At 74.6% G+C, this 47,490-nt stretch carries 38 protein-coding genes and 1 riboswitch; of the genes, 12 read left to right on the top strand and 26 right to left on the bottom strand.

All coding sequences use genetic code 11. From position 1 onward, the window contains the following. Nucleotides 1-284 precede the first annotated feature (284 nt). Together ABTZ03_RS25905 and uppS are read right to left on the bottom strand one after the other, a co-directional pair. Entirely contained in the window at nt 285-1,829 is a 1,545-nt protein-coding gene (locus tag ABTZ03_RS25905) for an oxygenase MpaB family protein (RefSeq protein ID WP_502894582.1), read from the bottom strand. Then, on the bottom strand, nt 1,826-2,515 hold the full coding sequence (uppS, locus tag ABTZ03_RS25900) for a polyprenyl diphosphate synthase (protein WP_502894581.1): 690 nt from the start codon (nt 2,513-2,515) through the stop codon (nt 1,826-1,828). The genes ABTZ03_RS25905 and uppS overlap by 4 nt, the downstream gene beginning before the upstream one ends. A 412-nt stretch (nt 2,516-2,927) precedes the next feature. On the opposite strand from uppS, the gene ABTZ03_RS25895 reads away from it, so the two are divergent. Together ABTZ03_RS25895 and ABTZ03_RS25890 are read left to right on the top strand one after the other, a co-directional pair. Further along, the gene (locus ABTZ03_RS25895; protein WP_350515462.1) at nt 2,928-4,421 is read left to right on the top strand and encodes an aldehyde dehydrogenase; all 1,494 of its coding nucleotides are present in this window, start codon (nt 2,928-2,930) and stop codon (nt 4,419-4,421) included. Nucleotides 4,422-4,507: 86 nt separating this feature from the next. Continuing rightward, nucleotides 4,508-5,215, top strand: a complete 708-nt coding sequence (locus ABTZ03_RS25890) for a gamma-glutamyl-gamma-aminobutyrate hydrolase family protein (RefSeq protein WP_350515494.1) — start codon at nt 4,508-4,510, stop codon at nt 5,213-5,215. Nucleotides 5,216-5,235: 20 nt separating this feature from the next. On the opposite strand, the gene ABTZ03_RS25885 is transcribed toward ABTZ03_RS25890, so the two are convergent. The 6 genes from ABTZ03_RS25885 to ABTZ03_RS25860 all read right to left on the bottom strand — a co-directional run bounded on the left by ABTZ03_RS25885 (nt 5,236) and on the right by ABTZ03_RS25860 (nt 11,711). Next, nucleotides 5,236-5,808 carry a MarR family winged helix-turn-helix transcriptional regulator gene (locus ABTZ03_RS25885; RefSeq protein ID WP_350515461.1) on the bottom strand — a complete coding sequence of 191 codons (573 nt, stop codon included), beginning with the start codon at nt 5,806-5,808 and terminating at the stop codon, nt 5,236-5,238. A gap of 127 nt (nt 5,809-5,935) precedes the next feature. Then, on the bottom strand, nt 5,936-7,396 hold the full coding sequence (locus tag ABTZ03_RS25880) for an APC family permease (protein WP_350515460.1): 1,461 nt from the start codon (nt 7,394-7,396) through the stop codon (nt 5,936-5,938). Nucleotides 7,397-7,451: 55 nt separating this feature from the next. Continuing rightward, nucleotides 7,452-8,300: a fumarylacetoacetate hydrolase family protein gene (locus tag ABTZ03_RS25875; RefSeq protein WP_350515459.1), complete on the bottom strand. Its 849-nt coding sequence runs from the start codon at nt 8,298-8,300 to the stop codon at nt 7,452-7,454. Then, the gene (locus ABTZ03_RS25870) at nt 8,293-9,264 is read right to left on the bottom strand and encodes a 3,4-dihydroxyphenylacetate 2,3-dioxygenase (protein ID WP_350515458.1); all 972 of its coding nucleotides are present in this window, start codon (nt 9,262-9,264) and stop codon (nt 8,293-8,295) included. The genes ABTZ03_RS25875 and ABTZ03_RS25870 overlap by 8 nt, the downstream gene beginning before the upstream one ends. Further along, complete coding sequence (locus tag ABTZ03_RS25865) at nt 9,257-10,747, bottom strand: aldehyde dehydrogenase (protein ID WP_350515457.1); 1,491 nt, start codon at nt 10,745-10,747, stop codon at nt 9,257-9,259. Before ABTZ03_RS25865 ends, ABTZ03_RS25870 begins: the two co-directional genes overlap by 8 nt. Before the next feature lie 157 nt (nt 10,748-10,904). Beyond that, nucleotides 10,905-11,711, bottom strand: coding sequence for an acetoacetate decarboxylase family protein (locus ABTZ03_RS25860; protein ID WP_350515456.1), 807 nt, complete (start codon nt 11,709-11,711; stop codon nt 10,905-10,907). Between the two features lie 301 nt (nt 11,712-12,012). Between ABTZ03_RS25860 and ABTZ03_RS25855 the strand changes: the two genes are divergently transcribed. After that, complete coding sequence (locus ABTZ03_RS25855; protein ID WP_350515455.1) at nt 12,013-13,368, top strand: glutamine synthetase family protein; 1,356 nt, start codon at nt 12,013-12,015, stop codon at nt 13,366-13,368. Between the two features lie 74 nt (nt 13,369-13,442). Here ABTZ03_RS25855 and ABTZ03_RS25850 read toward each other — a convergent pair whose 3' ends face one another. Further along, on the bottom strand, nt 13,443-14,897 hold the full coding sequence (locus ABTZ03_RS25850; protein WP_350515454.1) for an APC family permease: 1,455 nt from the start codon (nt 14,895-14,897) through the stop codon (nt 13,443-13,445). 118 nt (nt 14,898-15,015) lie between these two features. Between ABTZ03_RS25850 and ABTZ03_RS25845 the strand changes: the two genes are divergently transcribed. Further along, entirely contained in the window at nt 15,016-15,639 is a 624-nt protein-coding gene (locus tag ABTZ03_RS25845) for a TetR/AcrR family transcriptional regulator (protein WP_350515453.1), read from the top strand. A gap of 63 nt (nt 15,640-15,702) precedes the next feature. Next, entirely contained in the window at nt 15,703-16,851 is a 1,149-nt protein-coding gene (locus ABTZ03_RS25840; protein ID WP_350515452.1) for a DmpA family aminopeptidase, read from the top strand. Between the two features lie 46 nt (nt 16,852-16,897). On the opposite strand, the gene ABTZ03_RS25835 is transcribed toward ABTZ03_RS25840, so the two are convergent. The 8 genes from ABTZ03_RS25835 to ABTZ03_RS25800 all read right to left on the bottom strand — a co-directional run bounded on the left by ABTZ03_RS25835 (nt 16,898) and on the right by ABTZ03_RS25800 (nt 28,235). Beyond that, nucleotides 16,898-18,145: an MFS transporter gene (locus tag ABTZ03_RS25835; RefSeq protein WP_350515451.1), complete on the bottom strand. Its 1,248-nt coding sequence runs from the start codon at nt 18,143-18,145 to the stop codon at nt 16,898-16,900. Between the two features lie 33 nt (nt 18,146-18,178). Then, a complete protein-coding gene (locus ABTZ03_RS25830; protein ID WP_350515450.1) occupies nt 18,179-18,940 on the bottom strand; it encodes an SDR family NAD(P)-dependent oxidoreductase in 762 nt (253 codons plus the stop codon). A gap of 34 nt (nt 18,941-18,974) precedes the next feature. Next, entirely contained in the window at nt 18,975-19,235 is a 261-nt protein-coding gene (locus ABTZ03_RS25825) for an acyl carrier protein (RefSeq protein WP_350515449.1), read from the bottom strand. Nucleotides 19,236-19,315: 80 nt separating this feature from the next. Continuing rightward, complete coding sequence (locus tag ABTZ03_RS25820) at nt 19,316-20,575, bottom strand: aminotransferase class I/II-fold pyridoxal phosphate-dependent enzyme (RefSeq protein WP_350515448.1); 1,260 nt, start codon at nt 20,573-20,575, stop codon at nt 19,316-19,318. Continuing rightward, the gene (locus ABTZ03_RS25815) at nt 20,572-22,509 is read right to left on the bottom strand and encodes a condensation domain-containing protein (RefSeq protein WP_350515447.1); all 1,938 of its coding nucleotides are present in this window, start codon (nt 22,507-22,509) and stop codon (nt 20,572-20,574) included. The genes ABTZ03_RS25820 and ABTZ03_RS25815 overlap by 4 nt, the downstream gene beginning before the upstream one ends. A 10-nt stretch (nt 22,510-22,519) precedes the next feature. Continuing rightward, the gene (fabF, locus tag ABTZ03_RS25810; RefSeq protein WP_350515446.1) at nt 22,520-23,797 is read right to left on the bottom strand and encodes a beta-ketoacyl-ACP synthase II; all 1,278 of its coding nucleotides are present in this window, start codon (nt 23,795-23,797) and stop codon (nt 22,520-22,522) included. Further along, complete coding sequence (locus ABTZ03_RS25805) at nt 23,794-25,500, bottom strand: thiamine pyrophosphate-binding protein (RefSeq protein WP_350515445.1); 1,707 nt, start codon at nt 25,498-25,500, stop codon at nt 23,794-23,796. Before ABTZ03_RS25805 ends, fabF begins: the two co-directional genes overlap by 4 nt. Nucleotides 25,501-25,505: 5 nt before the next feature. Further along, nucleotides 25,506-28,235 (bottom strand): aldehyde dehydrogenase family protein, encoded by a 2,730-nt coding sequence (locus tag ABTZ03_RS25800; RefSeq protein ID WP_350515444.1) that lies wholly within the window; start codon nt 28,233-28,235, stop codon nt 25,506-25,508. 422 nt (nt 28,236-28,657) lie between these two features. Here ABTZ03_RS25800 and ABTZ03_RS25795 point away from each other — a divergent pair, with 422 nt between their 5' ends. From ABTZ03_RS25795 to thiI, 3 genes are all read left to right on the top strand, one after another. Then, nucleotides 28,658-30,127 carry a purine-cytosine permease family protein gene (locus tag ABTZ03_RS25795; protein ID WP_350515443.1) on the top strand — a complete coding sequence of 490 codons (1,470 nt, stop codon included), beginning with the start codon at nt 28,658-28,660 and terminating at the stop codon, nt 30,125-30,127. A gap of 199 nt (nt 30,128-30,326) precedes the next feature. Next, nucleotides 30,327-31,808 (top strand): short-chain fatty acyl-CoA regulator family protein, encoded by a 1,482-nt coding sequence (locus tag ABTZ03_RS25790; protein ID WP_350515442.1) that lies wholly within the window; start codon nt 30,327-30,329, stop codon nt 31,806-31,808. Beyond that, a riboswitch (cobalamin riboswitch) is annotated at nt 31,806-32,041 on the top strand. It overlaps the preceding gene by 3 nt. A gap of 170 nt (nt 32,042-32,211) precedes the next feature. Then, on the top strand, nt 32,212-33,483 hold the full coding sequence (thiI, locus tag ABTZ03_RS25785) for a tRNA uracil 4-sulfurtransferase ThiI (protein ID WP_350515441.1): 1,272 nt from the start codon (nt 32,212-32,214) through the stop codon (nt 33,481-33,483). A gap of 26 nt (nt 33,484-33,509) precedes the next feature. Here thiI and ABTZ03_RS25780 read toward each other — a convergent pair whose 3' ends face one another. The 9 genes from ABTZ03_RS25780 to ABTZ03_RS25740 all read right to left on the bottom strand — a co-directional run bounded on the left by ABTZ03_RS25780 (nt 33,510) and on the right by ABTZ03_RS25740 (nt 43,056). After that, nucleotides 33,510-34,634 (bottom strand): bifunctional 2-methylcitrate synthase/citrate synthase, encoded by a 1,125-nt coding sequence (locus ABTZ03_RS25780; protein ID WP_350515440.1) that lies wholly within the window; start codon nt 34,632-34,634, stop codon nt 33,510-33,512. Between the two features lie 21 nt (nt 34,635-34,655). After that, on the bottom strand, nt 34,656-35,561 hold the full coding sequence (gene prpB, locus ABTZ03_RS25775) for a methylisocitrate lyase (RefSeq protein WP_350515493.1): 906 nt from the start codon (nt 35,559-35,561) through the stop codon (nt 34,656-34,658). A 20-nt stretch (nt 35,562-35,581) separates the two neighbouring features. Then, nucleotides 35,582-37,090 carry an MmgE/PrpD family protein gene (locus tag ABTZ03_RS25770; protein ID WP_350515439.1) on the bottom strand — a complete coding sequence of 503 codons (1,509 nt, stop codon included), beginning with the start codon at nt 37,088-37,090 and terminating at the stop codon, nt 35,582-35,584. A gap of 167 nt (nt 37,091-37,257) precedes the next feature. Further along, entirely contained in the window at nt 37,258-37,755 is a 498-nt protein-coding gene (locus tag ABTZ03_RS25765; protein ID WP_350515438.1) for a Fur family transcriptional regulator, read from the bottom strand. Nucleotides 37,756-37,769: 14 nt separating this feature from the next. Continuing rightward, complete coding sequence (locus ABTZ03_RS25760; protein ID WP_350515437.1) at nt 37,770-38,606, bottom strand: metal ABC transporter permease; 837 nt, start codon at nt 38,604-38,606, stop codon at nt 37,770-37,772. Further along, the gene (locus ABTZ03_RS25755) at nt 38,603-39,508 is read right to left on the bottom strand and encodes a metal ABC transporter permease (protein WP_350515436.1); all 906 of its coding nucleotides are present in this window, start codon (nt 39,506-39,508) and stop codon (nt 38,603-38,605) included. Before ABTZ03_RS25755 ends, ABTZ03_RS25760 begins: the two co-directional genes overlap by 4 nt. After that, on the bottom strand, nt 39,492-40,451 hold the full coding sequence (locus ABTZ03_RS25750; RefSeq protein ID WP_350515435.1) for a metal ABC transporter ATP-binding protein: 960 nt from the start codon (nt 40,449-40,451) through the stop codon (nt 39,492-39,494). The genes ABTZ03_RS25755 and ABTZ03_RS25750 overlap by 17 nt, the downstream gene beginning before the upstream one ends. Then, the gene (locus tag ABTZ03_RS25745; RefSeq protein ID WP_350515434.1) at nt 40,448-41,416 is read right to left on the bottom strand and encodes a metal ABC transporter solute-binding protein, Zn/Mn family; all 969 of its coding nucleotides are present in this window, start codon (nt 41,414-41,416) and stop codon (nt 40,448-40,450) included. Before ABTZ03_RS25745 ends, ABTZ03_RS25750 begins: the two co-directional genes overlap by 4 nt. Before the next feature lie 299 nt (nt 41,417-41,715). Then, entirely contained in the window at nt 41,716-43,056 is a 1,341-nt protein-coding gene (locus ABTZ03_RS25740; protein WP_350515433.1) for a cytochrome P450, read from the bottom strand. Between the two features lie 186 nt (nt 43,057-43,242). On the opposite strand from ABTZ03_RS25740, the gene ABTZ03_RS25735 reads away from it, so the two are divergent. The 4 genes from ABTZ03_RS25735 to ABTZ03_RS25720 all read left to right on the top strand — a co-directional run bounded on the left by ABTZ03_RS25735 (nt 43,243) and on the right by ABTZ03_RS25720 (nt 47,400). Then, nucleotides 43,243-44,217 (top strand): thiopeptide-type bacteriocin biosynthesis protein, encoded by a 975-nt coding sequence (locus ABTZ03_RS25735; RefSeq protein WP_350515432.1) that lies wholly within the window; start codon nt 43,243-43,245, stop codon nt 44,215-44,217. 1 nt (nt 44,218) lies between these two features. Beyond that, on the top strand, nt 44,219-46,936 hold the full coding sequence (locus ABTZ03_RS25730; protein WP_350515431.1) for a lantibiotic dehydratase: 2,718 nt from the start codon (nt 44,219-44,221) through the stop codon (nt 46,934-46,936). Between the two features lie 10 nt (nt 46,937-46,946). Then, complete coding sequence (locus tag ABTZ03_RS25725; RefSeq protein WP_350515430.1) at nt 46,947-47,117, top strand: hypothetical protein; 171 nt, start codon at nt 46,947-46,949, stop codon at nt 47,115-47,117. Nucleotides 47,118-47,229: 112 nt separating this feature from the next. Next, nucleotides 47,230-47,400: a hypothetical protein gene (locus ABTZ03_RS25720; protein WP_350515429.1), complete on the top strand. Its 171-nt coding sequence runs from the start codon at nt 47,230-47,232 to the stop codon at nt 47,398-47,400. Nucleotides 47,401-47,490: the final 90 nt, after the last annotated feature.

The raw sequence follows: 47,490 nt of genomic DNA, 5'->3' as shown, positions 1-47,490 counted from the left end.
CCGGCGCCCCCCCCCGGCGCCCCGGCCCCCCCCCCCCCCCCCCGGCCCCCCCCCCCCCCCCCCGCCGCCCCCGGCCGGGGCGGCCCGGGGCCCCCCCGGTCCTCTCCGACCTCGACCGAAACGCCGCTCGCCACTCGCCCGCGCCGTAACTCAAGAGCTGAGCCGCCGGGGCCCGGGCCCCGGCGGCTCAGCCAGTGGTGGGACAGCCGGAGGCGTCTCAGCCGGTGGCGGGACAGGCGGTGGCGGGACAGGCGGTGGCGGGACAGGCGGTCCGCTCCCGCGGGCTACTCCTGGGCGAACAGCGGGTCGTAGGCGCTGGAGCGCCGACGGCCCGCCATGAAGGACAGGAAGTCCTTGATGAACGCCGCCCGCGAGTACGTCCCGTCCGAGTCGAGCAGTTCACGCCGGAAGCCCGTACGGAACAGGGCGCGGTACTCGTCCGCGTCGATGACCTGGTTGCCGTCGGCGTCGGTCGCGTCGAACAGCACCTCGGCGAGCCGGATCAGGGCCGGACCGGCGAGGGAGGGCACCGCCTGCGCGTACTCCTGCCGGCTGATGCGGCCGTCACCGTTCGCGTCGAGCGTGGACTGGAGCTCCCGCCACCACGCGGCGAACGCGTCGTAGAGCCTGGTCTCCTTCGGCTCGTCCAGATCGAGCCGGCCCGACAACTCCCGGGCCATGGCCGCGAGATCGGGCCAGTCCACGTAGCCGTCCCCGGTCTGGTCCAGCACCTCGTCGAAGAACTCCTCGGCGCTGCGCTGCACCGCACCGTCCCGCGCCCCGGCGCCGGTGGACCCGCCCGAGCCGGAAGGCCCGCCGGCGCCGGGCCGGTCGGGCTCGTCCGGCAGCGGGGTCACCAGCCGCAGCAGCGCGCCGAAGCGCTTGATCCCCTCCCCCACGGACGCCAGCGCCCGGACCCGGGGATCGTCGCTGTCGGGGGACTGCGAGAGCAGGCCGATGAGACTCTCCGCAGTGATCCAGCCCTCCGGCAGGAGGCGTGCCGTGCCGAGGGCGAGGTAGGCGCTCTGGGTCAGCACCTGGGCGCCCGGGATCTCGGTCAGTCCGGCCCGCCGGCGGAACGCCTCCGGAAGGGACGCGACCGTGATCGCCCCGATGGCCGGCCCGGCCACGGCGCGCCCGGCCGCCCACAGCGTCGGTACCCCGCTCAGCAGCGGCGGCGCCGGGAGGTGGTCGAAGAGGTGGTAGAGGATCGTGCGCAGCGCCTCGGTGTTCTCCAACTCCTCCTCGACGACCCGGTCGTAGTAGGGCCAGAAGTCCTTCAGCGACCCGGGGAGGGCGTCATTGGAGGGGTCCAGCAGCGCCAGGAAGGCCTGGTACTGCGCGTACAGCTCCTCCATCGCGGCCTGGTCGAGCGGTCGCCCGCTCCAGCGGAACATGGTGACGGTGCTCTCGAACATGGTGGCCACCACCCACGCGCGCGCCGCCGGGTCCATCGCGTCGTACGGCCGGTCCCTGGCGTCGGTGCCGGTCAGCCGGACGTGCAGCCGGTTGAGCCGGGCCACCTCCCGCTCGCGCGCGGACCCGTCCGGTCCGGCCAGGATCCGGAAGCTGCGCAGCGTGTTGTTCAGCCGCCGCCAGGGATGCGTCACGAACGTGGAGCTGTCCGCCAGCGCCGCGCCGATCTGCGGGTGGGCCGCCTCCATGACGGTCGCCCGGATCATGGCCACGGCCCAGCAGGGGTCGTCGAAGAGCGTGTGGAACCGCGTCTGCGGGCCGAAGATCTGCGCCGTCCGCGCGGTGCCGCCGCTCCCGGGCTCCGTGGTGGCGGCGGGCTCCGGCCTCTCGCCGCCCGTGGTCGTCTGGGTCACAGTCCCTCGTCTCCGTTCGGTTCCGCCGACACGCCGCCGAACCGGCGCTGACGGCGCTGATAGGTGTCCAGGCACTCCAGGAAGTGCGCTGCGCGGAAGTCGGGCCACAGCACCGGTGGGAACACCCACTCGGCGTAGGCGACCTGCCAGAGCATGAAGTTCGAGATCCGCTGCTCCCCCGAGGTCCGGATGACCAGGTCCACGTCCGGGGTGTCGGGGAACGGCAGATGGGCCGCGAAGGCGTCCTCGTCCACCGCGTCGGGCGCCGCACCGCTGCGGATGAGCGACCGGGCGGCCTCGACGATGTCCCGGCGCCCGCCGTGATCGAACGCGACGGTCAGCGTCATGCCCTGGTTGCGGCTGGTGAGCAGGGTCAGGTCCGCGAAGTCGCGGGCCAGCCCGGCCGGGATCCGCGGATCGGTGTTCCCGAGGAAGCGGCAGCGGATGCCCCGGGCGTGCAGCAGCGGCGCGTGCTTGCGCACGACCCGGCGCACCAGGCGCAGCAGGTAGTCGACTTCGGCCCCGGGCCGGCTCCAGTTCTCGGTGGAGAACGCGTACAGGCTCAGCCACCGCACGCCCGCCGCCCTCGCCGCCTCGATGACGTCGATCACCGTGGCCTCGGCCGCGCTGTGACCGGAGGTGCGCGGCAGATCCCGCTGCGCCGCCCAGCGGCCGTTCCCGTCCATCACACAGGCGACATGACCCGGCACCACCCCCGCCCGCTGCCGCCCGCCCGGCCGGGGCGGTGGCACGGCAACAGGCGGCACGGCAACGGGGGGTACGGCAACGGGGGGTACGACACTTTCCGGGATCCGTTCCACCGCCACCGCCACCGCGCTCCCCTGCTCGCCCTCGGTCCGCGCAACGCCCGGCCGATCCAGCATCATGGCCGAGTCCAGCCGGGCACGTCCGGAATCCCGGGCGGACTCACCCGTTCGGGTAACGCCGGCGCAGCAGCACCGCCGCCGAGCGGCCGGTCATCGGCCCGACAACGGCCGGTCACAGCAGCGGAGTTGTCCCCACCCTCTTGTGGGGGGCCGGATCAGGCCCATATTGTTTGGAGTCAAATGACCATACCGAACACCCGGAGGCCCCCCGATGCCGCAGGTCGTCACCCACCAGGACTGGCTGGACCGCGCCGACGGACTGCGCCCGGCCACCACCCACCACATCGACGGCCGGGACGAACCGGGCTCCGGCGGCGACTACGCCGTGGTCTCGCCCCGGGACGGACGGACCCTCACCCGGGTCTCCGACGCCACGCCCGCCGAGGTCGACCTCGCCGTGGCCGCCGCCCGTCGGGCCTTCGACTCCGGCCCCTGGCCGAGGCTCGCACCGGCCGAACGCGGTCGGTTCCTGCTGCGCCTCGCCGACCTGCTGGAGGAGCACCGCGGCGACCTGGCGCTCACCGTGAGCCTGGAGACGGGCAAGCCGATCACCGACGCCCACGACATCGAACTGCGCGCCGCCATCGCCACCTTCCGGTGGTACGGGCAACTCGCCGACAAGCTCACCGACGAGTCCCCGCACGTCTCCCCCGACGCGCTCGCCCTGGTCACCCGGGAGCCCGCCGGGGTGGTCGGCGCCGTCGTCCCGTGGAACTTCCCGCTCACGCTGGCGTCCTGGAAGGTCGCCCCGGCGCTCGCGGCCGGCTGCACCGTGGTGCTGAAGCCCTCGGAGTGCGCACCGCTGTCGGCCCTGGCGCTGGCCCGGCTGGCCACCGAGGCCGGGCTGCCGCCCGGCGTCCTCAACGTCGTCTCCGGCGACGGCCCCACCGCCGGCCGCGCCCTCGGACTGCACCCCGGGGTGGACGTGCTCGCGTTCACCGGCTCCACCGCCGTGGGGCGGCACTTCCTGCGCTACGCCGCCGACTCCAACCTGAAGCGGGTCTGGCTGGAACTCGGCGGCAAGTCCCCGAACATCATCCTCCCGGACGCCCCCGACCTGGACGCCGCGGCGGCCACCGCGGCCTGGGGGATCTTCTTCAACCAGGGCGAGATGTGCACCGCCCCCTCCCGTCTGCTGGTCCACCGCTCGATCGCCGAACGGGTCACCGAGGCCGTGCTGGCCCGGGCCCGCGCCCTGCGGGTCGGCGACCCGCTGGACCCCGCGACCGACATGGGCGCCCTGGTCGGCGAGGCGCACCTGGAACGGGTGCTGGAGCACATCGCCGCCGGGCGCGCCGACGGCGCCAGGCTGCGCACCGGCGGCTCCCGCACCCGCACCGGGAGCGGCGGGAGCTTCCTCGAACCGACCGTGTTCGACCGGGTCGCCCCGGACTCCCGGCTCGCCCGCGAGGAGATCTTCGGCCCGGTGCTCTCCGTCCTCACCTTCGACGACCTGGAGGAGGCCGTGACGCTCGCCAACGACACCGATTACGGCCTGGCCGCCGGGCTGTGGACCTCCGACCTGACGACCGCGCACCGCGTCTCCCGGGCGCTGCGGGCCGGCACGGTCTGGGTCAACTGCTACGAGGAGGGCGACCTCACGGTGCCGTTCGGCGGCGTGAAGCAGTCCGGCAACGGCCGCGACAAGTCGGCCCACGCACTGGAGAAGTACACCGAGCTCAAGACCACCTGGATCCGACTGTGAGCGTCCGCCCGACCGAACACCGCCCCACCGAACACCGCCCCGGCGGGCATCGGCCGACCGAACACCGCCCCGGCGCGCACCGGCCGTTGATCGCGATCCCGGCCCGCTTCAGCGCCTCCGCCTCCGCACTGCGCCACGCGGCGGAGGTCAACGCCCGTGCCCTGGTCGAGGCGGTGTGGCGGGCGGGCGGCGAACCCGCCACCATCCATCCGCACGCCCCCGCCGGCACCGCCGACCCGGCCGAGGTCGCCGACCGGCTGGCCCGCTTCGACGGACTGCTGCTCCCCGGCGGCGGCGACCTCGCGCCGCACCGCTACGGAGCCGCCGAGACCCACCGGAGCGTCTACGACGTCGACGACCGACAGGACGGCTTCGACCTGGAGTTGAGCCGTGCCGCGCTGTCCGCCGGGCTCCCGCTGTTGGCGGTCTGCCGGGGCCTCCAGGTGGTGAACGTGGCGCTCGGCGGCACCCTGTGCCAGGACATGGGCGGGCCGGACCGGGAGCACCGGCACCTCGTGCACCCCGTCTCGGTGCGGCCGGGCTCCGCGGTCGCCGAGGCGCTGCGGGCGGAGCGCGTCGAGGCCTCCTGCTACCACCACCAGCGGGTCGACCGGACCGGGACCGGGGTCGAGGTCACCGCCCGGGCCGCCGACGGCACCCCCGAGGCCCTCGAACTGCCCGGCGCCACCGGCTGGTTCGCCGCCGTCCAGTGGCACCCGGAGGACACCGCCGCCCAGGACCCGGCCAACCAGGGCCTGTTCGACGCACTCGTCCGCGCCGCCCGGCGGCGTTGACCCCGCGAGGCCGACACCCCCTACGGCTTCGCCCTCCGGCCGCTGCGCCGCTGCGCCGGCTCGGCCCCGTTCAGCAGGCTCAACCGGCGCTCCTCGCCGTGCGTCTCGACCTGCACCACGATCCGGCGCAGGGCGTCGGCCGTGCTCCGGCACTCCTCGGTGCTGAGCGGGGCGGCCACGAACGCCTCCTCCGCGTTGAACTCCGGGAACAGGCGCCGCATCAGGGACTCGCCCTCCTCCGTGAGGCTCAGCAGCACCAGCCTGCCGTCGGTGGGGTGGTCGGCGCGCCTGACCAGGCCCCGCGACTGGAGGGTGCGGGAGACGCCCGTCAGGGTGCCCTTGGAGATCCCGGCCTCCTCGGCGACGTGGCGGGTCTCCGCCTCCCCCCAGATCCAGATCACCCAGAGCACCACGAAGGCCGTCCAGGTGAGGTCGGAGCCGCGCAGCACCGAGTTCTCGAAGTACTGCCGCACCGCCGACGCCGCGCGGTGGATGTTGGCGACCATCGCCATCTGCTCGTGCTGGATGGGGACGCCGCCGAGTTTGGCCTGGACGAGTTTCTCGGCCTCCGTGATGGAACGCTGGCCCGGCACGGTCCCCTCCTCTCGCAACGCGACGGGTCGTCGGCTGCGGTGTGCGGCGAATCGATCCTTCCGCGCCAATATAGCGGGGCCGAACCCCCCGTCCGGAGGCTCGGCCCCTGGGCCGTCCGGTGCCCGGTCAGTCGTCGGCGGCCGCGCGGACCGTCGGCAGCCGGGAGAGGCCCGCGCACACCAGGAACACCACCGGGACGGAGGCCGCCAGCACCGTCGCGGCGGCCGTGTCCCCACCGATCAGCGTGGTGAAGTTCGAGACGATCAGCCAGATCGCCGCCGTGACGCCGAGGGCGCCGAGGCCGGGGGCGACCACGGTGTGCCAGAGCCGGTCGTCCAGCCGCTCGCGGCGGAAGAACACGATCACCGACACGGAGGTGAGGAAGTACATCAGCATGATCGCCAGCACCGCGACGCCGCTGCCCCAGGAGAAGAGCGTCAGCACGGGGTCCTTGCCGGTCAGCGCGAAGGGCAGTACGAACACCGCGGCGACGGCGGTCTGGACGGCTCCGGCGACCGCCGGGGAGCGCCGCCGGTTCAGCCGGCTGAGGCGGCCGGGCAGCAGCCGTCGGCGGCCGAGCGAGAAGAGGTACCGGTTGGCCGAGTTGTGGAAGGCCAGGATGCCGGCGAAGAGCGAGGTGGCGAGCAGGAAGGGGAGCACGTCACCGGTCCAGCCGCCGAGCCGCTCGGCGATCGGGGTGAACACGAAGACCGCGGCGTCCCCGCCCGCCAGCGCGGCGCCCGCCGCCGCGACGGCCTTCGACGGGCCGTACGCGGAGACCAGCATCCAGGTGGTGAAGGCGAAGAACAGCGTGATGACGCCGCCGGCCAGGTAGGTGGCCCGCGGGACGGTCTTGTGGGGCTCGCGGGCCTCCTCCCCGTAGATGGCGGTGGCCTCGAACCCGAGCATCGACGCCAGGGCGAACATCAGGGCCACGCCCGGGGCGCCGCCGAGGGCCGCGGACGGCGCGAAGGTCCGGGTCGCGGCCAGCCCCTCCGGTCCGCCGCCCCGCAGCAGGACGAGGACGCCGAACGCGAGCAGGATGCCGACCTCGGCGAGGACGAACACCGCGAGCACCTTGGCGCCCATCTCGACGCCCGCCGCGCCGAGCAGTTGCACGACCGCCATGGTGACCAGGACGCAGGCCCACCAGGGCACGTCCCAGCCCAGGTGCCGGGCGAACAGGCCGCTCACCATGGATCCGTAGAGCCCGTACATGGCCGCCTGGACGGCGTTGTAGGCGAACAGCGCGACGCCCGCGCCGCCCGTCCCCGCCGTGTCCCCCAGGCCCCGGCCGATGTAGCCGGCGAAGGCGCCGGCGTCCACCACGTGCCGGCTCATCGCCACGTAGCCGACGGAGAACAGCAGGACGAGTGCTCCGGCGGCCAGGTAGGCGGCCGGGGTGCCCGGGCCGCTGCCCAGGGCTATCGCGATGGGGACGGCGCCGGCGATGCCGGTGAGCGGCGCCTGTGCCGAGAGGACGAAGAAGACGATGCCCAGGACGCCGAGCGCGTCGGGCTTGAGGGTGCCACTCGATCTGCGGGCCTCGCCCGCGGCCCCCTCGGGGCCGGTCGTTCGCGTGTCCACGCCGTTCACCTGTCGTTCGCAGTGGGGGGGAGGGAGGGGATGTGCGGGCGCCGGTTCAGGGGCGCTCGGGCGCCCGGATGCCGCGGAACTCCCAGTCCCCGCCGAGCGCGGTGGACCGGACCTCCTCGGACTCGGTGGGCTGGGCGCCGCAGTCGGCGCGGACCGGGACCGGGCCGGTGACGATGTGGTTGCTGAGCCGTCCCAGCCCCTCGACCTCCACCTCGACCACGTCACCGGGCCGCACCGGGCGGGAGTTGGCGGGGGTGCCGGAGAGCAGCACGTCGCCGGGGTGGAGCGTGATGGTGCGGGCGATGTCGGCGACGAGGTAGTGCATGTCCCACTCCATCTCGTCGGTGGAGCCGTCCTGCACGAGCTCGCCGTTCACATAGGTGCGCAGGTACTTGCCGTGGAAGTCCCAGTCGGTGACCAGGCCGGGGCCGAGCGGGCAGAGCGTGTCGGAGCCCTTGACGCGCAGCATCGAGCCGGCGTCGGTGTCGCGGAAGTCGTGCAGGCCGTAGTCGTTGGCCACGGTGTAGCCCGCGATGTGGTCGCCCGCCTCCGCCGGGGAGACGTTGCGGCAGGTCCGCCCGATGACGACGGCCACCTCGCCCTCGTAGTTGAGGTACTTGCAGCCCTCGGGGCGGACCACCGCGCCCCGGTGCGAGTTGAGCGCCGAGGTCGGCTTGTGGAAGTAGGTGGGGGTGGGGGTCAGCCGGATCCCGAACTCCTCGACCCGGCTGCGGTGGTTGAGGTGCACCGCGACCACCTTGGTGGGGACGACCGGGGGGAGGTGGTGGGCCTCCTCGGCCCTGACCCGGCGGCCGTCGGCGGCGACCAGGTCGGCGTCCTCGCGGACGACCTGGACGACGGCGCCGTCCAGGAGGATGCGGCGGTACTCAGGCATCTGCGGACTCCGTCTCGGGGTGGGCGGTGGGGGTGGTGCGGGCGGTGGGACCGCCCGTGGAGACGGCGGACGCGGCGGCGGTGCCGGTCCAGCCGGCGTCGGGGCGGTCGAACCAGAGCAGGACCTGCCCGGTGCCGATGGCGTTCTCGTACTCGCCGTACTGGCGGGCGGGTGCGGTGCAGCGCTCCTCGCCCAGCGCGCCGATCATCATCAGGTAGTGCGAGAACCGGGCCTCGGGCCGGTACCGCCGGAACTCCGGCATGGTCTCCAGCACCCGGTCGTGCCGGCCCTGTCGGAACCAGGCGATCCGTTCCAGGTCGGCCGCCCGGGCCTGCGGGGTGAAGACGTGCGCGGGGTCGCTGGACTCGTGGTCGCGCAGTTCCCGCAGCGGCCAGAAGGTGTGCGACAGCGCGCCGGAGGCGATCAGCAGCACCTTGCGGTCGGTGGCGGCGATGCCCTCGGCCAGCGCCCGGCCCAGGCGCAGGTGGTCCTCCAGGTCGCCGGTCTGGCAGACCCCGATGGTCACCCAGCGCTTGTCGGGCAGGCCCTCGCCGAGGTACTTCCACAGGTTGACGGTGGCGTAGTAGACCGGCAGGTAGACGTCGTCGATCGCGGTGATCCAGGTGCCGTTGCGTTCCGCGAACGAGGCGATGTTCCGGGCGAGTTCGGGATCGCCGGGGTAGTCGTAGGGCATCCGGCACATCCCGCGCGGCAGTTCCTCCGAGGTGAACAGCCCGGCCCGGCGGTCCTGCGCGGCGACCACGAACTCCACCGTGGTCGCCCAGTGCGAGTCCAGCACCACGACGGTGTCGTAGTCGAGGGTCTCGAAGACCTCCTCGCGGAGCTGCCGCAGCCCGGTGACGAGGGTGACCTCCCGGCCGCCGTTGAGCGCCCGGCGGGTCTCCTCCGGCAGCACGATGGTGGGGACGTGCGCCAGCAGTCCGGCGCCGACGACCTCACCCATGGCCGGGCCCGCCCTTCGGGGCGGTGACGGTGTTCTTGAGGTCGCAGTAGAAGTCGAAGCTCCAACTGCCGCCCTCCCGGCCGATGCCGGAGTGGCGGGAACCGCCGAACGGCGCCCGGAGGTCGCGGACGAAGAAGCAGTTCACCCAGACCGTGCCGGCCACCAGCCGGGCGGTCACCCGGTCGGCGCGCTCCTGGTCCCCCGTGGCCAGGACGGCGGCGAGGCCGAACCGGGTGCCGTTCGCCAGCTCCACCGCCTCGTCCTCGGTGTCGAAGGTCTGCAGGGTGAGGACCGGTCCGAAGACCTCCTCCTGGACGATCTCGCTGTCCTGCGCCACGTCGGTCAGCAGGGTCGGGCGGTAGTGGAGGCCGCCGAGGTCCTCGTCGGGTCCGCCGCCGACCACGGCCCGGGCGCCGGCGTCGAGGGCGCGGCGGACGAAGCCGTCGATCCGGTCGAGTTGGCGCCGGTGGACGGTGGGGCCGAGGTCGGTGGCCTCGTCGCGCGGGTCGCCCGGGGTGAGGGCGGCGGCCCGGACGGCGAACCGGCGGAGGAACTCCTCGGCGATCGAGGACTCCACCAGCAGCCGGGTGCCGGCCAGGCAGACCTGCCCGGCGTTGTCGTACTGCTCGACGGCCAGGTCGACGGCCAGGTCGAGGTCGGCGTCGGCGAAGACCAGCAGCGGGGACTTGCCGCCCAGTTCCAGGCTGACCGGGGTGAGGTTGGCGGCGGCGGCCCCGGCGATGCGCCGGGCGGTGGGGACCGAGCCGGTGAAGCTGATCCGGCGGACGTCGGGGTGGGAGACCAGGGCGGCGCCGGCTTCGTCGCCGAGGCCCTGGACCACGTTGAGGACACCGTCCGGCAGGCCCGCCTCCGCCGCGATGTCCGCCAGCAGCGAGGCGGTCAGCGGTGACCACTCGGCCGGCTTGAGGACCACCGTGTTGCCGGCCGCCAGGGCCGGGGCGACCTTCCAACTGGCCAGCATCAGCGGGGCGTTCCACGGGGTGATCAGCACGCAGGGGCCGGCCGGGTCCCAGCTGACGTGGTTGGTGTGGCCGCGCGTCTCGAAGTCCTCGTGGTCGAGCGTCAGCAGCCGGTCGGCGAAGAAGCGGAAGTTGTGCGCGACCCGGGGCATCACGCCGCGGCGGTGCGAGCGCAGCAGGGCGCCGTTGTCGGCGGTCTCGACCTGGGCGAGTTCCTCCAGGCGCCGCTGCACGCCGTCGGCGACGGCGTGCAGCAGCCGGGCGCGCTCGGCGCGCGGGGTGGCGGCCCAGCCGGGGAAGGCGGCCGCGGCGGCGGCCACCGCGGCTCCGGCCTCGGCGGCGCCGCCGCGCGACACCTCGGCGAGGGCGCGGCCGTCGATCGGCGAACGGTCGGTGAAGGTCCCGGCGGAGGCGACCCGGCGGCCGCCGATCCAGTGCCGGGTGTCCACGGGGACTCCGGCGACGACGGCGGTCACCGCTGCGGTGCGGGGTTGTTCGGGCATGTCCGGTGCTCCAGAGGGGTGGCGGGTGTTCGGTGGTGACGGGTGTTCGGTGGTGACGGGTGTTCGGTGCTGGCGGTCGCGCGGCGGGCGGGACGCGGGGCGCGGCAAGCCGGGTGCGGCGGACGGGTGTTCGCGGACGGGAGTTCGCAGACGGGCCCTACGAAGCCCCGGAGGTGCCGGTCTCCAGCACCCTGCCGCCGTCCCAGACCACGCCGACCTGGCGGTAGTAGGCGCCGATCGGCTCGCGGATCTCCAGCCGGGCCAGTTCCTCGGTGGGGGCCTCGAAGAGCTCCAACTCGGCGTCGGCCGCCCATGACTGCCCGGCCTCGAAGGAGGCGGCGCCGGTCTCGATCAGTTCGTCCAGGGCCAGGCCGCCGCCCTTCTCGATCGAGGGCAGCCAGCGGTGGTGGGCCATCGGGTGCGCGTTGACGAAGCCGTTGGTCCCGGCCGGCTCCCGGAGCGTCACCACGGCCTGGGCGAGCCGCCGGTCGGCCGCGGCCAGGGTGGCACCGAACCGGGCGCCGGCCTCGATCCGGGGGGCCGGTCCGTACGGGTGCGGCCGGGTCATCTGGATCGAGCCGAGCTTCTTCGGGTAGCCCTGGTGCAGGCCGCGGGCGATGGCGAAGTCCTTGTCCACCCAGATGTGGACGCAGCGCGAGTAGGTGCGGCCGCGGTAGGAGCAGCGCACCACCGCGAAGGCCTCCTTGTACTGGGAGCGCACCGGGTCCAGCAGTTCCCGTCCGGAGGCGGAGCAGGACTGCCAGTCCGCCCAGATCAGCGCGACCGCGCCGGGGTCCTCCTCGGCGAGTTCCAGCGGCTCGGGGAGCAGTTCGCGGACCCGGGCGGGGTCGGTGCGGTACTCGACGGTGATCAGGTCCCCGGAGTAGTGCCACGGCGGCGCGGGGATCAGCGAGGACTCGCCGGTGGCGGTCTTGGGGTGGAAGTAGCCGCGGAGGCCGGGCATGGGCGTTGCTCCTCGGTTCTCGGGGGTCGCCCGGGGAGGGTGTGGGCGAGGGAGATACGGGCGGGGCGACACGACGACTGTCGTTTGACTCCAAACAACATAGGCAGTCGCCCCCGGTCGGTCAATCCCCTTGGCAGGGACGGGGATTCCCGGATCCCCCTTGTCAGGCGATGGGCCGATCCCTATGGTTTGGAACCAAACGAGAGGACCGACCGGCCCCGCGCCGACCCTCGTCCGCCACCCCTCCCCCACCCTCCTCCGGGCCCCGACGCCCGGGAACCCCCTGATGAGGAGCCCGCCGGTGAGCGCTCAAGAGACCCCCCGGATCCGGACCCGGATGGACCGGCTCACCGCCCAGGGCGTCGACGTCGTCCGGGTGATCTACCCGGACCTCATCGGCGTCGACCGGGCCCGCGACGTCCTGCTGGAGCACCTGCCGTCCGCCTGCGACCACGGCCTCGCCTTCTGCCGCGCCGTCTACCACACCAGCCCCCAGGGCGACGTGGTCGACATGGCCGGCGGCCTCGACGCCGGACTCCCCGACGTGGTCGTCCGGCCCGACCTCGACACCCTCACCCCGCTGCCCTGGGAGCCGGGCGTGGCCTGGTGCCTGGGCGACAGCGTCGACCCGGCCACCGGCCGGCCCGCCCCCGAGTCACCCCGCGACCTGCTGCGCTCCGTACTCGGCCACTGGTCGGCCCTGGGGCTGCGCCCGGTGGTCGGCCCGGAGCTGGAGTACTACCTGTGCGACCCGGCCCCGCAGGCGCCGACCGGCTGGCAGCCCTACGCCCCGGCGCCCGGCAACGTCTACAGCGCGGGCCTGCGCGGCGACCCGGACCGCCACCTGCTGCGGACCCTGCGCCAGCTGCGCGACCTCGGCCTCGGGGTCACCGCGGGCAACCACGAGTTCGGCAGCGGCCAGTTCGAGATCAACCTCACCCACTCCGGGGCGCTGGACGCCGCCGACCGCGCCTTCCGGTTCAAGGCCGCCGTCAAGGAGTTGGCCCGCGCCGAGGGACGGCTCGCCACCTTCATGGCCAAGCCCTTCGGCAGCGAGGGCGGCTCCGGCTTCCACCTCCACTTCTCGGCCCTGGACGACTCGGGGGCCAACGCCTTCGACGACCCCGCCGACCGGCACGGGCTCTCCGGCACCGCCCGGCACGCCGTCGCCGGCCTCCTGGCGCACGCCCCGGCGCTCGCCTCGCTGCTCAACCCGACCGTCAACTCCTACAAGCGCTTCGGCCCCGACACCCTCGCCCCCTGGCTGGTCGACTGGGGCCTGGACAACCGCAGCGCGATGGTGCGGATCCCGCCGGAGCGCGGCGCGGGCTCCCGTCTGGAGCTGCGCCTCGGCGACGCCGGCGCCAACCCCTACCTGGCGGTCGCGGCCACCCTCGCGGCGGCCCTGCTCGGGATCCGCGCCGCCGCCGAGCCCCCCGCGCCGCTGGAGGGGTACGGCTACGACACCGCCAGGTCCCCCGTGCTGCCGATGACCCTCGACGCCTCGCTCGACGCCCTGGCGGCCGACACCGAACTCACCGGGCTGCTCGGCGCGGACTTCACCGCCGCCTTCGTCGGCTACAAGCGCGACGAACTGCGGCGCTTCCGACGCCACATCACCGACTGGGAGTTCACCGAGTACGCCTACCACCTCTGACCGCCCCCTGTCCGACCGCTCCCGGCCCCGGCCTCCGACCCCCGTGCCGGGGGCGGGGGCCGGGGCGCGCCCGCTCAGGCCCCGTCCTCCTCCCGGACCGGGGCGGGCATGGTCCAGCGGTCGGCCCGCCGGGGGTGGAGGTAGGCGTAGTAGTAGGCGTAGCCGGCGGCCAGCATCCCGACCGCGATGGTGATCGGGCGCCAGTCCGCCCGCACCGACTCGTAGCCGACGTAGAGCATGACCGCGACGACGCCCAGCGGGACGTACGGCCAGCCGCGCATCCGGTAGGGGGCGGTGGCGGTGGCGCCCCGGATCCGCCCGAACAGCGCCGACAGCGCGACCAGGACGTAGACCACCACCAGGGTCGAGCCGGTGGCCAGGATCAGCGTGTCGAGCGAGACCAGCCAGCCGACCAGCAGCGTGGCCAGACCCATGGTCAGCGTGGCCACGAGGGGCGTGCGCAGCCGGGGGTGGACGGCGGAGAGCGGGCCGCCCACGGCGTCGGGCCAGGCCCGGTCGCGGGCCGAGGAGTAGAGCAGCCGCCCGCTCTGCAACATGATCGCGATGACCGCGTTGACGACGGCGACGGCGATGCCCAGGCTGACCGCCGTGTTGACGGCGGAGCCGGCCCGTTCCAGCAGGAAGTAGTTCATCGGCGAGGCGGCCGACATCAGTCCGCCCATGCTCGGCGTGCCGAGCAGCACCGCGACCAGCGGCAGGCACTCGGCGACGACGGTGATCCCGAGCGACCAGAGCACCACCCGGCCGATCGAGGACGCCCGCCTGGTCTCCTCCGCGAAGTACACCGCGGTGCCGTAGCCGTTGTAGGCGAACACGGCGGTCGCCGTGGCCGAGGCGACCAGCCCCCAGGAGGCCCCGACCAGGACGTTGCCGTCGGCCCCGCCGAGCGCGTGCGGGGTCCACAGCACCGAGAGCGGCTGCTCGACGTGGACCAGGCCGAGCACGGCCAGCACCGCGACCGCGGCGAGCTCCAGGAGCAGGAAGACGCCGGTCACCCAGGCGTTGGTGCGGATGTTGAGCACCGCGACCAGCGAGGACAGCACGATCACCGCCAGCCCGGCCCCCTTGCCGTCCAGGGCGCTCCAGACCACGCCCAGGTAGCTGCCGGTGCCGAGGGCGATGACGGCGGTGACCAGCACGCCGCCGAGCAGGCTGAGCGCGAACAGGGCGAACCCGGTGGACCGGCCGAGGGTGCGCGCCGCGAAGGCGTACTCGCCCCCGGTGATCGGGAAGGCGCTGGACAGCTCCGCGTAGCAGAGGGCCATCAGCACGCCGACCGCCGCCGCGAGGGCGAAGGCCACGGCCGCCGCTCCGCCGAGGCGCTGGATCACCGTGGGCACCACGATGAAGACGCTGGAGGCCGGGGTCACCGAGGAGAGGGTGATCAGCATGTTCTCACGCAGGCTGAGCGAGCGGGAGAGTTCCTGGGCGTAGCCGGCCGGTGGGGCGCCCGGACCGGCGGGGTTCGCGTCGGCGGTGGCGGGGCGGGCGGCGGGGGGATCGGCCATCGGGTCCTCCTGAGTCGCTGAAACGTCATCGGAGTTCTTTGGCACAGAAGTCAAAATTCTGGGATACTTCGACGTCAAGAGCTAGGACATGATCTGACGTCAGCGACAAGGAATCGTGATGGCCCGAGCGAAGAACCAGACCGCCCGCCGCGAGCAGCTGGTGCTCGCGGCCACCGAGGCGGTCGGACGGCACGGCCTGGCACAGCTGCGGGTCGCCGACATCGCGGACGCCGCCGGCGTCGCCCGGGGGTCGGTCAACTACTACTTCAGCGACCTCGGCGAACTGCTCCAGCAGGTCTACCGACGCGCCGCCGACCGCTTCTTCACCGACCGCAGCGCCGTCGCCGCCCGGCTGCCGGACGCCCGCGACAAGCTCGTGGCCTGCGCCCGGCTCGGCCTCCCGGACGGCCCGGAGGACGAACTCGCGCTGGTGCTCTACGAATTCAGCTCGGCCACGCACGGCGACCCGGTCTACTCCACGCTGGCGCAGAGCCTGTACGACCGCCAGGTCGCCCTCTACGCGGGCATCCTGGAGATCGGCCGGGCCCAGGGCCACTTCGAGCTCACCGCACCGGCCCTCGACCTCGCCGCCAACCTGGTCGTCCTGGAGGACGGCTACGGCCTGCACATCATCTCGCGCAACTCCTCGCTCACGCCCGGGCGTTCGCTGGACCTGCTGCTCGGCTACGCCCGGAGCGCGACCGGCTGCCCGGACCTGCGCCCCGACCGGCCGGTGGACTGACCTCCCACCCTCCGCGCCCCCACCCCCGCGTCCCGCGCCCCCGTCAGGAAGGCTCACCCGACCGTGTTCACCACCGCGTCACTCTCCACCCCGTCCGGACGGCCCCGGGCCCGCGCGCTCGGCCTGGCCCTGGACGGCACCCCCGGACCCGCCAACGCCCTGACCGACGTGCCCGGCGTCCAGATCGGCTACACCACGCTGGTCGAGGGCGAACACGTCCGCACCGGCGTCACCGCGCTGCTCCCGCGCGGCCGCGAGGGCGTGGGCACGCCCTGCGCGGCCGGCTGGTACGCGCTGAACGGCAACGGCGAGATGACCGGGACGACCTGGATCGAGGAGACCGGCGCGCTCAACGGCCCGGTCATGGTGACCAACACCCACGCCGTCGGCACCGTCCACCGGGGCGTCGTCGACTGGACCGCCGCCCACCGGCCCGACCTCGCCCGGCAGTGGCTGCTGCCGGTGGTCGCCGAGACCTGGGACGGCTACCTCAACGACATCAACGGCCCGCACGTCCGCACCGAGCACGCGATCGCGGCGATCGAGTCGGCGGCGGGCGGGCCGGTCGAGGAGGGCTGCGTCGGCGGCGGCACCGGAATGAACTGCTACGGCTTCAAGGGCGGTTCCGGCACCGCCAGCCGCGTCGTCCGGTACGGCTCCGCCGACTACACCGTGGGCGCCTTCGTCCAGGCCAACTTCGGCGACCGGCGCGAACTCGTCGTCGCCGGCGTCCCGGTGGGGCGGGAACTGCGGGCCGACAACCCGATGGAGGACACCGACTGGTTCGCCCCCGGCGGGGCCGGCTCGGTGATCGTCGTGATCGGCACGGACGCGCCGCTGCTGCCCGGCCAGTGCAAGGCCCTGGCCCGCCGGGTCCCGCTGGGCCTGGCCCGTACCGGCACCAGCGGCGGCCACTTCTCCGGCGACGTCTTCCTCGCCTTCTCCACCGCCAACGCCGGCGCACTGGGCAGCTCCTTCCCCCAGGGCGAGCCCCGCGACTCCGACTACGAGACCCTGCGCTTCGTCCCCTGGGGCCGGATCGACCCCTTCTACGAGGCCGTCGTCCAGGCCGTCGAGGAGGCCGTGCTGAACGCCCTGGTCACCGCCGAGGAGACGACCGGCCGCGACGGCCACCGCTCCCCCGCGCTCCCGCACCACCGCCTCCGCGAACTCCTCGCGGCGCGCGGCGCGTTGGCGGCCCCCGAGGCCTGAGCAGCGGCCCGCCGGGGCCGAAGGCGCCGGGCCCCGGCCGCGCGGCTCAGCGCAGGGAGCGGATCGCCGGGCTGGTGGCGAGCAGGGCGGCGCAGGCCAGCACGGCGGTGCCGCAGAGCAGGAAGAGCGGTGTGGTGCCGTACGGGAGCAGGGCGCCGGCGAGCACGTAGGAGAACGGGTCGAAGGCGACCGTGGCCAGCACCAGGAGGCTGAGCACCCGGCCCAACAGCCGCTCGGGGACGCGCTCCTGGAGGGTGGCCACCACGACCACGCCGAGGAAGCCGGAGCCGAGGCCGATCAGCGAGACCACCGCCGTCGCGGCGGCGACCTGGGTGACGGCGGCGAGTCCGGCCGTGCCCGCGCCGATCGCCGCGACCCCGCCGACCACCGTCCGCCCCCGCCGGGCCGGCGGCCGCCACCCGGCCGCCAGCGAACCGGCCAGCGCACCGGCGCCGAACCCGGACAGCAGGACGCCCAACGACCCGGCGCCGCCGAGGCGTTGCTCGGCCAGCACCGCGCCGCCCACCAGCACGGGACCCACCACCGCGATGTTGATCAGGCCGACGGCCGCCAGCATGCCCCGCACCGGTGGGTCCCGCCCGGCGTACCCCCGGCCCGCGCCGAGGGCGCGGACGCTGCCGGGCGACGCCCCCTCGGCGGTGGACTCCCCGGAGCGCCGCACCGCGCGGACGAGGGTGCCGAGGGCGACGGCCGCCGCCGCGGCCAGCGCCGTGATCCCGCCGAGCGTCGCGGTGAACCCGACCGCGGCGATGCAACCGGCCGCCACCGCCGGGCCGACCAGATCACCCACCGACTCCGCGCCCTGCACCAGCCCGTTGACCCGGGCCAGCTTCGCGGTCGGCACCACGGCGGGCAGCAGTGCCAGGGCCGCCGGGAAGTACGCCGCGTCGGCGGCACCGAGCAGGCCGCCGAGCACCGCGACCGTCGTCAACGAGGGGGCGGCGAAGGCGACCAGGACGCCGAGCGAGAGCAGGACGGCGACCCGCAGCCAGGCGGCGACGGCCACCACCCGGGCCGGGCCGAGGCGGTCGACCAGCACGCCCGCCGGGGGCAGCAGCACCGCCCGCGGCAGCGCCACGGCCACCAGGACCAGCCCGGTGGCGAGGCCGGGGTCCGCCAGCTTCAGCACGTAGAGGGTGAGCCAGACGATGAACAGCGCGTCGACCACGGCCGCCAGCGCCTGACCGACGATCAGCCGGCGCAGCCGGGGGTCCCCGAGCGGCTCGGGACGGGCACCGTCGCCGGGTCGCCCAACGGTGCCGGTCGACTCCATGAACACCTCCGTGCGCGGATCGAACCGGGCGTCCTAGGCGATGTGGGTGCCGCCGTCGACCGTCAGGGTGCTGCCGGTGATGTAGGAGGCCGCGTCGGAGACCAGGAAGACCAGCGCCGCGGCGAGTTCCTCGGGCCGCCCGATCCGGCCCGGGAGCACCCTCGGCAGTATCGCCTCCAGATAGCCGTCGGCGTAGCCGTCGGTCATCGGGGAGGCGAACAGGCCCGGCGCGAGGGCGTTCACCCGGATGCCCCGGCCGGGGGTCCACTGCTGGGCGAGGTCGCGGGTGAGGCCGAGCAGCCCGGCCTTCGACGCGGAGTAGGCGGCCTGCGGCAGTCCGCCCGTGACCAGCGCCAGGATGCTCGACACATTGACGATGGCGCCGCCCGGCGGCATCACCGGCGCCGCCGCCTGGGCCATCCAGTAGCAGCCGTTCAGATTGACGTCGACCACCTCGCGGAACTGCTCCGGCGTCTCCTCCGTCGCGGGTCGTTCGCCGCTGATCCCGGCGTTGTTGACCAGGATGTCCACCCGCCCGAAGTCCTGCACGGCCGCGTCGACCAGGGCGCGGCAGTCCTCCGGTCTGGTGACGTCGGTCCGCACGGCGACGGCCCGGCGGCCGAGCCGTTCGACGGCCGCGCGCACGGCCGCCAGCCGCTCGGCGCGCCGCGCCCCGAGCACGAGGTCGGCGCCCGCCTCGGCCAGCGCGACGGCGAAGGCGACCCCCAGGCCGGAGGAGGCGCCGGTGATCACCGCGACACGCCCGTCCAGCCGGAAGCGGTCCAGAACGCTCATCCGCGGTCCCCAGTCACTGGTCCCCGATCACCGGTCACCGGTGGTCGACGATGAAGTTCACCGCGTCGCCGACCGTCCGCAGCTCCCGGACCCGGTCGTCGGGGATCTTCACCTCGAACCTGTCCTCGACCGCCACGGCGATCTCCATCATGGCCAGCGAGTCGACGTCGAGGTCCTCGGTGAAGGAGGTCTCGGCGCTCACCTCGGCCGCGTCGACACCGATCACCTCCTCGACGATCTCGGCGATGGCGTCGAGGATGTCGGTGCTGCTCGGTGCGGGTTCGTTGTTCACCACGGGTTCCTCCCTCTCGGGGCGTGTCCGTCGATCGGCGGTGGGTGCGGTGGGCCTCGGTGGCCGCGGCGGGGTGCGGGGTGTCAGACCGCGAGCCGCCGCCGGTAGTCGAGGAGGGTGTCCAGGAAGCCGTCCAACTGCGCCTCGGTGTGCCCCTCGTGCGGGAACAGGCGCAGCAGCGCCTGGTTGCGCGGGACGGCCGGGTAGGAGAAGACGGGCACCAGGTAGCCGTCCCCGACGAACCACTCCCGCATCTGCAGGGCGGCGGCGTCGCTGCCGACCGGCACCGAGAGCATGTAGGAGTCGGTCGGCGTGGTCGGCGTGCCGGCTTCGTGCATCCGGCGGCGCAGGCGGGCGGCGTGGGCGAGGTAGCCGTCGACGATCCGGGGGTCGTCGGCGAGCGCGGCGATGGTGCGTTCGGCGGCGTGGGCGGTCGGCGGCTGGATGGCGGCCGTGAACATCGAGGTGCCGGAGAGCAGTTCGAAGGCGTCGATGGCCGGGGCCGGGCCGGCGATCGCGCCGCCCTCCAGGCCCACGGCCTTCGACAGCGACACCATGACGAAGTCGGCGCGCTCCCGGATCGCGGCCGCCTCCCGGGCGTAGGGGCGGTGCTCCGGTCCGTAGACCATGAAGCCGTTCGCGTCGTCGATCATGCTGACCGCGCCGTGCCGGTCGCACTCGTCGAGGATCTCCACGATCGGGCCCATGGTGCCGTCGGCCGAGTAGATGCTCTCGGCGATCACCACGGTCTTCCGGCCCCGGCCGCCGCTGCGCACCCGGTCCAGGATCCGGGCGAGGTCGGCGACGTCGTTGTGCTGGAAGGCGTGCACGTGACGGCCGTAGGCGAGGCCCTGGAGGCCCTTCCAGATGCTCCAGTGGACGTCCCGGTCGACCACGAAGACGGTGTCGTGGTTGCGCACCTCGATCCCGGTGTCGAAGTGCGCGGAGCTGCTCATGGCGTGCACGAAGCCGATGTTGGCGAGCAGGCCGGTGGCGAAGCTGATGGCCCGCTCCTTGCCGGTGTGGCGGGCGATCGTCTCCTCCAGCACCCGGTGCGGGCGGCAGATCCCCTGGGTCATCCGGGAGCCGCTGGTGCTCAGGCCGTGGGTGCGCGCGCCCTCGGCGAAGTGGCCCCGGACCGGGAGGTGGCGCTCCAGGTCGAGGAAGCTGATGCTGGCGAAGTTCACCAGCTCGCGGCCGTTGCGGTGGATGGTCGGCCCGACCGGGCCGTCCACCACCGGCGGGCGGTACGCGGTGTCGTGGGTGTTCGCCTCGACGAAGGCGGCGAAGGCCCACGGGGCCAGCCGGTCCGTGGACGGGTCGGCGCTGCGGGAGGCGGTCATGGTGGGGGTTCTCCTCCGCTGGGGGCACGGGACGGCAGGGGCGGCGAGGGCGGCAGGGGCTCCAGGGCGGCGGCGAGGTGGCCGAGCGAGGCCGTTCCGGCCAGTTCGTCCGGTGCGGGGCCGGTGAAACCGGACCGGCGCAGCAGCGCCAGCAGGCGGGGGACGGCGACCAGGGTGATCCGGTGGTCGGCGAGGCAGCGGTTCAGGTCCACCGCGTCGGGGCCTCGGGGGGAGACCGCGGCGACGGCGGCGGCCAGCGCCCGTTCGGCGGCCGTCCCGGGCGGGCGGGCCGGCAGCCGCGGCCGGTCCGTGCGGCGGGTAGCGGAAGAGCCGGACGGACCGGCCGGGGACAGCAGGTAGCGCTCCGGGGCCGCGAGGCCGGGGGCGTCGCCGAGGTGGTCCAGGACGTGGCGGTGCAGGTCCTCGGCGGTGACCTCGGGGGCGGTGCGGACCCGGGCGACGAGGCCCGGTTCCCCGGCGTCCGAGCCGGGCGCCACCGTCGCGTCGAGCACCCCGGGATGTCCGCGCAGCACCTCCTCGACCGCCGCCGGGCGGACCCACCCCTGCGGGGCGCGCCACCAGCCGGCCGCGGGCGGCGTGAACGGGCGGGCCGGCACCGGGCGTTCGGCGCCGTCGGCGAGCGCGCGCAGCAGGCCGCAGAGCCGGACCGGCAGCGCCACCGCCTGCTCGGCGTCGAGCAGGTGGTCCCCGACGGTGACGTCGAGGGTGACGGCCTCCCCGTCCAGGGCGAGGTCGACGTAGAGCGTGTCGCAGGGCTCGTCCGGCGCGCCGCCGATCCAGCCGACCGACCCGTCCGGCGCGGCGCCCGCCCCGGGGACCAGGTAGCCGCGCGGCCACGAGTAGCAGTTGTACTCGATCGCGGGCACCGTCAGGATCCCCCGGCGGCGGTCCAACCGGGCCTGGGCGGCCACCAGTTCGGCGGGTCGCCACTGACCGTGCCGGTAGGCCGCGGCCGAGGCGGCGGCGACCGAGGCGACCAGCTCGCCGAAGCCCGCGCCCGGGCGCAGGTCGAGCTGGACCGGGACGGTCAGGGCCCGCACGCCGATGCCGGTCCGCAGCGCGGCCCGGGCCCGGTTGGAGACCACCACCGAGGCCAGGAAGCGGTGTTCGCCGGTGCGGGCGGCGACGTCGTGGGCCAGCGCCGCGAGCACGACGGTCTCCGGGCTGACCCGGTGCCGCCGGGCCACCCGGTCGAGGTCGCGGTACGCCGCCACCGAGCGGTACTGGAGACGGTGGCGCCCGGCTCCGTCGTCCGTGCCGCCGAACGGCGCCAGCACACCGGTCGGGTTGCCGGCGAGCCCCCGGAGCCACTCCCGCTCGGCCGCGCGGGCGCGTTCCGGGCGCTGGGCGGCGAGCGCGTCGAGCGGCTGCACGGGCGCCGGAGCGGACCTCGACTTCACTGCACCAGCGCGCAGTTCGGTGTGCAGCTGGTCCAGCAGGACCGCCAGCCCCCACCCGTCGATCAGCACGTGGTGGACCGCCAGCAGCACCGCGCGCGGCCGCCCCGCCGCCAGCAGCACCCGGGCCCGCCAGGGCGGCGACTGCTCGGGGTCGATCGGGCGGGCGGCCAGGGCCGCGGTGGCGGCCGCCAGGACGGCGGCGTCGACGACGGGGACGTCGAGGTGGTCGACCGGCAGCGGGGCCCAGTCCGGGCGGTGGACGAACTGGACCGGGCGGCACGGGTCGACCGTGCTGCGCAGCGCCTCGTGGCGGGCGGTCAGGGCGGCGAGCGCCGCGTGGACGTCGGCGACGGTCGCCGGCGGCGGGACGTGGCAGTGGTCGGCGAGCGGTGTCGGGTTCACCCGCCGGGCCGGGGGCAGGGTGCGCTCGAACCAGTGCCACTCCTGGACCCAGCTCAGCGGCCCGCTGCGGACGACGGTGGCGGGGCTCGGCGGTTCCGCGCGGTGGTTCACGGCCGGGCCCTCAGACCGCTCGGACCACGAGGGCGGCGTTGTGGCCGCCGAACCCGAAGGAGGTGCTGAGCGCGGTCCGCAGCCCCTCGTGGTGCTGCGTCCGGTGCGGCACGAAGTTGATGTCGGGGTCGATCGGTTCGTCGCAGTTGACGGTCGGCGGGACGTCCCCGGTGCGCAGCGCCTGGATCGACACCACCAGCTCGACGGCTCCGGCGGCGCCGATCATGTGACCGGTCATCGACTTGGTGGAGCTGACCGGGATCCGGGTCACCCGCTCGCCCAACACCCGTCGCAGCACGGCCACTTCGGTGGCGTCGTTCAGCAGCGTCCCGGTGCCGTGGGCGTTGACGTAGTCCACCTGGGCGGCCGTGACGCCGGCGTCGCGCAGCGCCGCCTCGACGGCGAGGCACCCGCCGCGGCCCTCCGGGTGCGGGGCGGTCCAGTGGTGGGCGTCGGAGCTGGCGCCGTAGCCTGCGAGTTCGGCCAGGGCGGTCGCGCCCCGCCGCTCGGCCGTCTCGGCGGCCTCCAGCACCAGGACGGCGGCTCCCTCGCTCATCACGAACCCGTCGCGGTGCGCGTCGAAGGGCCGGCAGGCGGCGGTCGGGTCGTCGTTGCGGCCGGACAGCGCCCGGGCGTTGCCGCTGCCCGCGAGGTCGACCGCGGTGACGCAGGCGTCCGCGCCGCCGGCCAGGACGACGTCGGCCTCCCCGTGGCCGATCATGCGCATCCCCGCGCCCACCGCGTCGGCGCCGCTGGCGCAGGCCGTGCTCTGGGCGCGGCTGGGCCCCTGGGCGCCGACGCGCATGGCGATCTCGCAGGCGGCGCTGTCCATCGCGGTGGTGACCTGGGTGAACGGGCTGATGCCGCGTGGTCCCCGGTCGCGCAGGCGGTCGGCGGCGCGGTAGATCGAGCCGACCGGGCCGTAGCCGCTGCCGACGACCACGGCGACCCGCGGCGCCAGCCGCTCGTCGACGACCAGCCCGGCCTGTGCGCAGGCCTCCAGGGCGGCGGCCAGGGCGTACTGGGCGTACGGGTCGGCGCGGCGGCTGACTCTCGGCGGCATGTAGCGGCCGGGGGTGAAGCCGCGCACCTGGCCGCCGATCCGGACGCCGAGGCCGGTCACGTCGATCGCGGCCACGGTGGCGATGCCGCTGCGCCCGGCGAGCAGCGCCGTCCAGGTCTCCTCGACGGTGTGGCCGAGCGGCGTGACGGCCCCGTAGCCGGTGACCACCACCCGGCGCCGGTCCCGGCCGGGACCGGTGGCGGCGCGCTGCGTCGGGTCCGTCATTGCGGCACCGCCTCGGCGTCGCGGACGGCCGGGAGGAGGTCGTCGGGGGCAACCGGCACCATGAGCACGGCGGTGCCGCCACGGGCGCAGTGGCGTCGCGCGGACCGGAGTTCCGCGGTCAGCGCCGCCTTGTCGCGCAGCACCCGGCAGTGCAGGTCCGGCCCGTCCACGGCGGGCGGCGGCGCGCCCGCGCGGGTGAAGGGGTGGCGGCGGGCGTCCAGGCCGAGGCGGGCGCGTCGGGCGTCCAGCCAGCCGTAGCCGCCGTTGCACAGCACCAGGTAGAGCACGCCGCCGTGCGCGGGGGCGGTGGCGGCGATGTCCGCGCGGGCCGCGAGGAAGGCGCCGTCCCCGATGAACGCGGTGACCTCGTGGTCGGGGGCGGCCCGTTTGACCCCGAGGGCGGCGGCCGCGCCGAAGCCCAGCGGGGTCTGCTCGGACGGCACCACGGACCCGCCGCCGACGTGGAAGGGGAAGCCGTAGGACCACATGTCCTGCAGCCCGTTCTCCTGGACCAGCACGTGGCGCTCGCCGGCGGTGGCGTCGAGCGCGGCCAGCAGTTCGGCGATCCGGATCTCCGGGAGGGCCGCCGCGCGGGCCAGTTCGGCCGCCACCTCGGCCGCCAGGGCGGCGCGGGTGTCGGCGATCCGGTCCGCCCACGGCGCGGTGGCCGCCGCGCGGTCGGCCCCGCCGTCCTGCTCCAGCGCCCGCGTCCAGCCGAGGACGGCGTGCCGGGCGTCGCCGAGCACCCGCGGGCCCGGGAACTCGGCGGACAGCCCGGCCGGGTCCTGGTTGACCTGCACCACCGGGAACGGGGGCCACGCCGTGCCGCCCTCGGCGACGGTCTCCTCCAGCCGCCCGGCGAGCGAGACCACCAGGTCGCAGGCGGACCACAGCGCGCGGGCCGGGGCCGCGGCGTAGAGGCCGGCCAGGCCGCAGAACCGCGGGTGGTGCTCGTCGACGGCGCCGCGGCCGGAGGCGGTGCTGAACAGCGCCGCGCCGAGGCGTTCGGCGAGCCGCTCGACCGCGCCGCCGGCGTTGCGGTGCCGCATGCCGCCGCCCACCAGCAGGACCGGGCGCCGGCTCGCCCGGATCGCCGCCAGGGCCGGTCCCGCGGTCACCGGGGCGGTGGCCGTCACCGGGGCGGTGTCCGGGAGCAGCGGTTCGGGCAGTGTCGGCGGCGCTCCGGTGACCCGGACCGCGGCGGTGCGGACGTCGTCGGGCAGTTCCAGGTACACCGGTCCGGCGGGCGGTCCGACGGCCCTGGTCAGCGCGGTCACCGTCGCCGGGACCACCCGGTCGGGGTGCCCGATCCGGTGCGCCCAGCGCACCAGCGGTGCCGTCACGGCGACCTGGTCGAGTTCCTGGAAGCCGCCGCTGCCCCGGCGGCGTTCGGGCGCGCCGGCGGCGAGCACCAGGACGGGTGCGCCGGACTCCCGCGCCTCCAGCAGTCCGGTGGCCGCGTGGGTGACGGCCGGGCCCTTGCCCAGGGCGCAGACGGCGGGCCGGCCGGACTGCAGCGCGTAACCGGTGGCCATGTACAGCGCGTTGCGCTGGTCACGGCAGGGCACCAGGTCCAGGCCGGCGGCGTCGAGGGCGCGCAGCAGCTCCAGGTCGTCGCCGGGCAGTCCGAAGCAGGTGTCGACCCCGTTCGCCACCAGCAGGGCGACCACCGCGGTCCACGCGTCGGGGTAGCGTTCGCCCACCGCGATCACTCCCCGCCCACCGGGACGGGGGCGGCCGCCTGGACCGGGGCGGCCGCCGGCAGGCTCCGGGCCACGGCCTGCGACATCAGCAGCGGTTCGGCGTGCCGCTCGCCGCCGAGGGAGCGGTAGTTGGCCCGCAGCCCGAAGCCGCCGAAGGGGCGGTTGCCGTCCTCGGCGTCGAGTAGGGTGTGGTTGACGCAGGTGCGGTGGCGCCTGGTCAGCACGTCGACCGTCTCCGGGTCGTTGCCGTACACCATCGCGCCGAGCGCGCGTTCGCTGAAGTAGGGCCCGGCCAGCCGTTCGCGCAGCAGCTTCGCCGTGGGGTAGGCGACGACGTTGAACACCGGGGCGAACATCTCGTCGAGCGGGATCTTGTCGTCGAACCCCCAGAGCAGCACGGTCGGTTCGACCTTGCGGGACGGCAGGTCGATCCGGCCGCCGTGCCGGATCTGCCGCATGTGCCGCACCAGGTAGTCCGAGCAGTTCACCAGCGCCGAGTCGTAGCAGATCGGGCCGTAGTCGGCGCCCGGGTCGCCATTGCCGCCGAACCGCAGCGAGGTCAGCTTGGCGGACAGCAGGTCGACGAACTCCTCGGTGCGGCCCTTCGGGGTGAACACCACGTCGGGGCCGAAGCAGTCCTGGCCGGAGTTGTGCAGCCGGATCCGGGTGACGTCGTGCACGGCGCGGGTGAGGTCGGCGTCCGGTGCGATCACGAAGGGGTTGATGCCGTGGCCGAAGAAGAGGAACAGCTGGTCCTCCGCCAGTCCTTCGCGGACGGTCTCGGCGTTGGCGTAGTCCCCGGTGAAGACCACCAGGTCCGCCTCCCGCACCGGTCCGGTCACGAACTTGCGCCGGCTGAGCGCGGCCAGCTCGATGGGCAGGCCGTGCACCGGGGCCAGCAGCTCGTGCAGGCGCCGGAGTTGGTCCTCGGTCTCGGACGAGGGGCGGAAGGTGATCCGCTCGCTGTAGAGGGAGGCCACCAGCATGTACAGCGCGTAGGAGTACAGCGGGATGTTGGAGGGCATGAAGACCGCGGTCCGGGGCACCGGGCCGGGCCGGACCCGCCGGATCTCCTCCTCCGCCCCGTCGAGGGTGGCGAGGAAGGAGCGGATCTCCGCGTCGGCGGTGTGGTGGGGCGAGGTCTCGGTGAGGATCCGCAGCACCGCGTCCCGGTGGTCGGCCACGTGGCGGCGCACCGCGCGCAGCGCGTCCAGGCGGCCGCCGTACGGGATCCGGTAGCCGGCCGGGTCGACGGTCGGGACGGGCCCGGTGGTCTCGGCGGTCGTCCGGTGCGCCGCGGCGAGCGAGGTCCGGGCGATCCTCTCCAGCGCGACCCGGTCGGGCTTCCCGGTGTTGGTGAGCGGCAGGGCGGGCAGCACCAGGATCCGGTCGGGCTGTTCGTAGCCCGCCAGCACCGGGCGCAACCTCCGCTTCCAGTAGGCCGGTTCACGGTCGTCCGGGTCGGCGACCAGGAACACCAGCCGGCTGCCCGAGCGGGCGTCGGGGACGGCGACCACCTCGGTGCGGGCGCCGGCCGACTCGGCCCGTTCGGCGAGGTGGTCGGGGTAGAGGGTGTGGCCGTCGCGGTGCACCGCGTGCTTGCGCCCGATCGGGAACACCCGGCCGGCGTCGTCCAGCCGGCCGATGTCGCCGGTGCGGTGGACCGGGTCCGGCACCGGGACGAGTTCGCCGTCCTCGCCGAGCCGGCCGGTCATCAGTCCGTGGCTGCGGACCACCAGTTCGCCGAGCCGGCCGGCGGGCAGCGGCCGGCCGTGCTCGTCGTGGACCTCGACCACCACGCCGGGCAGGGGCGTGCCGCAGCCGACCGGGTCGGTGGGGGGTGCCAGCGCGATGTTCCCCAGCTCGGTCGCCCCGTAGCCGTCGAGCAGGTGCCGGCCGGTGCGGGCGTGGAACCGGGCCGCCAGGGTGCGGCCCAGCGGCGCGCCGCCCACGCACCAGGCCCGGACGCCCTCCAGCGCGTTCGCCAGGGCGGGGCGGCGGTCGAGCAGGTTGAGCAGGCTGTAGTAGGTCGACGGGGCGCCGTCGACGACGGTGAGGCCGTGGTCGACGCCGAGCGCGAGCGCGCGGTCCAGGCGCGTGGTCGGGCCGTACACCAGCAGCGTGCCGCCGCCCAGCCACCAGCAGAGGACCAGCGACAGCCCGTACTGGTGGGAGTACGGCAGGAGCGGCAGGAAGACGTCGTCCGGCCGGTAGCCCATCCGCTGCGCGCTGAGCGCGAGGTTGTCCAGGATCGACCGGCCGGAGCGGACGATGCCCTTGGGGCTGCCCGTGGTGCCCGAGGACCAGGAGATCGCGGCGTCCGGCCGCCGGGCCCAGCCGGTGACCTCGGGCCCGGCCGCCACGGCCGGGCCGGGGCGGGACGTCGCGGCCGGGCCGGGGCGGGACGTCGCGGCCGGGCCGGGGCGGGGCGCCGGGACGGCGGCGGCGAGCGCGGCGTCGTCGAGGTCGAGCACCACCCGCGCCCGGGTGCGGAGCTGCGAGCGCTGTTCCGGGGTGGCCCGGTGGTCGGCCAGGACCACCGAGGCGTCCAGGTGGACGAGCGCCAGCAGCGCGACCACCCATTCCCGGGAATTGGCCCCGCTCATCATCACGCGCGAGCCGGGCCCGACGCCGCGGCGGGCGAGGATTTCGGCGGTGCCGAATACGCGGGCCGTGATTTCTCCGGCTTCCCAGCTGCGCCCGTCGGGCGAGACCAAACTCCTGGAAACGGGCACCGTGCGCTCCTCCATACCAGGTGATTCGAAGCGACTATCCCATGCCGGTGGAACCGTGTCGAGAGTTCTGGGGAATTCCCTGGAAATTCGTGATGATTGAGCACGAAGTGACGAATGGGATATGCGAGGGGCGAATTTTTCCCAAGAGGCGGTAATTTCATAAGGTTATTTCGGGCACATTTTCGCGCCTCCGGGGCCGCCTCGCCGTGACCCTCGTCTCACCACCCCGACCGGGCCCGACCCCGGCCCGGCCCGCACCGCCCGGGCCCGTCGCCCGGTACCCCGCCCCCGCCCGCCGTTGGAGCGAACTCGAACCGGAGACGGACCACGTAGGATGGCTGAACTCCCGCGCTACGCGCGAAGAGTTCCATAAATGTTCCACTTTGTCCGATTCTCTGCTTCACAGGCACGGAGCCACCCTCATGGACAACCTGTCCACCGCCGACAACGCCGACGGCGCGATAGAGACCCGCGGTATCGAACCCGTCCCCGACCACGAGCGCCGGGGCAGAGTCCGTGAGCTCTTCCCGACCTGGGTCGCGGCGAACATCAGCGTGCTGCTGCTCACCATGGGTGCGGCCCTGGTCGTGTTCAACCAGCTGAACTTCTGGCAGGTCCTGATCGTCGCCGCGTGCGCCGCGCTGGTCTCCTTCGGGATGGTCGGTGTGCTCTCGGTCTCCGGGAAGTGGGGCGGGGCGCCGGGCGCGACCCTCTCGCGGGCCACCTTCGGGGTGCGCGGGAACCTGTTCCCCGGCGCGATCCTCTGGGTCGCCCGGTTCGGCTGGGAGACGATCAACGCGGTCACCGGCGCCTACGCCGTACTGACCGTGCTCGACCTGCTGTTCGGCATCAAGAGCAACACCGCGCTGATCGTGATCACGCTGTTCGCCTTCGTCGCCTGCACCTTCCTGGTCTCCGGGATGGGCCGCAAGGCGCTGAACGTCTGCAACACCTGGTCGACGTACCTGTTCGGCGTCTTCAGCATCCTGGTGCTGGGCTACCTGGTCGCGACCATCCACTGGAACGAGGTCTTCGCCAAGCCCGCGGGCACCACCGCGATGATGATCGCCGGCATCGGCACCATCGCCGCCGGCGGCATCAGCTGGGTCCCCACCGGCCCGGACTTCGCCCGCTACCTGCCGCACAAGGCCTCCGGCAAGAAGATCGTCGGCGTGACGGTCTCCGGCGCCGCCATGGTCGTGGTGCCGATGGTGCTGATGGGCGCCGTGATGGCGGTGGCCTCCCCCGGCCTGGCACAGGCCGCGGACCCGGTCTCCTTCCTCGGCGACCTGCTGCCGACCTGGCTGGCCGTGCCCTACCTGCTGACCGCGATCGTCGGCATGCTGCTGATCAACAGCCTCTCCATGTACTCGGCCGGCTTCACCGCCCAGACCATGGGCGTCAAGCTGCCGCGCGCCATGGCGGTCAGCATCAACGCCGTGATCTCGCTGGTCGGCGGCCTGCTGCTGATGCTGGTCGCGAAGAGCTTCCTGGGCTCCTTCATCACCTTCCTGATCCTGCTCGCCGTCTCCTTCTCGGCCTGGATCGGCGTCTACGCGGTGGACATGTACCGGCGCCGGACGCGCGCCGTGCGCTACGACGCCGAGGCGCTGATGGACACCAGCAGCACCAGCCGCTACTGGTACACCGGCGGCTTCTGCTGGCAGGCGATGGTGTCCTGGCTGCTCGCGCTGCTGGCCGGCCTCGCCTTCACCAAGTGCGACTGGTTCGCCGGCCCGTTCTCCGACACCCCGATCGGCCGGTACGGGCTCGCCTGGGCGGCCACCATCGTGATCTCGGCCGTGATCATGGCCGTGCTCCCCACCCCCCGGGAGAACGCCCCCGCCACCACCGGCGCCCCGGTGGAGCAGGACGAGAAGGTCGCCGCCTGACCGCAGGCACCGACCGACACCCCCCCGGACCGCCCGGTGGCCGACTCAGCCGAGTCGCCACCGGGCGGTCCGGCTTTTCCCTGGCGGTAGGTGGCCCCACCTGCGGATTCCGCACAAGGGCGGGCCCGTTCCTGCGAATACTGCGAACCCGGGGCGGTGGTACCTTCGCAGGAACGGGCAGGAAGGGAAGGGCACGCCCATGGCACGTCCCACCGGGCGGAAGGTCTACGCCCACGCCAAGCTCCGCCGGCTGCGCCGCGAGCACGGCATGAACCAGGTCGAGCTGGCCCGCGAGCTGGGGATCTCGACCAGCTACCTCAACCAGATCGAGCACAGCCAGCGCCCGCTGACCGCCGCCGTGCTGCTGCGGATCTCCGAGGTGTTCGGGGTCGACCCGGAGTTCTTCTCCGAGGCCGAGGAGGAGCGCCTCGGCACCGATCTGCGCACCGCGCTCGCCGACGAGGCCTGCGGCGGCGGGGTCCCCGCGGAGGAGATCGCCGAGGTCAGCCGGGACCACCCGGAACTGGCCCGGGCCCTGGTCGCGCTGCACCGCAGCTACCGCGCGGCCCTCGCCCGGGTCGCCGACCTGGGCGAACCGGGTGGCGGCGCCATCGGCGGGGCCATCCGCCCGGCCGAACCCCACGACGAGGTCCGGGACTTCTTCTACGCCCACCACAACCACATCGCCGCCCTGGACGAGGCCGCGGAGCGCACCGCGCGGGAGCTGGCCACCACGACCGCGGGCCGCACCGCCGCCGCGCTGGCCACCCGGCTCGCCGAGCGGCACGGCGTCCGGGTGGTCGAGGCGGACCAGCGGCGGGCCGCCGACCTGCGCCGGTACGACCCGGCGACCGGCGCGCTGCACCTCTCCCCGTGGCTGACCGACGGCCGCCGCGCCTTCCAACTCGCCACCCAGCTGGCCCTGTTGGAGCACCGCCCGCTGCTCGACACACTGCTGGCGGCGGCCGAGCCCGACCTCACCTCTCCGCAGGCCGTCGACCTGGCCCGGATCGGCCTGGCCAACTACTTCGCCGGCGCCGTGCTGATGCCGTACACCGCCTTCCACGCCGCCGCCGAGGAACTCCGCTACGACATCGAGCTGCTCCGGGCCCGCTTCGGCGTCGGCTTCGAGACGGTCTGCCACCGGCTGAGCACCCTGCAACGCCCCGGCCGGCGCGGGGTGCCCTTCTCCTTCCTGCGCGCCGACCGGGCCGGGAACATCTCCAAGCGCCAGTCCGCCACCGACTTCCACTTCTCCCGGCTGGGCGGCACCTGCCCGCTGTGGACGGTCTACGAGGCCTTCTCCTCGCCCGGCCGGGTCCTCACCCAGGTCGCCGAGATGCCCGACGGCAAGCGCTACTTCTGGATCGCCCGGACCGTCTCGCACGGCGGCCACGGACACCGCGCGCCGCGCAGCGAGTTCGCCGTCGCGCTCGGCTGCGAGCTGCGGCACGCCCACCGCCTGGTCTACGCCGAGGGCATCGCGCCGAACGCGCCCGGCGCGGCCACCCCGATCGGGCTGGGCTGCCGGATCTGTGAACGCCGGGACTGCGCCCAGCGGGCCCGGCCGCCGGCGGGCGGACGGCTGCTGGTCGACCCCGACCGGCGCGGCCGGGTGCCCTACCCCGTGCTGGCCGACGGCCCCGAGGCCTCAGCCGAGTCAGGACCGCCCCGCCTGTAGGGTTGATCCGCTGGTGGTTCACCGGGCGCCCCGCGCTCCCGGGGAGGCAAGAGGGAACCCGGTGACGCCTTTCACACGGCCAGTCCGGGACTGCCCCGCAGCGGTGAGCGGGAACGACCGCCGTCATCCGCACTGGGCCCGGGAAACGGGTCCGGGAAGCGACGGCCAGTAGGCGTCCTCCCCGGGAGGACCGGCCCGCGAGTCCGAAGACCTGCCACCGGTGCGCACGCCGAACGGCGGCGTGCGCGCTCCGGGGCCCCGCGGGAGGGCCGCGTGGCCCTCGTACGGACCCCCGGTCCGGCGGGTCCGTCCGTCGGCCCGCCGCCCCGGACGCTGCTGCGCGCGCCGCCGTCCTCCCCGCTCGGAGCGACACCGGGACCACTGGGACGACTGGGACTTCTGCATGGACCACCTGACCGACGGCGCACGGCTGCCCTCGCCCCGCGGCGCCACCGAGCCCTACGGGCCCTGCGTGCTGCTCAAACACGGCGAGGTGGTCCTCAAGGGCCGCAACCGCCAGCGCTTCGTCCAGCGGCTGGAGGACAACCTGCGGGTCGCGCTGCGCGGGATAGGCGGCTCGACCTGGATCCGGACCCCGCACACCATCACCGTGCTCGGCGGGCAGGTGCCGGTCGAGGACCTGGTGGCCCGGGCCCGCACGGTGATCGGGTTCAACGCGGTCGAGCCGGCCCTACGGGTGCCCAGCACGCTGGAGTCCGTCGAGGCCAACGCCCTGACGGTGCTCGGCGACGCCTGCGCCGGACGCGCCACCACCGGCTTCGCCGTCCGGGTCCGGCGCCGGGACAAGGGCTTCGCCCTCACCTCCACCCAGCTGGAGCGCCACCTCGGCGCGTTCCTCCAGCCGCGGATCCCCGGCCTGCGGGTCGACCTGACCGCGCCCGACGTCACCCTGACCGTCGAGATCGAGCACCGCGAGACCTATCTGTCCGCCGAGCGCCACCCCGGGCTGAGCGGGCTGCCGGTCGGCTCCAGCGGGCGGGCGCTGGTGCTGCTGTCCGGCGGCTACGACTCGCCGGTCGCCGCGCACCGGGCCATGCGGCGCGGACTGGCCTGCGACTTCGTGCACTTCAGCGGCGCGCCGTACACCAACCCCTCCTCGGTCTACAAGGCGTACGCCCTGGCCCGCGAGCTCAACCGCTACCAGCCGCCCGGCGAACTGCACGTGGTCTCCCTCGGCAAGGCCCAGAAGCAGCTGGCCGTCGCGGGCGCCGGGCGCCTCCAAGTGGTCGCCCAGCGTCGGCTGATGGTGCGCACCGCCTGCGCCCTGGCCGGCGCCACCGGCGCCCAGGCCCTGGTCACCGGCGACAGCCTCGGCCAGGTCGCCAGCCAGACCCTCGCCAACCTGGCCGCCGTGGACCAGGCCGCCACGCTGCCGGTGCTGCGCCCGCTGATCGGCTGGGAGAAGCAGGAGATCATCGACCAGGCCCGGGCGCTCGGCACGGCGGAGATCTCCGTCCTGCCGGACGAGGACTGCTGCAGCCTGCTCGCCCCGCCGCAGGTCAGCACCGGGGCGCGGCTGGGCCAGCTGCGGGCCGTGGAGAAGCGCCTCGACCTGGACGAGGTGGTCGAGGCGCTGCTCGCGAACGTGCAGGTGATGCGGCCCGGCCAGGAGGACGACGCGGCACCGGCCGTCACCTGTTCCGTCCCCTCCTGAGCCCCGGCCGGGCCGTGCCCGACGTCTTACACGGCGGCCGGCACGGCCCGCTGGCCCGGACCGTCGTACTGGGCCAGCGGGCGGATCAGGGCGTTGTGGGCGAGCTGTTCGGTGATGTGGGCGGTCCACCCGGTGATCCGGCTCATCACGAAGATCGGGGTGAACACCGGGGTGTCGAAGCCCATCAGGTGGTAGGCCAGCCCGGCCGGGTAGTCGAGGTTGGGGTGGATGCCCTTGCGTTCCAGCATCGCCCGGCGCAGCGCGGCGTGCAGGGCGGCCAGCCGGGTGGCCTCGGGGTCGGCCGAGTGCTCGACCAGCCGGTCCAGGGCGGCCTGCATGATCGGGACCCGGGAGTCGCCGTGCTTGTAGACGCGGTGGCCGAAGCCCATGATCTTCCGCTTGGCGGCCAGCGCCCCGTCCAGCCACTCGGCGGCGCGGGCCGGGTCGCCGATCTCGTCCAGCATGTGCATCACCGCCTCGTTGGCGCCGCCGTGCAGCGGGCCCTTGAGCGCGCCGATCGCGGCCGTGACGGCGCTGTAGAGGTCGGACAGCGTGGAGGTGACCACCCGGGCGGTGAACGTCGAGGCGTTGAAGCTGTGTTCGGCGTACAGCACCAGCGAGATCTCGAAGCAGCGCACCACCTCGGGGGCGGGCACCGTGCCGAAGCACATGTGGAAGAAGTTCTCGGCGTACCCGAGTTCCGGGTCGGGGGCGATCGGGTCCAGGCCGCGGCGGCGGCGCTGGTCGGCGGCGACCACGGTGGGCAGCTTCGCCAGCAGGGTCAGGGACTTGGCGAGGTGGGGGGCCGGGCGGCCGTCGTCCTCGGTCGGGTCCTCGGCGCCGAAGAAGCTGACGGCGGTGCGCAGCACGTCCATCGGGTGGCAGGTCTCGGGCAGTTTGGCCAGCAGTTCGGCGGTGGTGCGGTCGAGCGGGCGCAGGGCGCGTTCCCGGGCGCGGAACTCCCGCAGCTGGGCCTCGTCCGGCAGTTCGCCGTACCAGAGCAGGAAGGCGGTCTCCTCGAAGGAGCGGTGGGCGGCCAGGTCCTGGACCGGATAGCCGCGGTAGGTCAGGGAGTTGGTCTCCTGGATGACGGTGGAGATCTCGGTGGTGTCGACGACGACACCGGCGAGGCCGCGGTGGATCTCGTTCATGGTGCTGGTGCCTCCGGTGCGTCAGGTGCCGGGCGGAAGGGTGAAGTCGAAGACGGCCGAGTCGAAGGCCCCGTACTCCTCGTAGCCGAGGAGTTCGTAGAGCCGGGAGCGGGGCTGCATGCGCGGCAGCAGGGAGGCCTGGGTGCCCTCGGCGGCGATGGTGCGCAGGCCGTCCTCGACCGCGCCCATGGCCAGCCGGAACAGGGTGACCGGGTAGAGGGCGATGTTGTAGCCCAGGTTCTCCAGGGTGCGGGTGTCCAGCAGCGGGGTCTTGCCGAACTCGGTGAGGTTGGCGAGCAGCGGCACGTCGACCGCCTTGCGGAAGGCCTCGTACTCGGAGAGGTCCGCGAGGGCCTCGGGGAAGATCGCGTCCGCTCCGGCGTCGACGTAGGCCCTGGCCCGTTCGATCGCCGCGTCGAGTCCTTCGACCGAGCGGGCGTCGGTGCGGGCCATCAGCAGGAAGTCCGGGTCGCGCCGGGCGTCCACGGCGGCCCTGATCCGTCGGACCATCTCCTCCCGGGGGGTGACGGTCTTGCCGTCGAGGTGGCCGCAGCGCTTGGGGTTGACCTGGTCCTCCAGGTGGAGGCCGGCCAGTCCCGCGTCCTCCAGGAGCTGCACGGTGCGGGCCGCGTTCATGGGCTCGCCGAAGCCGGTGTCGGCGTCGATCAGCACCGGCAGGTCGGTGGCGCGGGTGGTCTGCTGGGCGCGCTGGGCGATCTCGGTCGAGGTGGTGAGACCGATGTCCGGCAGGCCCAGGTCGGCGGCGAGCACCGCGCCGGAGAGGTACGCCGCGTCGAAGCCGGTGTCCTGGATCAGGCGGGCGGAGAGCGGGTTGATCGCGCCGGGGATGCGCAGCAGCCGCCCGGACGCGAGCTGTTCGCGGAAGGCGCGGCGCCGCTGCGCGGGGGTGGTGCGGGTGTGCAGCAGGCGGCTCTCGGGCCGGGACATCAGAACAGTCCCTTCGGGAGGGTCGCGTCGAAGGCGCGGACGGCCTCGGTGTCGACGGCGGGGAACAGCTCGTCGAGGTCGGCGGCGCGCAGGTCGCCGAGGCCGGCGGCGGCGGTCAGGAAGCGGTCCTGGTCGGCGGGGGTCACCACGCCCTCGGTGAGGGTGCGGAACTTGCCCTGGTAGGCGGGCCGGTCGAAGGGGCGGGCGCCGGCCGGGTGGGCGTCCGCGACGGCGAGCTGGTCCTCGATGACGGAGCCGTCGTCCAGGGTGATCACCACCCGGCCGCCGAAGGCCCGGCGCTCCGGGTCGGGGTCGTGGTAGCGGCGGGTCCACTCCGGGTCCTCCACCGTGCTGATCTTCCGCCAGAGTTCGACGGTCTCCGGGCGCTGGGCCCGCTCGGGGGCGTAGGAGCGCTCGTGGTGCCAGACGCCGTCCTCCAGGGCCACGGCGAGGATGTACGGGATCGAGTGGTCGAGGGTCTCCCGGCTGGCGGTCGGGTCGTACTTCTGCGGGTCGCCCGCGCCGGAGCCGATCACCTGGTGGGTGTGGTGGCTGGTGTGCAGGACCACCGAGCGCACGCGGTCCAGCGGGCCGGTCTTCTCGCGCAGCCGCCGGGCCAGGTCGATGATCGCCTGGGCCTGGTACTCGGCGGAGTGCTCCTTGGTGTAAGTGTCCAGGATCGCCCGGCGCGGCTCGCCCACCCCGGGCAGCAGCACGGTGTAGTCCGACTGCGGGCCGTCCAGCATCCAGGCGAGGAAGCCGTCCTCGCCCTCGTAGATCGGGGACGGCGAGGTCTCGCCGCGCATCGCCCGGTCCACCGCCTCGATCGCGGCCTTCCCGGCGAAGGCCGGGGCGTAGGCCTTCCAGCTGGAGATCTCGCCCTTGCGGGACTGCCGGGTCGCGGTGGTGGTGTGCACGGCCTGCTGGACGGCCTGGTAGACGGTCTCGGTCGGCAGCCGCAGCAGGGTGCCGAGGCCGCAGGCGGTGGCCGCGCTCAGGTGGGCGACGTGGTCGATCCGGTGGGCGTGCAGGCAGATGCCGCGCACCAGCGCCACGTGCACCTCGTAGGCGGCGACGATGCCGCGCAGCAGGTCGGCGCCGGTGCGGCCGGTGTGCTGGGCGACGGCCAGCAGCGGCGGGATGTTGTCGCCGGGGTGGGAGTAGTCGGCGGCGAGGTAGGTGTCGTGGAAGTCCAGCTCGCGCACGGCCGTTCCGTTGGCCCAGGCCGCCCACTCCGGCGGGACCCGGCGCCCGGTGCCGAACACGGACGCGCCGGGGGCGCCGGCCCGGTGGGCGGTGGCCTGGGCGCGGGCGACCGCGACCGGGCGGCGCAGCAGCGAGGCGACCGCGACGGAGGCGTTGTCGACGACCCGGTTGACGGCCATCGCCGCGCTCTCGGGGTCGAGCTCCTCGGTCGCGGTGGCGACGGCGGCGAGCTTCCAGGCGAGCTGCTCCTCGCGGGGCAGCCGGTCGGCGCTGGGGTGGACACGGACGTGGTGCTCGATCACGGGACTCCTCATGAGCGTGCGACTCAGGGGTTACGTGAACGAGCCTGCCCGCCGGACGGCCGGTGAACCAGCATGCCAAGGTGTGGAATCCGTACCCGATCGGTCTGCGAATCTGCGGATCCTGCGGACGGCGGGGTCCCCGGGCGCGCGGTCGGCCCGGGCGGCGGTCAGTCGCGTGTCCGGCAGTCGGCGCAGACCCCCGAAAGCTCCACGGTGTGCTGGACGTCCGCGAAGCCCGAGGTCGCGGCGATGTGGTCGGCCCAGGTCTCCACGGGGGCGGCGTCGACCGGTCGGCTGAGCCCGCACCGGCGGCAGATCAGGTAGTGCCGGTGGTCGGCGCCCGGCCGGTGGCGGAACAGCTTCTCGCCGTTGGTGTCGCGGACCACGTCCGCGCGGCCGACGGCGGCGAGCGCGGTCAGCGTGCGGTAGACGGTGCTCAGGCCGACCCGGGAGCCGGTGGTGAGCAGGCCCGCGTGCAGGAGTTGGGCGCTGACGAAGTCCTCGCAGGCCGCCAGGGCCCGGAGCACCTCGGCACGCTGCGGGGTGAGTCGGCCGAGTCCGTCGTTCGGTGCGGCCGCGGGCCGCTCGCCCGGGCCCGGGGCCGGCCGTCGGTCGGCCGCACGGCGGAAGGCCTCGGTCAGCGCGCTGGTGGGCGCTTCGGTCACGGTCCACCCCCGGTTCAGGCCGGCACCGGGCGGGCGGCGCGGGTCGGGCGGATCAGGAAGGTGGCCGCGTAGACGGCGCTGGCGACGGCCATGATGGCGAAGCTCGGCGGCAGCTTCGGCGCGGCCGCGCTGAGCAGCAGTCCGCCCCACATCTCCGCGACCGCCAGCCCGGCGGAGAGCGCGAGGGCCCGGAACGGCCGGTCGGTGAGCCGGATCGCCGCGCCCGCCGGGGCGGCGAGCAGGCCGAGCAGCAGCAGCGAGCCGACCGCCTGGGTGGCCTCGCCGGCCGTCGCGCCGACCAGGGCGAGGAAGGCGAAGCCGAGCACCCGCACCGGCACGCCCCGGGCGGCGGCCACCGCCTCGTCGAGGGTGGCGAACAGCAGCGGCCGGGCGATCAGCAGCAGGACCAGGCAGATCACGCCCGCGACGAGGACGGCCGTGCCGGTCTGGTCGCCGTGCAGCCCGAAGATCGAGCCGAACAGCACGCTCGTCCCGGCGCCGCCCTGGGCGCCGCTGCGGGAGGTGGTGTAGACGGTGAGGAAGAAGGCGCCCAGGCCGAGGATCCAGGCGAAGACGCTGCCGATGACCACGTCGTCCGCCCGGCCCTTGCGGCCGAGTCCGCCGATCAGCAGCCCGACCCCGATCGTCCCGGCGAACAGCCCGAGCCGCAGGTCGTAGCCGCCGGCCAGGGCGGCCATCGCGCCGGTGAACGCGACGTGGCTGAGCGCGTCGCCGGTGAAGATCTGGGCCCGCAGCACCAGGAAGTACCCCACCAGCCCGCAGGCCAGTGCGATGAACGTCCCGGCCAGCAGGGCGTGTTGGAAGAAGGCCTGGGTGATGACCGCGCTCATGCGGCGGCTCCGATCAGGGCGGCCGGCCGGGCCCGGCGGCCCAGCGCGTCGCGGGCGAACCGCACCAGGTGCGCCAGTACGTACCCGGCGAAGGCGAAGCCCGTCACGAAGAAGCCGAGCGGGTACGGGTGGTAGTAGGCCGCGACCAGCCCCGCCCAGCAGGCCGCCAGGGCCAGCAGGACGGCCAGCAGGACGCTCAACCCGGGCCGGGCGGTGAGCTGTTGGGCGGTCGCCGCGGGGATCACCATCAGCGCGAAGACCAGCAGGGTGCCGGTGATCTGGCTAGCCTCGGCGGTGGCCGCGCCGAGCAGCACCAGGAAGAGCGTGCCCAGCAGCCGGACCGGGACGCCGCGTCCGGCCGCCACCTGCGGGTCGACCGAGGCGAACAGCAGCGGCCGTCCGATCACCGCCAGCACGGCCAGCACCAGGGCGCCGACCACGGCGAGGGTCACCACCTGGCCGGTGGTGATGCCCAGGAAGCTGCCGAACAGCAGCGCCGTCGGTCCCTCCAGGAGTCCCTTGTAGAGGCTGATGAACAGGTAGCCGCAGGCGAGTGCGAAGGCCTGCACGGTGCCGGTGACGGCGGACTCCTCCGAGCCGCTGCGCCGCAGCGCGGCTATCGCCAGGGCGGCGGCGACGCAGAAGCCGAAGTAGCCGAGCGAGGTGGAGAAGCCGGCCAGCACGGCCAGCGAGGCGCCGGGGAAGGCGGCGACGGAGAGGGTGTGCCCGGCGAAGGTCTGGCGGCGCAGCACCATGAACCAGCCGACCACGGCGCAGACCACGGCCACCACCAGACCGGCCCGGAAAGCGTTCACCATGAAGGCGTAGGACCACATGTCCTGGAAGTCGGCGACCAGGTTCCAGCCGAAGACCGGGGCGGTCGCGTCAGATGCCAGCAGCACGGCCGTCTCCGTTCCCGTGGGCGCGGTGGTCGAGGTGGTCGAGGTGGTCGTGGTTGTGGGCGTGCCGGTCGCTGTGGACCGCCGGGGCCTCCGGCTGGCCGACCACCACCAGCCGTCCGTCACTGGTGCGCAGCACCTCGACGGGCGTGCGGTAGAGCCTGGTCAGCGTCGCGGTGGTGATCACCTCGGCCGGGGTGCCGGAGAGGGCGCCGCCCTCGGCGATGTACACCACCCGGTCCAGCTGGTGCAGGATCGGGTTCACGTCGTGCGCGACCATCACCACCGACACCCCCTCCTGGTGGCAGATCCGGCCCAACAGGGCCGCGATCGCCGCCTGGTTGGGCAGGTCCAGGCTGTCCAGCGGCTCGTCCAGCAGCAGCACCCGGGGGCGCCGTATCAGCGCCTGGGCGATCAGCAGCCGCTGCTGCTCGCCGCCCGAGCACTGGCCGATCGGCCGGTGGGCGTAGCCGGTGGCGCCGACCAGCTCGACCACCTCCTCGACCCGTCGGCGGGCGGCCCGGTGCTTCGCGCGGTTCAGGAACGGGACGGGGATCCCCCACTGATCCCCGTCCAGCCCCAGCCGCACCACGTCGGTCCCGCGGATCCGGACGCTCGCGTCGAAGTTGCGCCGCTGCGGCAGGTAGCCGACCGCGGCGTTGCGTTCGCCGGGCGCCGCGCCGAGCACCCGGACCTCGCCGGCGGCCGCCGGGAGGACGCCCAGCAGGACCTTGACCAGGGTGGACTTCCCGACCCCGTTGGGGCCGAGGACGGCGGTGAACTCCCCGGCCCCGACGGTCAGATCGACACCCGACCACAGGGTCCGCCCGCCCACCCGCACGGCCGCCCCGCGCAGCGACAGCACCGGTTCCGCGCCGGGCGCGGTGCCGCGTCCCGGCTCCGGCTCGTTGTTCGTACGGACCTTCTCGGTCGGGTGGATGCTCACTTGCCCGTCGCCTGCTTCAGCGCGTCGGCGAGGCCCTGGAGCTCCTGGGTCTGCCAGTCCTGGAAGGTGGCGTTCGCCGGGGCGAGGGTCTCGGTGACCTGGGCGACCGGGATGCCCTGCGCCTTGGCGGCGTTGACCTGGGCGACCACGTCGGGGTTGGAGTTCTGGGTGTTGTAGACGTAGACCTTGATCTGCTTGCCGGCGATCTGCTGGTCGATGGCGGCCTTGTCGGCGGCGGTCGGGTCGGTGCCCTCGCTCTCCGCGTCCAGGAAGGTCTCGGGGGTGAGCAGCTTCAGGCCGACGCTCTCCGCGAGCGGGGTGACGATCGACTCGGAGGCGCCGATCGGGGTGTCCGCGTACTTGGCCTTGATGTCGGCTTCGAGCTGGTGGTACGTGGACAGGGTCTGGGTGGTGAAGGTCTTCTGCCGGGTGTCGAAGTAGGCCGCGTCGGCCGGGTCCAGCTTCTTGTAGTCGGCGGTGATCCGGTCGATCACCTTGGTGACGCTCTCCGCCGAGTACCACTGGTGCGGGTTGTCGCCCTCCTTTTTGCCCAGCAGGTCGCCGACCTTGAGCGCGGTGCGGGCGGAGCCGGGGTTGGCGGCGAGCAGCTTGTCCGTCCAGGCGTCGTAGCCGATCCCGTTGCTGATCACGTAGTCCGCGGCGGCGACGGTCCGGCCGTCGGCGGCGGTCGGCTCGTAGGAGTGCGGGTCGGTGTCGGGGTTGGTGATGATGCTGGTGACCTTCACATGGTCGCCGCCGAGCTGGGTGGCTATCGAGCCCCAGAAGTTCTCCGCCGCGGTGACCTGGATGACCTTCGAGCTGCCGCCGGAGGCACTCGGAGCGGCGGAGGCGGTCTTCGCCGGGGAGGAGGTCGAGCAGGCGGTGGCCGTCGCGAGCGTGGCGACGACGGCGCCGGCGCCGAGGACGACGCTGAGGGGCTTGCGGCGGGACGGGGCGGTGCTCATGGGCGGGCTACTCCTCGCGGTGCCTGCCGGCCCTGCCCTGCGGGCGGGGTCCGGCTTCGGTGGACGCCGCCCACCCTAGGTGGAAACGATTTTCACAACCAGGCCGATCGGGGCCGAGATGGAAATCATTGCCAAAACTTGGCGAAGGGTGGAGACGGGCTCGACCTCGGGCGTCGACCACCCCGGCCGGAGGCCACCGCCGCGTCGGTCCGCCACCCCCGTCAGGCCTCCGGGGCGCCGCCGTCCGCGAGGGCCGCCACTCATTCCGGTCGCCCAACCACGTGCGCTTCCAGGGCAGTTCAGCTCCGGTCCGGGCCGCGCTCCGCCCGTGGGCCCACCAGCATCCGGATGTCCTCGGCCGCCCAGAGGACGAACCGCTCGACCGGCACCACCGGGTGCCCCGGCACGGGCCGGAAGCGGAGGCGCTTGAGCAGCACGGCCAGCAGCAACAGGGCCTCCACGGTGGCCAGTCGGGCCCCCTCGCAGGCGCGCGGACCCATTCCGAAGGGGATCCAGGCCAGCCGGTGCCGCCCGGCCGACTCCTCCGGGCCGAACCGCTCGGGCCGGAAGCGCTCCGGCTCCGGCCAGTACGCGGGGTTCAGGTGGACGGCCCAGATCGGGAGGAAGACCACCGCCCCGGCCGGCAGCCGGTACGGGCCGACGGTCAGCGGCGCGGCCGTCCGCCGGGCACCGTAGGGGCCGGGCGGGTAGCGGCGCAGCGACTCCTTGAGCACCATCTCCAGGTACGGCAGCCGGTGCAGGTCGGCGTGGTCCGGCGCGGCGCGGTCGCCGAGGACGCGGTCGAGTTCGGCGGTGACCCGCCCGGCCGCGCCGGGGTGCCCGGCGAGCAGGTGCAGGGTCCAGGAGACGGCCACGCCCGTGGTGTGGTGGGCGGCCAGCAGGACGGTGAGGACGGTGTCCCGGATCCGCGCCGGGTGCTCACCGGCCTCGACCAGGGCGCCGATCAGATCGCTGCGATCGCCGCCGGGACCGCCCCCGCGGTGGGCCGCGACCGCCCGATCGACGGTCCGCCGCAGGACGGCGAGTGCCCGGGCGGTCCGTTCCGCGCCCTCCGCCGGGGCCGCCGCACCCGGCGGCCGGTACAGCCGCTCCAACTGCTCGGCGAGCACCGTCTCGAAGGCCTCGACCACGCCGTCCGGGTCCTCGACCTCGCCGCCCAGCGCGAAGGCGCAGATCATCCGCAGCGAGAGCGCGGTGAGCTCCCGCTGGAGTTCCACCGGCCGGCCTGCGGGCAACGCGGCCCAGCGGTCGGCGAGTTCGGTCGCCAGGGCCGTGAAGCGGGCGAAGTGCCGTTCGTGCGCGGGCCGTCCGGCCAGCACGCCGAGCAGCAGCCGGCGCCACGGCTCGTGCTCGTCGGCCGGGAGGACCTGGAGATTGCCCGCCTCGAACAGCGGGTCCAGGAAGGAGAACAGCCGCTCCGGCCGCTCGTCGAGGCCGACGGCGGCCTCCAGCAGCACCGGGTCGGCGATCGACACGGCGGTGTCGGCGCCGGGCAGTTGGAAGCGCGCCACCGGACCGTACTCGGCGTGCAGCCACAGCTGGTAGGCGTGCAGTCCGCCCGCCCGTGCGATGGCGCCCACCCCGCCGTCCGGACGGGGCTCGGGACCGGGGATGTTCAACGGACCTCCTGAGGACGGCCGGCGCTCCTCGAATGCGCTCCTCGATGTTTCTCCGGCGCACGATCTCGCATGCGCGCACGGGGCGCAATCTTTTTGATCATATGAGTATTTGTCTTCCATTTTTCGATCCGGCCGAATCGCGGAAAACCAGGAGGAGCAGCAGACATCACGAGGAGGTGGGGCGCGATGGTGGACGTCGAACGATTGCTGGCCGACTGCCTCCAGGACATTCGCGGCGTTCCGCGGGAAACAGTACCGGTCGATTCCGCGAACCCCGGGTACGAAGCCGCGCGCCGCACCTTCCTGGCCGCCGGACTCGCCGCGCTGCGCGGCGACCGGCCGGAGGACGGCTGGGTCCAGCTCAACCTCACTCCGGGCCCGGCCGCGCCGCACCGGACGTACCGCGCCGTCGCGGACACGGCCCGCGAGGTGATCGCCGCCGGCGCGGCCCGCTCCTTCTTCTTCATGCACAAACCACCGGGACTGCGGGTCCGGTTCGAGGTGGGCCACCCGGATTCGGCGGACTCGTGTGCGGAACTGCGTGCGGAACTCACCCGCCGCTTCCGTGCGGTGGACGGCTGGTCGGCTCCGCCGCGGTGCGGGAATTACGAGCCGGAGACCTATCTCTTCGGCGGCCCGCGGTCGATGCGGTACGTCCACGACCTGTTCACGGTGGATTCCCTGGCCTGGCTCGACCACCACGACGCCGCCGCCGCGCCGGGCCGGCCGGAGGCGCTCGCGGACTGGCGGTTCTCCCTGTACCTCCTCGGTGAGCTCCTCGACGGCCTCGGCATCGTCGGCTGGGAGCACCGCGGGGTCTGGCAGGTGCTGCGGGACGACATCGGGCGCCGGCTGGGCACCGAGCCGGACGACGACACCCGGCGGGCCGCCGCGGGCATCCGCGCGGTCTGGCGGACCGGCCGCGCCGACCTGCTCGCGTCGCTCCCGCCGCAGCGGCGGGCGGCGGTCGAGGCGGACGGCAGCGCCGTGCGCCGGGCCGCCGAGGCCTGGCGCACCGGCTACTTCGACTCCGGTGAGGCGGTGATCGGCCCGCGCCGGGCCGCCGCCCACTACGTCGTCTTCCACTGGAACCGCGGGCGGCTCTCACTGGCCCGACAGAGCCTGCTGACCCACGCGCTCGCCGACGAAGGGGGGTTCTGACGTGGACGTCGACATGGACGGGGACGTGGACGTGGACGTGGACATGGAGGTGGACCCGAACGCGGGCGAGGCCCCCGGGCCGGCCGGCACGGCACTGCTCCGGGTGGCCGGCCTGCCGCTGGAGGCGTGGGCGGCGGCGGGCAACCCGGAGCTGTTCGCCCGGTTCGCCGACCTCGCCCGGCAGGACGACCGGCGGGCCGGGCAATCCCGGGCGCTGGCCGAGCAGTTGGGCACCGCGGTGGTGCCGCACCCCGACCTCACCCCCGCCGACCGCCGGGCCGTACTGGCCCTGCGCCGCCGGCTGCACTCCGGCGCCGCACCGGGCCCGGCCGACTGCGGACTGCTGGGGCGGCTGCCCGCCGCCCGCGACCTCGTCGCGGACGCCGTACGGCTGGGCGAGGAGGCCGCGTCGGTCCCCGCCGTCCTGCGGCGGCTGACGGACGCGGTGGCGGACGAGCGCGAGCGCGTCGGTGCGCTGGGCTGGTCCCTGGTCTGCGCGTCCCCGGTCATGCGGGACTTCCTGGACGGCACGGAGCCCGGCGCCGCCGACGACGTCCACGGACGCCTGACCGCGGGCGAGTCCTGGGGCGGGAAACGGCTGCGCAAGCGGGCGGCGTACGTGTGGCGGGCGCTCGGGCGGGCCGCGGCGAAGACCACCCCGCGCGGCTGGGTCGGCCAGGTCACCCTGGTCCCGGTCGCCCCGCCGGACGGCGCCGGGGGCGGCGACGGGGCCCTGCTGCGCCTCCTCCCGCCCGGCGCGCTCCTCGGCGGGGCCGCGGCCGAGGCCGTCGAGAACGTCCACGGGGTGCGCGCCCGGCTCGGCGGCCTGGACCTGCGGACGGCGGACCGGGCCACGCTGCTGGCCCTGGCCCCGCTGCACTTCCTCCAACCGACGGACGGCCCCCCGGGCACCGGGGTCCTGCGCTGCTGGGTGATCGACCCGCGCGAACGCAGCCGGATGCGCCGGGTCGTCCTGCGGCGCACCCTCCCGCTGGACGCCGTCCTGGCCCGACTGGGCGGCGGGCCGCTCCCGTTGGCCGACCTCGAAGCGGCGCTGCTGGGCCCGGCGGCGACCCCGGCGGACACCCCCGCGACGGTGCTGCGCGGCTTCCTCGCGCACCTGCTCGGACTCGGCGTGCTCCAGGCCTGCGAGCCCCCGCGCCGCCTCACCACCGGCTGGCGACCCACCGCGGACCTCCGCGCGGGCGGCACCCTGCCGCAGCCGGTGCCGGACCCCGGTGCCGACCCCGGCCCCACCCGTGCCTCCTCCGCCGACACCGCCCGCACCTGGTTCACCGACTCCTACCGCAGCACCGCCACGGCGGTGTCCGGCGCGGCCGCCCGCCAGGTGGAGCGGGCCCTCGGCACCGCCGCCCGGGTGGCCTGGCTGCGGGAGGCCGACCGGCTCGCGGGACCGGACCCGCACCGGCTGCCGGCCGCCCTGGCGGACCTCACCGAACGGCCGTGCCCGCTCGGCGAGCTCCTCGCCCACTGCCTGCCCGACGACGACGCCCCGCCGCCGCAGCCGCTGCGCCGCCACCCTGGCTGGCACCCCGCCGAGGCCCCCGGTTCCGGCTACGCCGCGCTGCTGGCCCATCTGGCCGCCCGGGCCGACGCCGGGACGGTGGACCTGGACGACGACCTGCTGGACGCGCTCGGCGCGCCCCCGGCCGGGACGGCCCTGCCGCCCTGGCCCCTGGACTGCCTGTTGCGCCCGCTCCCGGGGCCCGGCCCGGTCGCGGTCCTGGAGACGGCCTCACCGGCGGGCGTGCTGGACGCCCGGTTCGCCGACGCGCTGCACACCCTGCACGACGGCTACCGCAGTCTGCGCGACTACCGGGCCTTCCTCGCCGCCGTGGAGCGGCGGTCCGGGGCGCGCTTCGTCGAGTTGCTGGTGCCGCCGCTCGCCGAGCGCGCCGCCAACGCCGTCCGACGGCCGGTCACCACCGGCTGGTGGACCGGGGACCCCGATCCGCTGCCCTACCAGGGCCGGAACGGCCTGACCGCCCGCTACCTGCCGCTGGACCGGATCACCCTGCGCCGGGCCGGCACCCGGATCATCGCCGAGGCCGACGGCTGCCGGCTGCTGCCGGTCCACCACGCCACCCGCACGCCGCTGCCCCCGTACGACGTCCTGACCCGCCTGTTGCTGCCCGCGGGCCACCCGGCGTGCTCCCGCCTGATCCGCCTGGACGGTCTGGAGGGCGCCCTCCCCGCCCCGGAGCGGCTGCCCCGGGTGACCGTCGGCGGCGGCGCCCTGGTGATCGCCCCCGCGCTCCGGCGGGTCCCGGCCACCCGGCTGTGGCGGCCGGGCGACGACGACCTGACCAAGGTGCGCGCCCTCGCCGGGCTCACCCGCGACGCCGGGTTGCCCCGCTTCGCCTTCGTCCGGGCCGCGGCCCAGGCGAAGCCGGTGCCCGTGGATTTCGCGGCGGTGACCACGGTCGCCCTGCTGGAACGTATCTGCACCCGCCACCCCGGCGCGGACCTGCTGGTCGAGGAGATGCTCCCGGCCCCCGGCGGGCTGCTGCTGCGCGACCCGGCGCACGGCGGCGCCGCCGTCGCCGCCCAACTACTACTCCGACTGCCGCTCGGCCGGGCCGTCGAAGAACTCGCGGAACCCGCCGTCGCCGCCCTGCGCGGCGAACCCGACGTCCCCGGTACGCCCGCTCCCCGTGGGCGGGCCACCGGGGCGGTCCACACCGAACACCACTCCTGAAGGAGGAACCATGCCCGAGATCACCGCGCTCACCGACCTCGACGCCCTCATCGGCGACCTGGACGCCCGCATCACCGAGACCACCCTGCCGACCCCCGAGGCCAGCAGCGGCGGCTGCAGCGGCGTCTGCACCATCCTGGCCTGCGACACCGTCGCGCTCTGTACCGGGGTGTTCTGCTGACCACCCCTCGGGCCGTCCGGGGACACCCCCGGACGGCCCCCGGACAGCGGCCCCACAAGGGACCGGCGGGCGCCGGACCCCGCACCGAACACCACACCTGAAGGAGACGACCATGCCCGAGATCACCGCGCTCACCGACCTCGACGCCCTCATCGGCGACCTGGACGCCCGCATCACCGAGACCACCCTGCCCACCCCCGAGGCCAGCACCGCCGGCTGCAGCGGCCTCTGCACCGTCGCGCTCTGCGACACGGTGCTGCTCTGCACCGGGGTGTACTGCTGACCACCCCCCAGGGCGGGCGGGGGGCCCCCCCGGCCCCCCCCCCCCCGGCCCGCGCGGGCGGGGCCGCCGCCCGCGGGGCCCCCCCCCCCC

Source organism: Kitasatospora sp. NPDC096077 (genome assembly GCF_040303245.1).
Lineage (GTDB): Bacteria > Actinomycetota > Actinomycetes > Streptomycetales > Streptomycetaceae > Kitasatospora.
Note: the sequence above shows the minus strand (reverse complement) of the source record. Positions and strands in the feature narration are given on the sequence as shown.

Bases quoted from the DNA above. Each gene is read 5' to 3' on its own strand.
- uppS (WP_502894581.1), bottom strand. From the start codon at position 2,515: ATGGACGGGAACGGCCGCTGGGCGGCGCAGCGGGATCTGCCGCGCACC.
- ABTZ03_RS25895 (WP_350515462.1), top strand. From the start codon at position 2,928: ATGCCGCAGGTCGTCACCCACCAGGACTGGCTGGACCGCGCCGACGGA.
- ABTZ03_RS25875 (WP_350515459.1), bottom strand. From the start codon at position 8,300: ATGCCTGAGTACCGCCGCATCCTCCTGGACGGCGCCGTCGTCCAGGTC.
- ABTZ03_RS25870 (WP_350515458.1), bottom strand. From the start codon at position 9,264: ATGGGTGAGGTCGTCGGCGCCGGACTGCTGGCGCACGTCCCCACCATC.
- ABTZ03_RS25865 (WP_350515457.1), bottom strand. From the start codon at position 10,747: ATGCCCGAACAACCCCGCACCGCAGCGGTGACCGCCGTCGTCGCCGGA.
- ABTZ03_RS25860 (WP_350515456.1), bottom strand. From the start codon at position 11,711: ATGCCCGGCCTCCGCGGCTACTTCCACCCCAAGACCGCCACCGGCGAG.
- ABTZ03_RS25850 (WP_350515454.1), bottom strand. From the start codon at position 14,897: ATGGCCGATCCCCCCGCCGCCCGCCCCGCCACCGCCGACGCGAACCCC.
- ABTZ03_RS25845 (WP_350515453.1), top strand. From the start codon at position 15,016: ATGGCCCGAGCGAAGAACCAGACCGCCCGCCGCGAGCAGCTGGTGCTC.
- ABTZ03_RS25835 (WP_350515451.1), bottom strand. From the start codon at position 18,145: ATGGAGTCGACCGGCACCGTTGGGCGACCCGGCGACGGTGCCCGTCCC.
- ABTZ03_RS25830 (WP_350515450.1), bottom strand. From the start codon at position 18,940: ATGAGCGTTCTGGACCGCTTCCGGCTGGACGGGCGTGTCGCGGTGATC.
- ABTZ03_RS25820 (WP_350515448.1), bottom strand. From the start codon at position 20,575: ATGACCGCCTCCCGCAGCGCCGACCCGTCCACGGACCGGCTGGCCCCG.
- fabF (WP_350515446.1), bottom strand. From the start codon at position 23,797: ATGACGGACCCGACGCAGCGCGCCGCCACCGGTCCCGGCCGGGACCGG.
- ABTZ03_RS25795 (WP_350515443.1), top strand. From the start codon at position 28,658: ATGGACAACCTGTCCACCGCCGACAACGCCGACGGCGCGATAGAGACC.
- ABTZ03_RS25790 (WP_350515442.1), top strand. From the start codon at position 30,327: ATGGCACGTCCCACCGGGCGGAAGGTCTACGCCCACGCCAAGCTCCGC.
- thiI (WP_350515441.1), top strand. From the start codon at position 32,212: ATGGACCACCTGACCGACGGCGCACGGCTGCCCTCGCCCCGCGGCGCC.
- ABTZ03_RS25780 (WP_350515440.1), bottom strand. From the start codon at position 34,634: ATGAACGAGATCCACCGCGGCCTCGCCGGTGTCGTCGTCGACACCACC.
- ABTZ03_RS25760 (WP_350515437.1), bottom strand. From the start codon at position 38,606: ATGAGCGCGGTCATCACCCAGGCCTTCTTCCAACACGCCCTGCTGGCC.
- ABTZ03_RS25745 (WP_350515434.1), bottom strand. From the start codon at position 41,416: ATGAGCACCGCCCCGTCCCGCCGCAAGCCCCTCAGCGTCGTCCTCGGC.
- ABTZ03_RS25735 (WP_350515432.1), top strand. From the start codon at position 43,243: ATGGTGGACGTCGAACGATTGCTGGCCGACTGCCTCCAGGACATTCGC.
- ABTZ03_RS25725 (WP_350515430.1), top strand. From the start codon at position 46,947: ATGCCCGAGATCACCGCGCTCACCGACCTCGACGCCCTCATCGGCGAC.
- ABTZ03_RS25720 (WP_350515429.1), top strand. From the start codon at position 47,230: ATGCCCGAGATCACCGCGCTCACCGACCTCGACGCCCTCATCGGCGAC.